We start from the raw sequence: 57,671 nt of genomic DNA on the forward strand, positions 1-57,671 counted from the left end.
ACCAGATCCTCGCCGTCGTCCGCGGCACCGCCATCAACTCCGACGGCACCAGCAACGGCCTCACCGCACCCAACGGACCCTCCCAACAACGCGTCATCCAACAAGCGCTCACCAACGCCGGACTCACCCCCACCGACATCGACACCGTCGAAACACACGGCACCGGCACCACCCTCGGCGACCCCATCGAAGCCCAAGCCCTCATCGCCACCTACGGCCACAACCGCCCCACTGACCAACCCCTCTGGATCGGCTCCCTCAAATCCAACATCGGACACGCGCAGCAGGCGGCGGGGGTGGCGAGCGTGATCAAGACGGTGCAGGCGATGCGGCACGGCCGGCTGCCCCGGATCCTGCACGCCGAGACCCCGACCCCGCACGTCGAGTGGGAGGGCGGCGGCGTCGCGGTCCTCACCGAGACGGTGCCCTGGCCCGAGACCGGCCGCCGGCGCCGGGCCGGTGTCTCGGCGTTCGGCATCAGCGGCACCAACGCCCACGTCATCCTCGAACAGCCGCCCGCGACGGATCCGGCCCCGGTACCCGCCCCGGCCACCGGCACACCGCCGCTCCTCGCCCCGGACCGGGCGTCCGACGGTGGTGGGCCCGTCGTCCCCTGGCTGCTCTCGGGCCGTTCCGAGGCCGCGCTGCGCGCGCAGGCGGCACGGCTCGCGGAGCACGTCGGGGCGGACGACGGTCCCGTCGACGTGGCCTGGGCGCTGGCCACCACGCGGTCGACGTTCGACCATCGCGCCGTCGTCGTCGGCCACGACCACGACACCCTCCGCGCGGCGCTGACCGCCGTCGCCCGGGGCGAGCCGCATCCCGCGGCCGTCGAGGGAGTGGCCCCCACCACCCCGGGCAGGACCGTCCTGGTGTTCCCGGGGCAGGGCTCGCAGTGGGCCGGCATGGCCCTCGGCCTGCTGGAACGGTCGCCGCTCTTCGCCGAGCACCTGCGCGCCTGCGCCGACGCCCTCGACCGGCACACCGGCTGGTCCCTGTTCGACGTGCTGCACGGCGCGCCGCATGCTCCGTCGCCGGAGCGGGTGGACGTCGTACAGCCCGCCCTGTTCGCCGTGATGACGTCGCTGGCCGAGCTGTGGAAGTCGGCGGGCGTCGTCCCGGACGCCGTCGCCGGTCACTCCCAGGGCGAGATCGCCGCCGCGTACGCGGCCGGGGCGCTCTCGCTCGACGACGCCGCGCTGGTGGTGGCGCTCCGCAGCAGGATCATCACCAGGCTGGCCGGGACGGGCGCGATGGCCTCGGTGCCGCTGCCCGCTCCCCGGGTCTGCGACCGGCTCGCCGGGGCGGCTGCCGCCGGTGTGCATCTCGCGGCGGTCAACGGACCCGACAGCTCCGTCGTGGCGGGCGACACGGACGCCGTCCGCGCGTTCGTGGCGGCCTGCGAGGCCGACGGCGTCCGCGCCAGGCTGATCCCGGTCGACTACGCCTCCCACACCCCGCACATCGAGACGCTGCGCGAGGAACTCCTGGAGGCCCTCGCCCCCGTGCGTCCCCGTGCGAGCACCGTGCCGTTCTACTCCTCCGTCACCGGTGAGGTCCTGGACACCACCGAGCTGAACGCCGAGTACTGGTACCGCAACCTGCGCGAGACCGTCCAGTTCGGCAGGGTCACCGAGGCGCTGCTCGACGCCGGTCACCGCCTGTTCGTCGAGGCCGCCCCGCACCCCGTCCTGACCGTGGGCGTACGCCAGACCCTCGAACGTGCCGGGGTGCGGGCGGCGGCCCTGGGCACCCTGCGCCGCGACGACGGCGGGGCCGACGCGCTGCTGGCCGCCTTCGCCGACGCCCACGTGTCGGGCGCCACCGTGGACTGGACGCGGGTACTCACCCCGGGGACCCGGCGGGTGGACCTGCCCACGTACGCGTTCCGGCGTGCCCCGTACTGGCTGAGGACGTCGGCCGCGACGGGCGACGTCCGCTCGGCCGGGCTGGGCGACACCGGGCACCCCCTGGTGGTGGCCGGTCTGTCGGTGGCCGGGGACGACCGGCACGTGCTCAGCGGCCGCGTCTCCCTGCGCACCCACCCCTGGCTCGCGGACCACCAGGTCCACGACGTCGTGCTGGTGCCCGGGACCGCGTTCGTCGAACTCGCGCTGGACGCGGCGCAGCGGGTCGGCTGCGACGCGGTGGAGGAACTGACCCTGCTCGCCCCCCTGGTGCTGCCGGAGAGCGGCGGGGTCCAGGTCCAGGTGGTCGTGGCGGCTCCGGAGGCGACCGGGGCGCGGCCCGTCACGGTGCACTCCCGTCCGGACTCCGACGACGACGCAGAATGGACACTGAACGCGACCGGCACACTGGTCGCCGGCCCGGTGCCGGCCCTGGCCGACCTGACCGAATGGCCGCCCGCCGGGGCCGAACCGGCCGACGTGGACCTCGTCTACGACCGTTTCACCGCCAACGGCCAGGTGTACGGGCCGGTGTTCCAGGGGCTGCGGGCCGCGTGGACGCACGAAGAGGGCATCTGCGCCGAGGTGACGCTGCCGGAGGAGACCGACATCGAGGGGTTCGGCGTCCACCCGGCCCTCCTGGACGCCGCTCTGCACTGCCTGATGACGGGACGACCGGACGGCTCCGAGGACACGGCGGTGCTGCTGCCGTTCTCGTGGACGGGGATCGCGCTCCGGGCGACCGCCGGCCGGACACTGCGCGCCCGCCTCAGGCGCGGCGCCGACACTCTGGCGGTGGACCTGGCCGACGGCGCGGGTCGTCCCGTCGGCCGGATCGAGTCGCTGCGGCTGCGCCCGGTCGACCCGGCGCGTCTCGACGCCGGCGCGAGCCGTGCGGCCGTGCTGGCCACGGAGTGGATCGAGGCCTCCCCGGGCCCGGTTTCCGGGCCGGCGCCCGCCGTCGTCGGCGACATCGAGGTCGGCGACGGTCGTGGCGAGCGGTACCCGACCATGGAGGCGCTGCGCGCGGCGGTCGCCGGCGGAGCCCCCGTGCCGCGGGGCGTCGTCGTGTCGTGCGGTACGGCGGGCAGCGCGGTCGGCCCCTCGCAGGACACGTACGCGGAGACCTCTCGCACGCTGGAGCGGGTGCAGGCATGGCTCGCCGACGAGACGTTCGCGTCGTCGGTCCTCACCCTGGTGTCCCGGGGCGCCGTCGCCGTCACCGACGGGGAGGACGTGCCGGATCTCGCGGCCGCGGCCGCCTGGGGTCTGGTCCGCAGCGCGCAGTCGGAGAACCCGTTCCGGTTCCAGCTCCTGGACGTCGACGGTCCGGTCACCGACGACCTGCTCGCGGCGGCGGTCGCGCTCGGTGAACCGCAGGCCGCCGTCCGGGAGGGCAGGGTCCGTGTGCCGCGCCTGACCAGGAGGCCCGCGGCGGACTCCCCCGCGTCCTTCCGGACGGACGGCACGGTGCTGGTCACCGGCGGCACCGGCACCCTGGGCGGCCTCGTCGCCCGGCACCTGGCCGCGTCCCACGGGGTCGCGCGTCTCCTGCTGGTCAGCCGGAGCGGGATGGCGGCCGACGGCGCGCCGGAGTTGGCGGCCGAGCTGGCGGGGCTGGGCGCGGCCGTCTCGGTCGAGGCCTGCGACACCGGTGACCGCGACGCGCTCGCCCGCGTCCTCGCGGCCATTCCCGACGAGCATCCACTCACCGGGGTCGTCCACGCGGCCGGGACGCTGGACGACGCTACGGTGCCCCATCTGGCGCGGGAACGGCTGGGGACCGTCCTTCGGCCCAAGGCGGACGCGGCCTGGAATCTCCATGAACTCACCCGTGACGCCGATCTGACGGCGTTCGTGATGTTCTCCTCCGCGGCAGGTGTCCTGGGCGCGCCCGGCCAGGCCAACTACGCCGCCGCGAACGCCTTCCTCGACGCCCTCGCCGCTCACCGACGTGCCCGCGGGCTGCCCGGCGTGTCCATGGCCTGGGGGCCGTGGGAGCAGAGCAGCGCACTGACCCGGACGCCGGCCGGGGCCGGTCGGGGCACCGCCGGGCGCCGGGGCCTGGTCCCGCTGTCCACCGCCGACGCGCTCGCTCTCTTCGACGCGGCCCTCGGTGCGGGGCCCGCTGCTCCGGTCCTCACCGAACTCGACCTGCGGCACCTGCGCGCACAGGCCGTCGCCGACGCGCTGCCGCCGGTGCTGCGCGGTCTGGTGCGCGTCCCGCCGCGCAGGGCCGGTGACGGGGGCGCTCCCATCGCCGAGCGCCTGGCCGGCCGGGACCGCGAGGAGCAGGAGGCGATCGTGGTCGACCTGGTGCGCGGTCACATCGCCGCGGTCCTGGGGCACGGCTCACCGGCGGAGGTCTCCGCCGACCGCGCCTTCCAGGACCTGGGCTTCGACTCCCTCACCGCGGTGGAGCTGCGCAACCGGCTCGGCGCGACGACGGGGCTGCGGCTGCCCGCGACCCTGGTCTTCGACTATCCGACGGTACGGGCCCTGGCCGGGTACCTGCTGGACCGGGTCGCCCCGCCCGAGCCGTCGCCCGCGGGCGTGGCCCTGGAGTACCTCGACCGGCTGGAGGAGGCTCTGACGGCGCTTCCGCCGGATGCCGCCAACAAGCTGATCGAACACCGGCTGCGGGAGCTGGCGGGACGGGCGAGCGGCGTCCCGAAGGCCGTCCCGGACGGCGCGGAGGTGGAGAACGCCTCGGCCGACGAGCTGATGGACCTGATCGACCAGCGGTTCCGCCAGGCGTAGCGGCCCGATGGGCACGGAGCGGCCGGGGAGCGTTTCGCTCCCCGGCCGCGCGCTGTCCGGACTCCGCGCCGCCAGTGGGCTTCACACTGTCCCGGGGGCTTCACACTGTCCCGGGGCTTCACACTGCCCGTGCTCCGCACTCTCCGGGGGCTTCGCCGTCCGGTCACTCGGTACGGAGTTCCCCGGGCACGCCGGACACGAGGCCCTGCCGTACGCGAGGGCGGGCCGGCGCGGGCATGCCGAAAGCGTGGGCCGCGAACGTCGTCCGGGACGTTCGCGGCCCACGCGGGTGTGCCTACAGCTGCACGGGTGCCTACCGGTTGGCGTCCGCCAGCTCCTTCAGCACGGGGACGATCTGCGTCGGATCGGGCCGGGCGGCGTTCCGCTCGGCCAGTGTCCGGGCGGCGGGCCGCACGGAGTGCCCGTCGAGCAGTTCGGCGACGGCCTCCACGACGGAGCCGGCGGTGAGGGCCTCGGGCTTGAGTGTCAGACCGGCCCCGCTGGCCGTCAGCAGCTCGGCACCGAGCGGCTGCGCACTCATCTGCGGCACGACGAGTTGCGGCACACCGTGCGCGACGGCGGCCAGGACCGTGCCGGGCCCGCCCTGGCTGATGAGCGCGTCGCAGGTCGGCATCAGCATCGACAGCGGCATCCAGTCGACCGCGCGCACCTGCTCGCGGGTCTCGCCCAGCAGTTCCTTGCCGACCTTGCCGAGGGCCGCCACGATCTCGACGTCCAGGTCGGCCAGCGCCTCGATGGCCAGCAGCGGGGGCTGCAGTACGTCGGCTCCCATGAACTCGCTGGTGGTCCCCCAGGTGATGCACACCCGTGGACGCCGCCTGGGCTCCTCCAGCCAGTCCGGTGTGACGGCGGCACCGTTGTACGGCACGTAGCGCGCCGCCTGCCGCTTCGCCATCCGGATCGCCAGCAGTTCGTCCGGGCACGGGTCCACCACGAGGGCGGCGTACTCGGGGCCCAGCTCCACGTTCCACTTGTCGAGGAACGCCACCAGATCCTTCGGCCAGTTCTCGCGCACCGCACGCTCGGAGGTCAGGTCGCCCCACAGCTGGTCGGGCATCGGCCCCCAGGTGTGCAGGACCAGCGGCGCCCCGACGGCCCTGGCGACGATCGGCGCGGCGAAGGCGGCGGGGTCGGCCACCACGAGGTCCGGCGACCAGTTCCGGGCGAACGGGAGCAGGTCGGCCACGACCGCCTCGGCGATCCGGATGTGCGGGACGACGATCTGCTCGATGCTCGGTGCGGCGGCCGGTCCGCCCTTGCCGCCGCCGATGGACTTCTTCAGCTCGCTCATGAAGTCGGGGCCGCGGCCGACCTCGACGGCCGACAGACCGGCGGCGGTCACGTCGCCGACGAGCGAGGGCTGCACCGCCACCCGGACGTCGTGTCCCGCCGCGCGGAGCGCCCACGCCAGCGGAACGAGCGGATACAGATGCGATCGGAACGTAGCCGCGGTGAACAGAACCCGCATGACAAGAACCCCTCAATCTCGGCCGGACACCGTCAACCGGATGCCCTCAACGTGGACGCTGTGCGATCAGGTGGAACATGCGGGCGGTGAGTGGATACGGCATCCGGCCGGCCAGGGCGATCTCCAGCTCCTCCAGGCGGCCGAAGAAGTCCGGGTCGTACTTGATGTCGTTGTCGGCGACGAGATTGCAGACGTTCATCACGCCGTAGTGCCCGACGACGTCCAGGCCGGCACCGCCGAGATGGCCGCCGATCTCGTCCGACGTCAGGACCGGCACGTCCTTGCCGTACACCACGTTGGGCTTGTACCTGGCGTCCACGGCACTCCGGGCCGTGGCGAGGTCGAGTTCGCGGACGGCGGCCTCCAGCGGTACGGCGTACGCGTTGGGGCCGACCACGGACAGCAGGCCGCCGGGCTTCAGGCATTTCACGATTCCCCCGACCACGACGGCGGGGTCCGGGACGTACTGCAGCAGGTTGTGGCAGAGCATCAGGTCGAATGCCTGGCCGGCGAAGAGGTCCGCCACGTCGTGGGCATCGCCCTCGCGGACCTCGACGAGACCGGCGACTCCGTGCTCGGCGGCGATGTCCCGCGCCCCGGCGAGGGACACCGGTGCCACGTCCAGCACGGTGACGTGGTGGCCGCGTGCGGCGAGCCGGACGGCTTCCCGGCCGTTGCCGCCCGCCACGTCGAGGACGCGCAGCGGACGGTCGTCCAGATGGCGGTCCAGGTTGGCCGCCACCACCGAATAGCGCAACTGTCCCCACGGCGTTTCCTGCCACTTCTGGAAATTGGCAAGGCGCTCATCGAAAACCGCATTGTCGATCGCGCTGCCGCTGTCGGTCATGCTTCCTCCGAAGTGCGGTGGGTGACCGGCACATCGGCCGGCCGAGAAGTCGAAATCTACATCGAACGCCTGAAGCACCCCTAAAACAAGTCGAAAGACAGAGCTTCAGAGGAGGTTTAGGGCATCTTTAGCCGGGTGCGCGACACTTCTATTATTCCTGTACCCCGTCACTTTGCGCGCACGATCGGGAGACCGTAATGATCAATGTGACCCAGCCCAGCGTCGGCGCGGAAGAACTCGCCGCGATCAGCGCCGTCTTCGACAGCAAGTGGCTCGGGTCCGGGCGGCGGACGGAGGAATTCGAGGAGCAGTTCGCCGAGCACCTCGGAGTCTCGGCGGAGAGCCTCCTCTTCCTCAATTCGGCGACTTCCGGGCTCTTCCTCACCGCGGAACTGCTCGGCATCGGTCCGGGCGACGAGGTCGTGCTGCCGTCGAACGGGTTCATCGCCAACGCCAACTGCGTCATCGACGCCGGTGCCCGTCCGGTGTTCTGCGACATCGACGACGGCGTTCTCAACCCCCGGGCCGAGGACGTCGTCAAGGTGCTCACGCCGCGCACCAAGGCGGTGATGGTGCTGCACTACGGCGGCTACCCCGGCGAAGTGGAGAAGATCGCCGCCCTCTGCGCGGAGCGCGGTGTCGCACTCATCGAGGACGCGGCCGTCTCGGTCGCGTCGAGCGCGGGCGGCCGGATGTGCGGCACGTTCGGCGACTTCGGCATCTGGAGCTTCGACGCGCGCAAGGTCATCACCACCGGTGACGGCGGCATGCTGTACGTGCGGGACCCCGAGGTGGCCCGCAGGGCGCGCCGGCTGGCGTACCACGGCCTGGAGGACCGCAGTTCGTTCACCACCGCCGCCAAGTCGCCGCACCTGTGGTGGAGTTTCGACATCGAGGACATCGGCCGCCGCCTCGTCGGCAACGACATGACCGCCGCGATGGGCAAGGTGCAGCTGCGCAGGCTTCCCGAGTTCGTCGGCCGGCGTCGGGCGATCGCCGAGCGGTACACCCGGGCCCTGTCCGGTGTCCCGGGTGTCCGCGTTCCGCCGCCCCTGCCGGAGGGCCATCTCTCGACCCACTACTTCTACTGGGTCCGCTTCGACACCCAGGCCGTCCGGGACGGGGTGAGCGAGGACCTGCTGGCCAGGGACATCTACACCTCCTGGCGCTACTACCCCCTGCACAGGGTTCCGCGGTACGGGGCCACGGACGCCGTACTGCCGGTGACGGACAAGGTGTCGGACACGGCCCTGCTGCTGCCGGCGCACCAGGACCTGCTCGACGAGGAGGTCGACCTGGTCGCGCGGGAAGTGGTCGAGGCGGTCGAGGCGCGCGGGGCGATCCGGGGCTGAGCACCGGACCCGGCCGTTCGAACGACGAAGCTCCCCGACGCCGGGACCGGTCGGGGAGCTTCGCACACGCATGTGCTGCCGGGCCCCCGCGTCCTGCCCGGCCCTGTGTCCTACTTGGTCTTCCGCCACTGGACGCAGGTCCAGTCGACCGCCTCGATGGGCTCGTCGATGCCGTGCTCCCGGCGGTAGTCGTCCACGGCCTTGCTGCACATCGTGTAGAAGTAGTCGTCGATGATGCAGTAGCCGCCGACCGAGAGCTTCGGGTAGAGCGCCTCGAGGGCCTCGTAGGTCGACTGGTAGAGGTCGCCGTCCAGACGGAGGATCGCCAGCTTCTCGATCGGCGCGTTGGGCAGCGTGTTCGCGAAGAATCCGGTGAGGAACTCGACTCGCTCGTCGAGCAGGCCGTACCGGTCGAACCGGTCCTTCACCTCGTCGAAGGTGACCTTGAGGGAGACCCCCATCGTGCCGATGATGTCCTGGCTCTGTCCCTTCCAGGGATCCGACGGGTACTTGTCGGTCGGGGGCGGGAATCCGTCGAAGGAGTCGGCGACCCAGACCTTCCGGGTCTTGTCGCCGTACGCCGTGAGGGCGGCGCGCATGAGGATGCAGGAGCCGCCGCGCCACACCCCGGTCTCGATGAAGTCGCCCGGGACTCCCTCCCTGATGACCGTGGCGGTGGCCTGCTGGATGTTGTCCAGGCGGTCCCGGCTGACCATGGTGTCCGCCTGTACGTGCGGCATGATTCCCTTGCCCGCCAGGTAGGCCAGCCGCTGGTCGCTCTCGCCTCCCGATTCGGTGGTGTAGGGGAATGCGGCACCGTCGTGGAAACGGAGAAGACATTTCTTCAGCAGGTCGAGGTAGGCCTCGGGCAGGTCCGACGCGGTCGGACCTGCCGCCCTCTCGACCGTCTTGGCTTCTTTGCTCACCATTTCCGCCCCTTCTGGTACCCCGGTTTCGCCACCTATCCCACCAGGTAATTCTGAACTCCCCCTAAAACAGACGGGCATGGCAATGGCCCGGCTTCGCGCGAAGCCGGGCCATTGCCATCGTCACCCGAATGAACCCTCGGGATCAGAAGTGCGTGGGCAGGCGCGGGGTGTACGACGACTCGAGCGAGGTGATCTCTTCGTCGGTGAGCCGGATGTCCAGCGCGGCGACCGCGTCGGTGAAATGCTCCGGCTTGGTGGCGCCGACGAGGGGGGCGGTGACGACGGGGTTCTTCAGCACCCACGCCATGGCCACCTGAGCCATCGAGACGCCCCGCGCCTCCGCGATCCGCTCCACCGTGCCCACCACGGCCTCGTCGCTCTCCACGTACAGCGGACGCCCGTAGGGGTCGGTGGGCCGGAGGGTGCCGCCACGGGTCGTACCCCCCTGCCCCCAGGGACGGGCGAGCAGTCCGGAGGCGAGGGGGCCCCAGGGCAGACTGCCCACCCCCTGGTCGGCGAGCAGGCCGAACATCTCCCGCTCCTCCTCGCGCTGCAGCAGGTTGTACTGGTCCTGCATGGAGACGAACTTCGTCCACCCGTTCGCCTCGGCGGCGTGCTGCATCTTGGCGAACTGCCAGGTCCACATCGACGACGCCCCGATGTAGCGGACCTTGCCCGCCTTGATGACGTCGTGCAGCGCCTCCATCGTCTCTTCCACCGGGGTGTCGGGGTCGAACCGGTGGATCTGGTAGAGGTCGACGTGGTCGGTACCGAGCCGGTCCAGCGACGCGTCGAGCTGCTCGATGATCGCGTTGCGGGACAGGCCGGGACGGCTGGGGCCCTGCCTCATCGGGAAGAACAGCTTGGTCGCCAGGACCACGTCCTCGCGGCGGGTGTACTTGCGGAGCGCGCGTCCGACGATCTCCTCCGACGCGCCCATCCCGTAGATGTTGGCGGTGTCCCAGAAGGTGATGCCGAGCTCGACCGCCTGCTTGAAGAGGGGCTCGGCGGCCTCGTCGTCGAGCGTCCACGGCTGGACCGGCGAGGGCACGCCGAAGCTCATGCAGCCGAGAGCAAGCCGGCTGACCTTCAGTCCGGACGATCCCAGACGGGTGTACTCCATCGATTCCTGCCTCTTTCTGGCTGTTTCTTCATGATGCTGCGGAGCTTGGTCCACAGCGTCTCGGGGTCGTCGTCCGGACGCTGCCGGGGATACGGGCCCCGGCAGCGTCCGGCTGCCGCGTTGCCGCCGGTCACCGGCTCCCCCAGGGGGCCGACCAGATCCAAACGGCACCCCCTAGCGGCGCGCGGACACGGTCAGCTGTTTCGGGCCGTAGAACTCCGAGTCGTGGAAGGCCGGCTCGCCGGTCACCTCCAGCTCGGTGAACTCGTCGAACAGCAGATTGAGCGCGATCTCGGTCTCCACTCTGGCCAGCGGGCCGCCGAGGCAGAAGTGGATGCCGTGGCCGAAGCCGAGATGCCGGTTCGGCCGACGGTCGACGTCGAAGCGGTCCGGATCGGGGAACTGCCGGTCGTCCCGGTTGGCCGACAGCGTCGAGGCCATCACGAGCCGGTGGGCCGGTATGACACCGCCGGCGACCTCCACGTCCCGGGTGGAGACCCGGACGACCCGGTGGAACGGCGGCCGGAGCCGCAGCGACTCCTCGAACGCGGCGGGAACCGCCGACCGGTCCTTGCGCAGCCGCGCTTCGGCTTCGGGGTTATCGCGCAGGGCCAGCAGAGTGTTTCCCAGCAGCAGCGTGATCGTGATGTGGCCGGCGGTCAGCAGCAGCCCGGAGAACGTGGCCACCTGCAGGTCCGTCAGCCGCCGCCCGTCCAGCTCGGCGGCCGTGAGCGCCCCGATCAGTCCGCCCGAGCCGCCCGCCCGGCGGCGCCGGGCCTCGGCGCTCAGATACTCCTGCAGTTCCTTGTTGGCCTCGGCGAGCGCCTTGGCGTGCTCGGCGGCCGACACCGCCTCCGCCCGCGTGCCCAGCAGGGCGTCGGCGCACGACCGGAAGAAGGCCCGGTCCCCCGGCGAGACGCCGAGCAGTTCGGCGATGACCGTCACCGGCAGCGGATGGGCCACATGTTCGACGAAGTCGAACTCGCCCTCGGGCGCGGCGTCCAGCAGTTCCCGGGTGATCTCGGCGATCCGCGGCCGCAGCCCGGTGACCGTCCGCGGGGTGAACGCCTGGCTCACCAACTGCCGCAGCAGCCGGTGCTCCGGGGGGTCCTGCGACGCGAGGTTGGCGCTGACCTGTTCAGGGTCGAAACCCGGCATGACCCGGCCGATGTTGGACGAGAAACGCGCCGGATCGGACATCACCGCCTGCACGTCGTCATACCGGAAGACGTGCTGCACGCCCCGCTCGTCCGCCCAGAGCGGCTGCTCGTCGCGCATCCGCTTCAGCCAGGTCAGGACCTCGCCGCCACCGTCCGAGAGCGGCGGCATCCGGAGGGGCTCTTCGGCGGCCATCGTGTCTCCTCTGATCGAAGGCGGACCGCCCACAGCAAAGCCCATCCCGCTAAAAGTCGCCTGAAGCGGGGAGCGCGACCGACTGCCGTCCCGCGACACATGCAGTATCTGCACGAAATTGCGCGACACGCAAGCTTTGTGGGAGCGTGGAACCGTGACGAGGGCCCCCGGAGCGGGGCCGTGCCCGCCGAGCGAAGGAAAGCTGATGGCGCAGACGCAGACCGGTGACTCTCCGCCCGCAGCCGGCAAGCAACGCCTCCCGGCGGAGTTGCTGAAGGTCGCGGGGGTCGTCCTGCTCGGCATGCTGCTGATGCAGTTCGACGGCACGATGGTCAGCATCGCGCTGAACAAGCTGGTCCGGGAGCTGTCCGTCTCCGTGTCCACGGTGCAGTGGGTGGTGACCGCCTACCTGCTCGCCCTGATGGTCGGCATGCCGATCGCCGGATGGGCCGCGGACCGGTTCGGCACCCGGACGATCTGGAACTTCTCCCTCATCGGCTTCCTCGTCGGGTCGCTGCTCTGCGGCCTGTCGAACTCGGTGTGGATGCTCATCGCGGCGCGGGTGGTGCAGGGCCTCGGCGGCGGCATGATGGCCCCGGTCGGCCAGGCGATGCTCGTCCGGGTCGGCGGTGTCGAACGCCGCGCCCAGCTGGTCTCGCTGATGGCCGTCCCCGCTGTCGTCGGGCCGACGCTCGGCCCCGTCGTCGGCGGCGTCATCGTCGACGACCTCAGCTGGCGGTGGATGTTCTTCATCAACCTCCCGATCGGGCTGGTCGCGTTCCTGGTCGCGGGACGGGCCATGCCGAACCTGAAGGCGAGCAGCGGCGCCGGTCTGGACGTGGTCGGTGTGGCGCTGCTGGTTCCCGGGCTCGTGGCCATCGTGTACGGCCTCTCCCAGGCCACCACCGTCGGTTTCGGCGGAGTCCAGGTCGTCGTGGCGCTCAGCCTCGGAGCGGCGATGGTCGCCGGGTTCGCCTGGCACGCGGCGCGGCCGAACATCGACGCCCTGGTGTCGATGCGCCTGTTCCGGTACCGCGGCTTCGCGACGTCCAGCATCCTGCTGCTGCTGCTCGGTCTCACCATGGGAGCCGGGTTCGTGGACCCCTTGTTCCTCCAGCAGGTTCACTCGGAGTCGGCGCTGGGCGCCGGCCTCCTGCTGGTCGCGGCCGGCGTCGGGTCGGCACTCGCCTCCCTCACGATGGGACGGGTGTTCAACCGTGTCGGGCCGATGCGCGTGGGGGTGGCTGGTCTCGCCTGCGCCCTCGTCGGACGCCTGATCTTCACCCAGTTCGACGCGAACACCAGCGCCCTGGTCATCGTGGTCGCCATGTTCGTCACAGGCGTCGGATTCGGGATGATGGTGCTGTCGATGACGACCGCGCTCTACATCGGTCTGCCGCCCGAGCAGGTCACGAGGGCGACGAGCGGATCACGGATCTTCCAGCAGATCGGCCTTTCGGCGGGCACGGCGGTCGTGGGCGTCGTCCTCCAGTTCCAGTTGACGAGGCAGCAGGACGCCACCCCCGGCGGCAGCCCAGGACCCGACGCGCTGGCCCCCGCGTACAGCAACACCTTCTGGTGGAGCGTCGCGTTCCTCCTCCTCGCCGTCGTTCCGACCGCCCTCCTGCCGAAGCGGCTGGTGGAGGCCCCCGTGCCGGACAAGAAGACCGAGAGCGTTCCGCGCCCCAAGGAGGCGTGACGCCCCCGGGCGGCCCGCGGGAGCGTCACGGGTGCGCGAGCCCGGAAGGGCGGGGGGAGACGGTGGTCCCCAGGGCCTCGCGCAGGACTTCGGCGAAGGGTGCGGGGTCGGGTCCGGCGAGCCAGTGCGCAGCGGCCGCACGGACGGCCCCGGCGACGGCGGCAGCCGTGACGGCCGGTGACAGCGCCCGGCGGTCGACGCCGGCGCGCTCGGCGATCGCGGCGGCCAGCGGCTCCTCGGCCATGGCGAAGGCCTTCAGCGCCTCACCTCGCAGCGCCGGAGCGGACATGATCATGGACAGCCCGGCCCGGTCGGGTTCGGGATCGGCGAAGACGTCGACCACCGCGGCGGCGATCGCCTCACCGAGTGGCTCGCCCCCGGGCCTGGCTCTCAGGGCCGCGCCGAGGCGGCGAGCCTGATCGTTCAGGAAGACGCAGACCGCTTCCTCCCGGCTGGAGAAGTAGTTGTTGTACGTCCTGGGGGCGACCCCGGCAGCCTCGGCGATGTCGCGCACCCTCACCGAAGCCAGTCCGTCGCGCCCCCTCTCCAGGGCGAGACGCAGCGCCGCGGCGCCGATCGCCTCGCGTGTGGCCTGCTTGTTTCGGGCCCGCATGTCACGGGGTTCGTACTCGGTCGTCACTGGTGCAGGGGGCCGGCCGGAGCACGTCCGCCGGCCCCGCCCCCTTTCCGCCTTCGAGGCCCGCGTGCTGGTTCCGCCGCAGCGGGCACCCGCTCTGCCGCCGGCCAGTCCCGGGAACTGGATACGCCACGCGCACTGTATGCGTGTCGCGCACCATCTGCACGCCGGCGTCGGTTCGGCCCGCCCCTCGTCCGCCGGGACCGTCTCAATCCGGCGGCGGCGTCGGGAGGCTCACTGGGCGTCCTCCTTCGCGGCGTACACCATCCAGTGGCGGAGCACGTCCGGGATGTTGGTCGCGCGTTCGGTCGCGACGGTGAAACCCTCGGCATCGAGCAGGCCGAGTACGGCGTCGAGCCGGCCGTCGAGGTCCTGCACCTCGATCACGCACTGTCGGATCCGTCGCCAGTCCGAGCCGTCGATGCCTTCCAGGACTTCGAGTTCCGAGCCCTCCACATCGATCTTCAGCAGATCGATCGGGCCCTCGGGTGCCCAGTCGCGCAGGGCGTCGGACAACCGGAGCACCTCGGCCTCCACCTCGACGGCGCCCAGAATGCGGTCCACCGCTTCAGGACCCAGTTGCTCCTCGACCAGCTTCTTGTTGAGTTGTTTCTCCTCGGGGTGCCGTGTGGAGTTACCGGGCAGCGCGGGGAAATAGGTGAACCGGACCTGTTCCTCGGGCAGTCCGCCGAGCGCCGCCCGCACCGGTTTCACGCCCTTCGCCCCGTACCTGCTCAGGTTTTCCCGCAGTGCCTGGTAGATCTCGGGAATCGGTTCGAAGGCCAGGATCCGGGCATCCGGGCACTCGCCCACGACGAACAGTGAGAACATGCCCACGTTCGCACCGACGTCCACGACGCGCGCGGAACCGGGAATGCGTATCCCGTGTTTGAGGTAGTCGCGGTCCACGAACACCTCGTTGTAGATGAAGTGGATCTCAGAAATGAGTGCGCCTTCCACCTGCGGCGCGGAGACGTGAAATCCTTCGGCAACCTGTACGGATCGAATGTCGGCCATGGACGCTCCCTGGGTCGTGGTTCACCGCACCCGTTCCCCTACCCCGCCGTCACGCCCCGGAAGACCGTTGTGGGCATACGTCGTCTCCACTACCGTCCACAGCATGAGTCACGTCGCCATGGTCAGTATCGCCCACCACGGTCATGTGAATCCGAGCCTGGGAATCGTCCGGGAGTTGGTCGCCCGCGGCCACCGGGTCAGTTACGCCATCCCCGACGAGGGCGACTTCGTCGGGCGGGTGCGCGCCACCGGCGCCGAGCCCCGGGTCTGGAGGTCCACGCTGCCCGCCGCCGGAGACGATCAGAGCAGATGGGGCGAGACCCGGCTCGACGTCGCCGAGCTGTTCCTGCGGGACGCCGTCCAAGCGCTCCCGCAGTTGGCGGAGCTCTACCGGGACGACGTCCCGGACCTGGTGCTCAGCGACTTCTCCGGCTGGGCGGCCCGGGTGCTCGCGCACCGCTGGTCGGTGGGCTACGTGCAGCTGTCCCCTCAGCTGGTGCCCTGGGAGGGCTACGAGGAGGAGGTCGGTGCGAGGCTGGCCCAGGAGCTGAGGTCCTGCGCGCGCGGGCGCGCCCACTACGCGCGCTGGCGCTCCTGGCTCGCCGCCAACGACCTGGCGGGAGTCGACCCGGACACCTTCATGAGCCGCCCGCCGCGCTCGCTCGTGCTGATCCACCCCGCCCTCCAGCCGCACGCCGACCGTGTGGACACCCGCCGTTACAGTTTCGTCGGACCGTGCCAGGGCGAGCGGGCGGAGCACGATGTCTGGACACGCCCTGCCGAAGCAGCGGGCAGGCGCGTCGCGTTGGTCTCGCTCGGCTCCAACTTCACGAAGCAGCCCCGCTTCTACCGGACCTGCGCGGAGGCCTTCGGTACGCTGCCCGACTGGTATCTGCTGCTCCAGGTGGGCAGCCAGGTGTCGGCGGAGGAACTGGGTCCGCTGCCGGACAACGTCGAGGTCCGCCCCTGGGTGCCCCAGCCGGGCGTCCTGCGGCAGGCCGACGTCTTCGTCACCCACGCCGGAGCCGGCGGGGCCCAGGAGGGCCTGGCCACCGGCACCCCGATGCTCTGCGTACCCCAGGCCGGCGATCAGTTCGACAACGCCGCCATGCTGGTCCGGCTGGGTGTCGCCGAGCGCGTCGACTCCGCCGGCGTCGCCGTCGAGGCGCTGCGTGCGGCCGTTCTGCGACTCGCCGACGATCCGGCCGTCGCCGCGCGCTGCGCCGCACAGCGGGAGCTCGCACCGGGAGACGGCTCCCGGCGGGCGGCCGACCTGGTGGAGGCGGAGCTGCCCGGCTGATCACGGGCCGCGTCCGTCGCGGTCGCCGCGGTCACCGGCCGCGGCGACCGCCGCCGCCGGGAGCGCGGGAAGCGCCGGGAAGCGCGGGAAACGGAAGTAATCCGGCGTCCTCTTCACGCAAAACGGGTCCGCCGTACGCCGTCATGGGAGCGGTTCGCGACCAGCCGCGCCGGGTGCCTTTTCGAAACGGGCCCGAAACGGGCTCCGTCCACCGAGGAAACGGACACCGCGCCCCACCGAACCTCCGAACCACAGTCTTTTGGGTACGAGCAAAGCGTTGCTTGACCCGCGGAGGCGGCCATTCCTAGGCTCGGAGGCAATCACGCGAAGCGAATCGGGCGCCCCACGTCCGGCATTCGTTCTGTGTGACACCCCCGCATCAGTGCAGAAAGAGGGTATCCGGTAGTGACCACCCGCCTTGCAGATACCCCGCACACCGACGGCCGGCCGCTGAACCGGTACGGCCGGTTCACCGGCGGATAACTGGGCCGAACGCGCGCGCACACGACCGGTAGCTCCCCGCACCGCTGCCCTCCTTCTTCGCCTTCCCGACGGCGGACCGGGCGGACGCGTGCCAATGCACTGGAAAGTTTCTTTTCGATCATCCGGCTGCTCGCCGCTGCTCCGCGCTGTTTCGCGGCGTTTTCGCCACGCCGGTTTTCTGCCTCGTTCCGACCGGCTGTTCCAGTTTCTCCACAGTCGGCCTCCCCTTCCGAAGTACAGCACGTCACTGCACCCGCCGACACCACGAAAGGTGTGTGCCATGTCCACCCCCACGACTGTCACGTGCGACACCTGCGGAACCTCACTGACCCGCTCCAAACAGTCCCGCACCTCGCAGCCCCGGGCCCGCTACTGTTCCAACGCCTGCCGGCAGCGCTCCTACCGGCTGCGGCACCGGTCCGGCGGTGTGGATGCCGGACTGAGCAGCGAACTCCTGACCCAGCTGAGCAGCTTCGTCGGCCGGGCCGACGAACTGGTCGAGCTGACCCGGCTGTTGCACGAGGTGCGGCTGCTGACCCTCACCGGCCCCGCCGGCGTGGGCAAGTCCCGGCTGGCGCTGGAGGTGGCCGGGCAGGAGGCACGCGGCCGCCGGAGCGAGGTGTCGGTGGTCAGGCTGGGCGCGGTCACCGGCGCCGACGCCGTGCGCCGACGCGTTCTCGACGCGCTCGGCGACGAACCGGACGGTGGCCCTGCGGCCACGGCCCCGGACCGGCTGCTCGTTCTGGACGACTGCGACCACGTCCTGTACACGTGCGGGACGCTGCTGACCGAGCTGCTCCCCGGACGGCCGCGGCTGAGCGTGCTCGCCACCAGCAGGGAACCGCTGCGCCTGCCGGGCGAGTCGGTGTTCTCCGTGACCGGTCTGGCGCTGAGCGATCCGGAGTCCGTCAACTCGCTCTCCGACAGCCTGCGTTCGGACGCGGTCTCGCTCTTCATGGACCGGGCCCGCGCCGTCGCGCCGGATTTCCGGCTCAGCCGCGACAACGCCGCCGACGTGGCCGAGATATGCGCACGTCTTGACGGACTGCCGCTCCCCATCGAGATGGCCGCCCGGCTCATCCGGGTCTTCCCACCGGCCGAGATCCGCTCCCGGCTGCACGACCGGTTGGCGCTCCTGACGAACGGCTGGCGGCTCGCCGACGACCGCCACCAGAGTCTTCGCGCCGCGCTGGAGTGGGGGTACGCGCTGCTGAAGCCGGTGGAACAGGCGCTGTTGCGACGGCTGTCGGTCCTGCCGGGCGGCTTCGGGCCGGACGCGGCGACGGCGGTCACGGCGGACGTGCCGGGGGCGGCGATCGCGCTGCCGGAACTCCTGGTCGCCCTGGAGTCGAAGTCCGTCATCACCCCGCTGACGGGGGCGGGCGGTGGCGCCGCCCGCTTCCGGATGCTGGAGTCCACGCTGTGCTTCGGACGGGAGCGGCTCGTCGCCGAGGGCGAGGACACGGCGACGTACGAACGGCTGACCGCCTGGCTGACAACGATATCGCTCCCCTTGCGGAACGAGGCCGTGGTGCCGGTCGCGACGCTGGACCGGCTGGCCGAGGAGCGCGTCAACCTCGCGCACGCGGTGCGGCGGCTGGGAGCGGGCTCCGACGAACGCCAACTGCTCCTGGCCGGCGCGTTGGCCGCGGTGGAGGGGGCGCAGGGGCGGGGCGCCGAGGTGGCCGGGCTCGTGGAGCACGCCCTGGCGCAGACCGCGCCGGACTCCGAGTACCGCGCCGTGGCGCTGGAGGCGACGGCTCTCGCCCGCCAGGGCACCGAGCCCGACGAGGCGGCGCCGCGCCTCGACCGGGCGGTACGGGAGGAGCGGCGGCGGGGCCGCACCGCGCTGTTGGGCCGGCTGCTGCTGGAACGCGGGATCCTGCGCCAGGGGCGCGACGAGCACCGGGCGTCGCTCGACGACCTGGACGAGTCGCTGGAGATCGGACTGCGGTCGCAGCACGACACCCTCGTGGCACTGAGTCTGGGTGCTCTCGCCCGGCACTGGCTGGAGAGCGGCGACCCGGCGGGCGCGGAACGCGAGCTCGCGCGGGCCCTTCCCGTGCTGCGGGGCGGGGTGGCCCCGCAGTGGCTGAGCACCGTTCTGTCCACCGCGGGTTCGCTGGCGCTGGAGAAGGGCGACTTGAAACGGGCGGAGGAGTACTTCACCCAGGCGCTGCGCTGCCGTGCGCATCAGCATGAGGACGCCGCACGGGCGTTGGAGGGGCTGGCGCTGGTCGCCACCCGCGGCTACCGGTTCGACCGGGGGGTGCGGCTGCTGGGCGTGGCGGAGCGGGTACGTGGCGGCAGGCCGGGAGAGAGCGACTGGTGGCGGCAGCGTGTCCAGCAGGCGCGTGAGACCGCGCTGCGGGCACTGCCCGTGGGCCGGGCCGAGTCCTGGCTGGAGGCGGGACGGGCGATGCCGTGGCGGCAGGCGCTGTGTCTGGCGCTCGGCGAGGAATCGGCGGAGCCTCGGGCCAGGGGGGCCGCGCACCCGCTGAGCAGGCGGGAGCGCGACGTGGCCGCACTGGTCGTGGAGGGTTTGACCAACCGGCAGATCGCGGCCCGCATCCATGTGTCCGTGCGCACGGTGGAGACGCACATCCGGCACATCCGCACCACGCTGGGACTCCGGTCCCGGGCGCACATCGCGGCGTGGGCGGCGCAGCAGCAGGCCGACGGGCCGCAGACGCCCACGCCTGCCCCGGCGCCCTTCGCGTCGGCGTCGGCGGCCGTGGCGCTGCGGCGGCTGCCCGATCCCCGCGAGGTGCTGCGGGGGGTGAGTATCGGGGGCGGGGCCGCCCGCCCGGAGCTGCGGGGCGCGTAGCCGCGACACCGGCCGCCGCCCGGGCCGTCGTGGCACGACCGCCGTATGAGCGGCGGTACGGCGGCCGGTCCCGGACCGTGTCCCGGCGGTACGGCGCCCCCAGACCTGGCGAGCGGCCCCGGGGGCGCCGTTCGCAGGGTCCGGCCGGAGCAGCCGGGGCGTGGGGTAGCCGGGCGCGGGCGGACTGACCGGGCCGGACAGGACAACCCGGGGCGCGCAGCGACCCGCCCCGGGCAGAACAGTCGGGCCTCGGACGAAGCAGTCGGGCGCGGGCGGACCGGCCGGGTTGGACGGGGCCGCCCCCGAGCGCGCAGCAGCCCGAGCCGGGCAGAACAGTCGGGCGCGGGCGGGGTGCCTACCGGCTGCCCCGCCCACGTGTCCGAGCGGGTGGGGCAGCCTGCCGTCCGACTGGCGGGCGGCGCGCGGTGCGGCCTGGTGACACCTCCAGTGCGCGCACGGTGGTGCCCCGGTAGTGCGGCCGGCGGGACAGCCGGTGGTGCGGCCGGCGGGGCAGCCGGTGGTGCGGCGGGCTCATGGTGTCGGGGTGGCCTCCACCCGGATCAGTGCCGTCGCGGTGTCCAGGGCGGTCTCGACCTCCCGCGGTGTCGAGCCGACGGCGACGACGTGGCCCAGGCGGTCGTAGGCGTCCTGCGGCGGGCGGACCGCGCGGCCGGGTACTCCGGTGGTGACGACGGATTCGACGCCGGGGACCCGGGCGGCCTCGGCGGCACCGGTGATGCCGGTCAGTCGTCCGGTCTCCGTCGCCGTCAGGAACCGCAGCCCGGCGTACCGGGCACGGTCCGCGCTCAGCGCGAGAGGCCGCCCGGTTGCGGCGCGGAGCTGCTGCTCCAGCAGGTCGATGCCGGTCGCCGCGCGGATCAGCTCGGGGATCATGCCGCCGGCCAGCCGTCCGTTCACCTCGATGACGACGGGTCCCGCCGGGGTCAGCCGGACCTCGACGTGGGCGGGACCGAGTTCGAAGCCGCCGGCCTTGAGTGCCTGCCGCGCGCTCTCCGCCAGCTCCGCCTCGGCCGCGGCGGGCAGTACGGCCGGGAAGAGGTGGCCGGTCTCGACGAAGTACGGCAGTGCGGTGGTGGTCCGCTGGGTGATTCCGACGCACACGGCCTCACCGTCGGTGCAGAACATCTCCACGCTGTACTCGGGACCCTGCGCGAACTCCTCGACGAGTACCCTGCCCGCGCGCTGCTGGCCCCGGACGTTCTCGGTGACGGCGAGGATGCGCGCGGCCTGCGCGAGGGCGCTCGCCTCGTCGGCGCACCAGCGCACGTCCTGCGATCCGGAGCCGTCGGCCGGTTTGACCACGCAGGGCAGGCCGACGCGGGCGACGGCGGCGGCGACACCGTCGGCCGATTCGACGACGGCGTGGGCGGGCTGCGGCACACCGGCCTCGCTCAGGACGGCGCGGCTCAGCGACTTGTCACGGCAGAGTCCGGCGGTGCCCGAGGCGTGTCCGGGCCGCCGGAACGACCCGGCCAGGGCCGCCGCGTGGACGAGGTAGAAGTCGCTGGTGGTGGTGACCCCCGCGACGGGGCGTCCGGCGGCGGCCGAGTCGGCGGCGGCGCGCAGGGCCGCCTCGTCCTCGGTGTCGCAGCGGACGGCGGGACAGCCGGTCTCCTCCAGCCCCGCGTACCGGGCCGGGTCCTTGGTCAGGAGGACCGGGGCGAGGCCCAGCCGGGTCGCGGTGCGCAGGGCCAGCATGCCGGTGCCGGTGGTGTTGGACTCGACGAAGAAGAGCACGGGTCGGTGCCGGCGCGGAATCGCCGCGTAGGACCAGCGGTGGACGGTCGTGCCGAAGGGCACCTCGGTGGGGGCGGTGGCGACGGGGCCCGCGGCCTCGTGGCGGTAGACGGTCTCGGCATAGCGGTCCCCGCGGTCCGGCATGATGCCGACGAGGCGGGTCCCGGGGGCGGCGCGGGCCGCGAGGTGGGTGAGGACCCGGTAGACCGAACCGGAGGTGTTGCCGGCGAAGATCTTCTGTTCCCGCGCGAGGCTCTTCGTCGCGTCGAAGGCCTCGTCGTCGGAGAGCCAGTGGACCTCGTCGAAGAGCCGGTAGTCGATGTTGTCGGGGTAGAGGCTGTTCCCGAGTCCGCTCTGCTTGCGGGTGGCGAGGTCGGGCTGGCCGAACAGGACGCTGCCGACGCAGTCGACGCCGACCACCTTGAGATCGGGCAGGTGCTCCAGGAGCGCGGCGGAGGTGCCGCAGAGCGAGCCGCCGCTGCCGACGGAGCCGACCAGGACGTCGACGGTGCCCAGATCGTCGAGGAGTTCGTCCGCGAGGGTGCGGTAGGCCGCCGGGTTGTCCGGGTTGCTGTACTGCTGCGGCCACCAGGCGCCCGGCAGGTCGCGCATCAGGTCGGCGAGGCGTTCGAGGCGCGCGCTCTGCCAGCCCTGCGCGGTCATGGCCTCCACGATGTGCACGCTGCAGCCCATCGCCTCCAGCTTGGCGAGGGTGACGGGGTCGATGCGGGGGTCGGTGACGATGTGCACCGGGTGTCCGAGGTAGGTGCCGACCAGGGCGACGCCGAGTGCCATGGTGCCGGAGGAACTCTCCACGATGGGAGCGCCCTCTCGCAGCGCGCCGGTGCGGCGGGCCTCGAGGATGATGCGGCGGGCGACGCGGTCCTTCATGGCGTAGGGGTTGAGCAGTTCGAGTTTGGCGTAGACCTCGACGCCGTCGGGGGTGTCCGTCCGCAGCCGTACGGCCGGGGTGTTGCCGATGGCGTCGACGAGGGTGTCGTGTCGCATGCGCGCTCCTCGGGGTGTGCCTCGGTCAGCGTTCCATGGCCTCGATCAGGCTCCTGGGCCGCAGGTCGGTCCAGTTCTCCTCGATGTAGGCCAGGCACGCCTCGCGACTGTCCTCGTCGTGCGCGACGGTCCAGCCGTCGGGGACCTCCGCGAACGCGGGCCACAGCGAGTGCTGCCCCTCGTCGTTGACGAGGACCTGGAAGGTGGCGTCCGGGTCGTCGAACGGGTTCACCTGTCCCACCGCCCTTTCCCGTGTCTTCGCGCGGTGGCCGCTCCACCGTCGCGCCGTCATCCTCACGGCGCGCGCCGGGCGGGTCCTCGGTGGGATCCACCGTTACGGCACCGCGGGAACCGCCCCCTCGCAACGTGCCTGCTAGAACTGGGGCCGTGTTCCGGGAGTTTGCCGGATGGGGCTGCCGGGGTGCGGGTTTCGCAGCCGTCCCGTGGGCGGGCCGAAACAGGACCAGCGCCTGTCACCACCAACTTGAGGACACGATGTACAGGAAACCGCCGTCCGGCCCCGTGCACGGCCGCACCTTCACCCAGGAGGCGCGGAGGGCGCAGATCGTCGAGGCCACGATCGAGACGCTGGCCGAGATCGGTCACACGAAGACGTCGTTCACGGCGATCTGCAGACACGCGAACCTGAGCAGCACCGGCCTGATTTCCTACCATTTCGCCGGAAAACCGCAATTACTGCGGGAAGTCACCCGCACCATCGTGGAGAAGGCGGGGACGCTGCGGACCAGCCGCGTCGCGCAGGAGGCGACGTATCGCGGGAAGCTGGTCGCCTACATCGCCGCGCACTTCGACTTCATGGCCCGTTACCCGGCGCACGCCCGGGCGCTCACCGAGATCGCCGAACTCGTCCGCGAGCGGCCGGTGCCGGAACTGGACGACGTGGCGCGCAGCGCCCTGTCGGTGGAGGCTCTGGTGGCACTGCTCGAGGAGGGGTGCCGTGCGGGCGAGTTCCGCATCGCCGACCCGCCGGTGCTGGCGCTGGCCGTGCAGGGCGCCCTCGACAATGTGGTCCGCCACCACGAGTTGTTCGCCGTCGCCGACCTAGACCACCTGGCCCGGGAGCTGACGGACATCTTCACCCGTTGCACTCTGTCCCCGTAGTGGCCCGTCGCGGTGTGTGAGCCGTTCGTCCGTGTGATGCGTACTGGATCCGGACGCGGTGGCGGGCCCGGCGGTGTTCCGGCGCTCGTCCGTCCGAGGATGGGTAGAAGTACGTACGGAGACGGCCGCCGGAGCGCACGGGAACGGGACGACTTAGGTGCTACTGGAACGTGAGACCGAACTGGCCCTGGCGGCTGCCTGCCTGCGCCGGGCCGCGGCGGGACACGGATCCCTGCTGCTGGTCGAGGGCCCGCTCGGCGCGGGCAGATCGTCGTTCCTCGATGCCCTGCCCCAGCAGGCGCCCGGCGAGCGGATCACGGTCCTCAGGGCGCAGGCTTCCCGCTCGGAGCGGTGGCTGGCGTTCGGTGTGGTCGACCAGCTGGTGGAGTCCGCGGCCTGCGTCGCGGCGACGGCGGAGTCCGGCAAGGCACGGCGGGCCTGCGACGACTCGCACCGCGGACCGGTCGGCGACCGGGTGCCCCTGTCGGCGGTCCTGACCGGTGTGCCCGGCGACGGTGCGGTGCTCGTCCTGGTCGACGATCTGCAGTGGTGCGACACGGAGTCGCTGGCGGAGCTCTCGAAGGGTCTGGCCGGCCGGCACGGCCGCCGCGCCGTGTTCGCCCTGTCGCTGCCATCCGGTGTCGTGCCCGCCGCGGGCTCCGCCCTGAGCGCGCTGGTGGGCGCGGCGGACCGGAGGATCCGGCTGGGCGCCCTCGGCCCCGAGAGCGTGCGCCGGTCGGTCGAGGCCGCCCTGGGCGGCGCGGACGCGGAGTTCGTGGCGGCGGTGCGGACGCGGTCCGCCGGCAATCCGCTGCTGCTCAGGTCCCTGCTGGACGAGGCCTACTCCCGCGGTCTGCGGCCCCGGGCCCAGGACGCGGAAGTCGTGCGTACGCTCCGCTCCGAGATCCTGTGCCAGTACCTGTCCGCCTTCCTGCGGTCCCAGCCCGGCCCGGTCCGCCGCACCGCGCATGCCCTGTGCGTCCTGGGCGGTGACGCGGACCAGCGGGTCGCAGCCCTGCTGGCCGACCTGGACGCGGCCGGGTACGCGGAGGCGGTCGGCACGCTGCACCGCTGGGGGCTGGGCCGGCCGGGGGACGAGGGGCACGGCACGCTCCTGTGGGACGCGCTGGCGGACGGTATCCCGGCCGACGAGCTCACCGTGATGCGCAACCGCGCCGCGGTCCTGCTGCACCGGACGGGGCACTCCGTGGAGGCCGCCGCCGGGCAGCTCATGTCCGTGCACACCCTGCGCGCTCCCGGGGCCGTGCGTATCCTGCGTGCCGCCGCCGACCGCGCGCTGGCCCGGGGAGCGCCGCGCGACGCGGCCCGGTATCTGCGCCAGGCCCTGCTGGACGCCTCGTGCACCGGCCTGCTCCGGGCCCGGGTGCTGACCGATCTGGCGGTGGCGGAACGACAGTTCGCGACCGTCGCGGCCCTGCGGCACGTGGTCGAGGCGCTGCCGTTGTTCGATTCCGCCCTGGACCGTGCCGCCGCCGCGGTGCAGCTGGGCCCGCTGCTCTACCAGCCGTCGGAGTCCGGCATCGCCGCCCTGACCGGGGACCTCGCCGCCCAGCTGCGGACGCGGGGCGGGGACGACGCCGCGGCGGCCGAACTCGCGCTGCGGCTGGAGGCCCGCCACTACGCCCTGGGCGCCCAGGATCCCACGGTTCTCCCGGCCGCTCTGCGCCGGCTCGACGAGCTGGGGCCCCGGCCGCCCGCGGGGACGGTGGGCGAACGGGAACTGCTCGCCGCGCTGATTCACGTCGCGTTCGTCACCAACAACGCGTCGGCCGAGCGGGTGGCGGACCTCGGGGCACCCCTCATGGCCCTCGAACCGCCGGATCCCCGCCACGCCCACACTCCCCTGCCACTGGCGGTCAACGCCCTGGCCGCCGCGGAGCACACCGCCGAGACGGTCCACTGGCTGGACGCGGTCGGCCGTCGCGTCGGTCACCGGGACACGGACGCGGAGACGGCCGTGCTGCGGGCGGAGCGCGCCATGGTGGCCCTCTCGCACGGCCGGATCGCCGAGGCGCGCCGGGCGGTCGTACCGACGGGCACGGCCGAGGAGGCGCAGGCCCGTGCCTCGGCCCTCTGCACCGCCGTCCAGGCCATCGTCACCCTGCACAGCGACGAGCCCGAACTGGCCGAAAGATTGCTGACCGGCAACCTGTCCCATCACCAGGACCAGTACCACGCCGCGCTCCTGCACATGACGCGCGGTCTGCTCGCGGCCCGGCACCGGCACGACCTCATCGCCCTCCACCACTTCCGTACGGCCGGTGAGCGGCTGGAGCGGATCGGCTGGTCGAATCCGGCCGTGCTGCCGTGGTCCTCCCGGGCCGCCCTCATGCACCACCGGCTGGGCGAGCAGGACCGGGCGCTGGCCGCGGCACGGCTGGAGGTGGAGCAGGCCCGCACGTGGGGCGCACCGTCCGTGGAGGGGCGGGCGCTGGTGGCGCTCGGCCGCGTCACGCCCGGCCGCCGGGGAACGGAGCTGCTGGCGGAGGCGGTCTCCGTGCTGGAACGGTCCACGAACGCCCACGAGCTGTGCCGGGCACTGTACGCCTACGGCAGCAGGGAGGGCGTGGACGGGCGGCGGGCCGCCGACGCGCTGGAACGGGCCCGCGAGCTGTCCGTCGTAACCGGTGCGGACTGGGTGACGCGGCAGATCCGGGAGCAGATCGGCCGGCGCCCCGCCGTGACCGAGCAGCGGCTCGAACTCACCCCGTCCGAGGCGAGGGTCGCCAGGCTGGCGGCCGCCGGACTGCACAACGCGGACATCGCGCGTGAGCTCCAGGTGTCCAGGCGCATGATCGAGAGGTATCTGACCAACGCGTACCGAAAGCTCGACATCAGCGGGCGCCATGCCCTTCCACCGGACATCGGCGCCGAATGAACGGCACACCGAACCCCGGGACCACAGTGTTTTCGCACCGCGCGAAGGTTTGCTTGACCGAGCAGGATTCTGCTTCCTAAGGTCGATTTCACTCGATCATGGTGTGATCAGGACCGGGTGCACGGCCCAGAGAGGCGGTCAGTATCACTACGTCGGGCGCCCACGACCAAGAGCTGTCGGCCGGTCGGACACATCCGCGGCTCGTCGAACGTGAGCGGGAGACCGCTGTTCTGCGCGACCTCGTCCGCCGTACCGCGGCGGGGCGCACCGGTCTCGTCGTCGTCAAGGGGCCGGCCGGTATAGGCAGGACGGCGCTCCTGCGGGCGCTGGCCGAGGAGGCCGAGCGCCGCGGTCTGCGCGTCGTCGAAACGGCGGGGGCGCGGGAACGGATGCTCCGCTTCGGCTCTCCGGGCGCCCCGCTCGGCACCGCGGCCCTCGACGCCTCGGCCGCCGACGGACGCGCCCCCGCCCGGGGCGGGCGGTCCGGCGACCGGGGCGGGCGGGCACGCGCCCCGGTCGCCTCGCCCGATGGCACCGCCGCACCACCGCTCCACGGCCCGCTCCTCACCTACCGGCAGGTGGTGGGCTCCGCCTCGGTGACACGTCCGACGCTCCTGTCGGTCGACGACGCCGACCGCGCCGACCTGGAGTCGATCCGGGCGCTCGTCCGTCTCATGCGGACCCGGCACGACCTGCCGGTCCTGCTGGCCCTCGGCTGGCGCGACCGCGAGGAGCCGGCCGCGCCCGTGGAATGGGCGACCCGTTCGACGCTCGAGGTGATCAGGCCCCGGCCGCTTTCCGGGCCGGGTGTCACCGCGGTGGTCCGCCGGCTGGCGGGAACCGCCGTCGAGGCCGGGTTCCAGGCGGGCTGTCTGGCCGCGACCGGCGGTATCCCCTCGCTGGTGACGGGGCTGGTCGCGGGTCTGGGCGAGCTGCGCCTGCCGCTGACGGGCGCCGGTCTCGAAGCGGCTAGCGGGGGCGACGTCCCGGTGTTCGGTGCACGGGTGCGGCGTCTCCTGCACGGGCAGTCCCCCGTCGCGGTGCGCGCGGCGCAGGCGATGGCCGTGCTGGGCGACGGGACCGCGACCACGACCGGGGCCGGGCTGGCGCGGGTGGAGACGACCGCGTTCACCCGTTCTCTGCGCAGGCTGGAGGCGGTCGGGCTGGCCCGGGCGTCCGCCGCGGACACGTGGTCCCTCGCGCACCCCGCCGTCCGGCACGCGGTCCTGACGGGCACCCCGTCCAGGACCCGGACGGACCTGCACGGGCGCGCCGCCCGGCTGCTGCACGACAGCGGGGCGCCGGCCGGCGACATCGCCGGGCACCTGCTGGCGTCGCCGGCCGTCGCGCGGGAGCCGTGGGCGCGGGCCCTGCTGCGGGAGGAGGCCCGCACGGCGCTCCTGCGCGGGGCCGCGGAACACGCGGTGAGGTTGCTGCGGTCCTGCGTCCCGCCCGGCCGCGAGGGCACCTGCGACCCGGTGCTGGTGATGGAACTGGGCATCGCCGAGAGCAGGGTGGACGCGGAGTCCGGCATCGGGCACCTGACGTCCGTGCTGGACCGCCTGCCCGGCCCGGACCTGCGCCTGACGGCGCTCAGCGCACTCGTCGGCGCCCTGACCCGCACCGGCAGGACGGGACGTGCGGCTCAGCTGCTGGCCGCCCAGGACACCGGTTCGCCCTCCGGACGGGCGCGCCTCCAGCTGCTGGAGGCGGACATGCTGCTGGCCGCGACCGACAACCGCGAGGCCTACACGGACCTGCTCCAAGGGGTGTCGCTGCGCCTGGACCTGCCCGGCACGACCGCGGAGGAGCGGGCCCTGCTGGCGGGCCGTGCCTTCATCGCGGTGAGCCGGGGCGAGCGCCTTCCGCAGGCGCTGTCCGCGGCGGACAGGGTGCTGCTGAGCGGTACCCCGCTCACCGACTCCCCCGTCTCGCTGGCCGCCGCGGCCGCCGCGCTGGCGTACGCGGACCGTCCCGCCGACGCCGCCCACGTGTACCGGCAGCTGCTGGAGGGTGCCGACGCCGTGCCCGACCATCTGCGGGCGGGCCTGCTCGCCCTGGACGGTGAGGCCGCCCAGCGGCTGGGGCGTATCGACCTGGCGCTCCGCTCCACGGCCCAGGCCCTGGGGTCGACGCCCGGCGCACGGGTCACCCACCACCAGACGCTGGCGCTGGCGGTCCGGCTGCACGCGCTGCTCGACCGGGGCGACATCGTGGCGGCCGACGCCCTGGCCGGTACGGTGCCGCCGGACGCGATCGACGACGCCTGGCAGTGGAGCGAGTACCTCGCCGCCCGCGGGCGCCTCCGGCTGGCCCAGAACGACCCGGTGGCCGCGGTGGCGGACCTGACGGAGTGCGGCCGCCGGCAGGAGCTGTGGCAGCGGACGAACCCGGCCGCCTCACCGTGGTGGTACTGGGCCGGCCACGCCCACCTGGCCGCCGGAGACCCGGCCGAGGCAGGCCGGCTGGCCACCCGGGCCGTGGATCTCGCGCACTCCGCCGACTTCCCCGTCGCCCTGGGCACGGCGCTGGAGCTGCTGGCCTCGGCGGGCGGGGAACGCGGGCGGCTGCAGATCCTCGAGGACGCCGAGGGCGTGCTGGCGCAGAGCGGGGCCGCGCTCTCCCTGGCACGGACCCGGGTGGCCCGCGGCCGTGCGCTGCTGCGGGCCGGGCATGTCGGACCGGCCCGGAAGGTGCTGCGCCGGGGCTGGGACGAGTCGCACGCGCTCGGGGCCCACGCCCTGCACGACGAGGCGCACGGCCTGCTGCTCAGCGCGGGGGCCCGGCCGCGCCGCGGCGCCTCGCGCGGTGCGGGCGAACTCACCCGCAGCGAGAAGCAGGTGGCACGGCTGGCAGCGGCGGGGCGGACCAACCTGCAGATCGCGGAGGCACTCTTCGTGACGCGCCGCACGGTGGAACTGCACCTGACCTCCGTCTACCGCAAGCTCGGTCTGTCGGGGCGGAAGGAGTTGCGGAGTGCCCTGGGGCGGCCGCGGGGCGGCGCGGACGCCGCCCCCGCCCGCCGCGAGCGGTGACCCGGGGCCGGCCGACGCCGGTCCCAACGACGAAGCCGCCCACCGGACTTCTTTTCCCGGCGGGCTGCCACAACGCACCCAAGTGTGTCTAGTCTTGCGGGAGCAGCACAGCTCTCGCAGAACTCGCGCAGCCAGGCCGTTCGCCTGTCGCCTGCCGGATCCGTTCTCGCGTACCGCGGACCGGATCCCTCTTCCCCCCACCGTCGGCGCCGGCCGGCTCCCCGTCGCGCGGAGCGCCGAGCGCCCTCATGACCGGAAGGAAACGGCATGACCGCTTTCGAGGTGGACCAGATCGCCGAACGAGTCCGCCGCTACTACGCGTTGGTGGACGACGGAGACGTCCGGGGAGTCGTCGGGCTCTTCGCCGACCGCGCGGTGTACGAGCGTCCCGGCTACGAGCCGATCGTCGGACGGGACGGGCTCGACGCCTTCTACCGTGGTGAGCGGGTCATCGACACGGGGAGTCACACGGTCGTCAGGCTGGTGGTCGGGGCGGCCGACGCCGCCGTGGAGGGTGAGTTCCGCGGGACGCTGAAGGACGGCAGCGAGGTGGACCTGCGGTTCGCCGACTTCTTCCGGCTGAACGAGGACCTGCTCTTCGAGGCCCGCAACACGTACTTCTTCTCGCCGATGGTGTGAGCACGGGGCGCCGCCGCGCGTAACGGTGGCTGACACCGATGTTCCGGGGGTCGCCGCCCGCGAGGATTCCGTCCGGACGACCGCGCCGTGGTCGCCGCCGGCCGGTCCCGTCGGCCGGTCTCCCTCGGTCGGAAGGGCCACCATGACCAGTACCGGCGATTCGGCATCGGCGGAGTCGTTCGACGTGATCGTCGTCGGAGGCGGCCCCGCCGGGTCGTCGGCCGCGACGTTCGTGGCCCTGCAGGGGCACCGTGTCCTGCTGCTGGAGAAGGAGAGCTTCCCCCGGCACCAGATCGGTGAGTCCCTGCTGCCGTCCACGGTGCACGGGATCTGCGCGCTCCTCGGCGTGTCCGAGGAACTGCACAGTGCCGGGTTCGTGAAGAAGCACGGCGGCACGTTCCGCTGGGGCTCCAACACCGAACCGTGGACCTTCGACTTCGCGCTCTCCGAGAAGTTCGCGGGCCCCACCTCGTACGCCTACCAGGTCGAGCGCATGAAGTTCGACCAGTTGCTGCTCGACAACGCCCGGCGCAAGGGCGTCGTGGTCCGTGAGCGCTGCGCGGTCCGCGACGTCCTGGAGGACGGCGGCCGGGTGAACGGGGTGCGCTACACGGACGAGGACGGCACCGAGCGGGAGACGCGCGCGCGGTTCGTCGTCGACGCCTCCGGCAACCAGAGCCGGCTGCAGGGACGCGTCGGCGGCGAGCGCCGCTACTCGGAGTTCTTCCAGAACATCGCGCTCTACGGCTACTTCGAGGGCGGCAAGCGGCCGCCGGCGCCGAACAGCGGCAACATCACCTGCGTCGCCTTCGACTCGGGCTGGTTCTGGTACATCCCGCTGTCCGACACCCTCACCTCGGTGGGCGCGGTGGTGCGCAAGGAGTGCGCCGACCGGATCCGGGGCGACCGCGGCGAGGCACTGGCCGAGATGATCGCCGACTGCCCGCTCGTCTCCGACTACCTGTCGGAGGCGGAACGGGTCACCAGCGGGCCGTACGGCGAGGTCCGGGTGCGCAAGGACTACTCGTACCTGCACGACGGCTTCTGGCGGCCGGGCCTGACGCTGGTGGGTGACGCGGTGGGCTTCATCGACCCGCTGTTCTCCTCCGGCGTGCACATGGCCACGTTCAGCGCGCTGCTGGCCGCGCGTTCCATCAACAGCGTGCTCCGCGGCGACCTGGAGGAAGAGGAGTGCTTCGCGGAGTACGAGGCCCGGTACCGCAAGGAGTACCAGACCTTCCACGACTTCCTCGTCAGCTTCTACGACGTCACCCGGGACGAGCAGCAGTACTTCGACGACGCCCGGCGCGTCACCCGTGACTCCGCGCCCGGCGCCGGGGCGTTCGTCGGGCTGGTCGGCGGGGGTGCCTCGGACGACACGGCGCTGACCTCCGACGACTACCGCGACCAGCGCAAGAAGGACCTGCGGCAGCAGTCCCGCGACGTCCACTGGGAGGGGCACCGCATCCAGATGCAGGCGGCCTTCGGCGAGGCGGACGACGACGTTCCGGCCGTCAAGGACGGACTGGTCGTCGCTCAGGACGGCATGCACTGGACGAAGAGCGCGGACTCCGCCGCGGTGTGATCCGGTGCCCCTCTCCGGCTACCGCGTCTCCGGCGCCTCCGCGGCGGCCGAGCGGTAGACGGAGAGGGTTCCGGGAAGCTCGGAGCAGGCGGCGCGCGCCGCTGCGAGCCTCTCCCGGTGCCCGTCGGCGGTGGTGTCGAGGAGCAGCCCGAGCATGGTGCCGCTGTGCGTGCAGACCACTCCGGGGGCGCCGACGCGGTCGGCGATGGCGGTCATGGCGTCGAGGTTGCGCTTGGGCAGCCGGCGCTGGTTGAGGACGGCGCTGCGGGTGCTGACCGCGCCGACGGCGCTCAGGTCGGCGCCGCGCACGGCGCGGGCGAGGTCGTCGACGAGTCGCGCGTACTCGTACCGCAGTCCGGGCGGCACGGGGTGGGGGCGCCGGTTGTGGGCGACGGTGTCGAGGTGTCCGCCCTCGTCGACGGCGACGACGGTGACGGGCGGCAGCACGCCGAGGCGGGCGCGGAGCCGGACGGCACGGTGTTCGAAGACGACGACGCCTGGGTGCATGACCCCGTCGGTCGGTTCGACGGGGCGCAGCCAGTCCTCGACGGCGGCCGGTGAGGTGTCCAGTCCGAGTACGGTGCCGACGCCGCGGGCCGTCGCGACGAGGTCGGCGGAGGAGCTGGCGAGGCCCTTGCCGACGAGCAGGTCGCTGTCCAGCAGGAGGGTGCCCCCGCCGCCGTCGCCGTGGGCGTCGAGCATGGCCCTCGCCAGCGTGAGCGACTTGGTCTTGTGCGCGGGGTAGACGTGGAGCGGGCCGTGCGGGTCGAAGCGGAACCGGGCGCGGCTGCCGAGGCTGATCGGGAGGGTGGCGAGGAAGGCCGTGCCGTCGGGCAGGACGCCCTGGAGGAGTTCCCCGAAGGTGCCGCAGGCGGCGCCGGTGCCCTCGGCGATGTCCACGGCGACCCGGCGGGCGGCCGCCGGCAGCCCCGTCATGCCTGGTCCCGTGCGGTGACGGGGGTTTCGAGGTGGCGTGCCGCGGCCGTCCGGTGTGCGGTCCTGCGCGACCACTCGGCGTCGAGCCGGTCGAGTTCGCGCGACTCGTCGGCCAGGAGCCGCGCGACCTGGTCGGGGTGGGCGGAGCCGGCCGAGCGCTTGGCGCGCAGTCCGGCGTCGATGTCGAAGGACTCGGCGAGCAGTTCGGCGGCCGGTTCGGCCTCGTGACCGGATTCGGCGGCGCAGGCCCTCAGCAGGTCGGCGTCGGGGCGGTCGGCGCGCAGGCCCTGCTCGACGGCGCGCTTGACGTAGCGTCCGGCGACGATCTGGGCCGTGCGCCAGGGGATGCCGCAGTCCAGGGTGAGGCGGTTGGCGAGGGTGAAGCCGCCGAGGTGGTCCTCGGCGCAGGCGCCGCGCATCCGGTCGGTGCGGTAGGTGGTGCCGGTGACGACGGCGTGGGTCAGACGCAGCAGCGAGCGCATGGCCCGGGCCTGGGTGTGCAGGTGGGCGCCGGTCTCCTTGGACACCTCCACGGTGTTGCTGTACGGGGTGTTGCGCTGTCCGGCGACGAGGTCGGCGGCCCGGCCGACGACGTGGGCGCAGCGTCCGCGGATGCGTTCGAGTACGGGGAAGTTGCGCTTCTGCGGCATGGCCGCGGAGATGCCCGCGAGGTCGTCGGGCAGGTCGAGGAAGCCGAAGCCGCTGCCGCCCCAGGTCATGAAGTCGGTGGTGAAGCGGCTGAGGACGGCGGCGTAGCCGGCGAGGTCCGAGGCCATGGCGGTGGTCCAGGTGCGGGAGGCGACGCCCACCAGCGCGTGCGGCTGGGCTCGGGCGAAGCCGAGGTGGGCGGCGAGCCGGTCGCGGTCCCAGGGCAGTTCCTGTCCGGCCATGGCGCCGGATCCCAGCGGGCAGGCGTCCGTCTCGTCGTAGGTGTGCAGCATGCGGCGCAGTGCGGCGTTGGTCTCGGCGGCGAGGGCGGCGAGGTGGTAGCCGGGGGTGATGATCTGCGCGGCCTGGCCGTGGGTGTAGCCGGGCATGGGGGCGTCGGTGTGGCGGGCGGCGAGGGCGGTGACGGCCCGGCCGAGGTCCAGGAGGTCCGCCGCGACGGCGGTGAAGTCGGTGCGTGCTGCCATGAGCTGGGCGCACACCTGGGCGTCGTTGCGGCTGCGGTCGACGTGCCAGGCGGCGAAGGGCGGGGTGGGGCCGGACTGCACGTGGTGTTCCAGCGCGAAGGAGATGTCGGACATGTTGCGCTGCGGGTCGGCGCGTATCGCGTCGGCGTCGAGCGAGCCGAGGCGGGCGTCGAGGGATGCGGCGCCCGCGGTGTCGACCAGCCCCATCCTCAGGTACTCGCGCAGGAGGGCCCGCTCGACGGCGACGTAGTGGGGCAGCAGGTGTTCGGCCTCGTGGGCGAACTGCGCGGCGAGCACCTCCTCGTGCCACACGTCGCTCGGTGTGCCGTCGATCCGGCCGGTCACCGCCATGCCGTCCTCCCGTCCGGGGTGCTTTTCAGGGCGGTGGCGAGTCCGGCCACCGTCGGGTCTGCGAAGAAGGTCCGCAGCGTGGGGCCGCTTCCCCGCGCCGGGGCGAGGCGGGCCAGCAGGCGCAGGGCCTGGAGCGAGTGGCCGCCCGCGGTGAAGAAGTCCTCGTGTACGTCGACGGTGCCGCCGTCGGTGCCGAGCAGCGTCCGCCAGACGGCCGCCACCCGTTCCTCGGCCGCGTCGCGCGGGGCGGTCCGTGCGCGCGGCGCGGCGGGTGCGGGGCGCGGGGTGCCCCGGGGGGCGGGGCCGGTCAGCAGCGCGGAGAGGCGGGTGCCGGGAGCGTCGAGGAGGGCGGCGAGCAACCGCAGGTAGTCGGCGAGCAGCAGGTCGGCGGTGGAGCGGTCGAAGAGGGCGGCGTCGTAGACGAGGCGGAGGCCGCTGCCGGCGACGTCGAGGAGGAGGTCCTCCTCGCAGGAGGAGACGGGCGGGCCCAGACCGTCGGCGGGGGTGTGGTTGAAGGCGAGCTGGTAGAGGGGCGGTACGCCGGGCAGGCGTGGCACCGCGAGGAGTTCGACGAGGCTCTGGAAGGGGATGTCGAACTTCTCCCCGGCGCGGACGGCGGCGGTGGTGCGGCGGACCAGTTCGGTGCCGTCGGGGTCGCCGGAGAGGTCGGCCCGCAGGACGCGCATGTTGACGAAGGTGCCGACCATGGCGCGGGTGGCGGGGTCGTCGCGGCCGGCGACGGGCAGGCCGACGGCGAGGTCGGCGGCGCCGGAGTGGTGGTGGAGCAGCGCGGTCCAGGCGGCGAGGAACAGCATGACGGGGCGGGTCCCGTGGTGCCGGGCGGCACCGGTCAGGGCGGCGGTGACGCCGACCGGCAGGGCGGCGCGCACCTCGGCCCCGCGGAAGGTGCGGGCGGGTGGGCGGGGCCGGTCCAGCGGGACGGTGTGCACGGGGGGCAGCCCGCGCAGCCGGGTCCGCCAGTGGACGGCGGCCGCGTCGGCGCCGCCGGTGCGTGCCCGCTCGCGTTCGCGCCGCGCGTACGCGCCGTAGCCGAGGGGCAGCCGGGGCAGGCGGGCCTCGCGTCCTTCCTCGGCGGCGGCGCAGAGTTCGGTGAGTTCGGCGTGGACGTTGAACCCGGAGGCGGTGTCGTACACCGTGTGGTGGGCCGCGAAGACCACCGACCAGGCCCCCTCCCCCAGGTTCAGGACGGCCGCGCGCCACTGGGGCGCCCGGTGGGGGTCGAACGGGGTGCGGGCCAGCCGGGCGCGCAGGGAGCGCCGCTCCTCGGCCTGTGCGGCAGGGTCGTACGCGCTCAGGTCGGCCAGTTCGATCCGCGGCTCGGGGCGCGGGTGCACCTCCTGGCGGAGCCGTCCGTCCACGGTCCGCAGGACGGTGCGCAGGGGTTCGTGGCGGTCCATGAGGACGTACAGGGCGTGCACGAGGTCGTTCGCGGTCACGGCCGCGTGCAGGGGGAACTCGTCGACGGCGCAGTAGGTCGGCGGGTCGTGGGCCAGCCGGGAGGCCAGCCAGGCGCGTTCCTGGGCGTACGTCGCCGGTGCGGTGGCCGGACCGGCGGCGTCGGGTGCGGGCCGGCCGTCGCGGACGGCGGGTCCGGGACGCGTCACGAGGGCCCGCCGTCGCTCAGCGGCAGGACGTGGCCGGGCAGCCGTACCGGGTCGCCGAGGACGACGGCGATCTCCCGGGCGCCCTCGTAGGGTTCGCGGGCGTGGGCGGTGCGGATGTTGTCGACGAGCAGGACGTCGCCCTGCTGCCAGGGCTCCCCGACGGTGAACCGGGCGTAGACGGCGTTGATCTCCTCGACCGTGCCGGCGGTGACGGGGCCGCCGTCGCCCGCGGCGGTGTCGAAGGGCAGCCCGCCGGGTCCGTAGACGTCCGTGAGGTACTCCCGGATCGCGGGTTCGAGGGTGAGGCCGTTCAGGAAGGCGATCTGGTTGAACCAGCAGGGGGCCCCGGTGCGCGGGTGGGGCACCACCGCGGCCCGGCGCTGGCGGGTGAGCAGGCTGCCGTCGGCGAGCCAGGTGGGTTCGACGGCTGCTTCGGCGCAGTACGCGTCGACCGACGCGCGGTCGGTGCTGCCGAACGCCTCGGGCCAGGAGAGCCCGACGTCGTGGTAGGCACGGCGCAGCAGCCAGCCGTGCTCGGCGAAGCGGGCGGTCAGGCCGGACGGGAGCGCGGCGAGTACCTGCTGGGAGTCGGCGACTGTGGTGCGGCCTCCGCTGTCGGGCGCGGTGAGGCACGCGAAGAGCAGGGTGCCGGGGACGGTGGCGGCGTGGCTCAGCTCGTGGTGCATGCACATCGGGTCCTCGGCGGGCCAGTGGCTGCCGGAGTACACGCCGGGGGCGAGTGCGGTGCGGGGCGCGAAGCCCTCCCGTTCCGTCAGGGGTTCGATGCCGAGCGCGGCCGCGACGCGCGCGACGTCGGCGGGGGTGCGGGCGCCGACGCCGCGGAGCATGACGGCGCCGGAGGCGGCGAGGGCGGCGAGCGCCGGGGCGCGGTGCGCGGTGGCGCGGGCGGCGGGGTCGGGCTCGGCGGTGCGGCAGTCGAGGACCGGCAGCGGCGCCGGGCCCTCGGCGGGGCGGGCCGGGGTGGTCGCGGGGGCGGGGCCGGCCGGGGCGGTCGCCCGCGCGGGAGCGGACTTGCCGTCCAGCAGGGCGGCGACATCGGCGACGGTGGGGGTGTCGCGGAGTTCGGCGACGGTCACCCTGCGGTCGAGTTCGATGGCCAGGCGGATCGCGGTGAGGGAGGTGCCGCCGAGGTCGGTGAAGCGGCTGTCGCGTCCGATGCGGTCCTCCGGCACGTGCAGCAGGCGGGCCCAGACGGCTGCGACGCGGCGTTCGGCGGGGGTGTCCAGCCGCGGGGCGCCGGTGCCGGCGCTCCCCCGGGCGGGCGCGTTGTCGCGGGCGCGGGCGGTGAGGGCCTTCTTGTCGATCTTCCCGTTGCCGGACAGGGGGAGTTCACGGACGCGGTGGAGCCGGTGCGGAACCATGTAGTGGGGCAGGGCGGTGCCCAGGGCGTGTGCGGTGCCCGCTCCGTCGGGGGCGTCCTCGCCCGTGTAGTAGGCGACGAGCTGGGGCGCGTCGTCGGTGCCGGCGACGACGACGGCACCGTCGCGGACGCCGGGGACCTGGAGCAGCCGGTCCTCGATCTCGCCGATCTCGATGCGGAAGCCGCTGATCTTCACCTGGGCGTCGCGCCGGCCCAGGTACTCCAGTTCGCCGGAGGGGAGCCGACGGCCGAAGTCGCCGGAGCGGTAGAGGCGTTCGGCGGGCCGCAGGGGGTCCTGGTGGTAGACGGCGGCGGTGCGGTCGGGGTCGTTGACGTAGCCGCGGCCGACGCACACACCGGCGATGACGATCTCGCCCGGGGCGCCTTCGGGGACGAGGTGGAGCTGTTCGTCCATGACGTAGACGCGGCAGTTGCGGATGGTGTCGCCGAGGGGCACCGAGCGGTGGTCCGGCACGGTGCGCATGACGCCGTGGTGGGAGTCGTCGCTCACCTCGGTGAGGCCGTAGCAGTTGACGAGGGGCACGCCGGGGAACTGCTCGAACCAGCGGCGCACCAGTTCCTTCTTGAGCGCCTCGCCGGTCACGGCCATGACGCGCAGGTGCGGCAGGGCGGCGCGGCCCCGGGCGGCCTCGGCGAGGACGAGTTCGAGGTAGGTGGGCACGAGTTGGAGGACCTGGACGCGGTGCCGGTTGACGAGGTCCACGAACCGGGCCACGTCCAGTACGGCCTCCTGCTCGACCAGCAGGACGCGGCCGCCGACGAGGAACGGGGAGACCAGCTGCCACAGGGAGATGTCGAAGCACTGCGGGGCGGTCTGCCCGACGGTGTCGCCCTCCTGGACGCCGAGGTCCTCGATCTTGGCGTAGAGGTGGTTGAGGAAGCCGTCGTGCTCGCACATGGCGCCCTTGGGCTCGCCGGTGGACCCCGACGTGAAGTAGACGTACGCCAGTTGGTCCCCGGCCACGGCGACGCCCGGGTCCCGCGTGGGTCCGTCGCCGCGGGCGAGGTCCCCGACGGTCATCCGGCGGATCGTGTCGCGGCCGTGCAGGGCCTCGTCGAGGGACGGCACGTCGGGGTCGGAGAGCACCCAGCGGCACTCGCTGCGGGTGAGGGTCCTGGCGATGCGCGAGGCGGGGAACTCCGGCTCCAGCGGCAGGTAGCAGCCGCCCGCCTTGAAGACGGCGAGTACCGCGGCCGGCCAGAGCGGGTGGCGTCCGGTGACGACGGCCACGACGTCCTCCGGGGCAAGCCCCTCCCGCAGCAGCGCCCCGGCGATCCGGTTGGCGTCGTCGTTGAGTTCGCGGTACGTGCGCGTGGTGGTCCCGTGCACGACGGCCACGGCGTCGGGGTGGCGCCGGACGCGTTCCTCGAAGAGTTCGTGGAAGCGGCGGCCCGGCAGCGGCCGCAGCGGTCCGGCGCCGCGTGCGACGACGGCCTCGGTCTCCTCCGGCGTCAGGAGCCCGTGACGGGTGTGCGGCAGGTCCGGGTCGTCCGTCATCAGCCGCAGCGCGCGCAGCTCGTACCCTCCGAGGCGTTCGGCGGTCGCACCGGCCGCGGCCGACGCGTTCGCCCAGGCCTCCTCCGCCTCGCTCCGTCCGTCGTCGGTGCCCACGTGGCGCACCAGATCGCGCCAGGAGGCGTCGGGGGCCGGGGAGGCCCTGCCCAGGAGCACCGAGGCGACCTTCAGCCGCGCGGCGAGCCGTACGGAGGCCGGGTCCGAGGCCAGGGCCGCCGCGCAGGCGTGGGCGAGGGCCGCGACGGCGTCCTCCGGCCCGGCGGGTGCCGGCTGCCGCCCGGCGACCGGGTCGGGTGCTGTTTCCTGCATCGGGACGCTCCTGCTGTCGGTGGGTCGGCATGCGGTCGGGGCGGGACGTTCAGGCCAGGTAGTCCTCGGCGCCGCCGGTGCGCACCGTGTCGAGGGTGAAGCAGTGGAAGCCCCCGCCGAACAGGCGCCGGTGGCGGTGGCGGACGGGGACGACGGTGAACCCGTGCTGCTCCAGCGTGGCCACGAGGGTCTTGCAGGCGTCGTTGACCAGGACGGTGTCCTCGTCGACGGAGAGCACGTTCAGGTCGATGTAGGGGCTGGCGGGAATCGGGTCGTCGTTCTCGTACTGCGGGTAGTCGTCGACGCCGGGCGGCGGCGGGACCACGACGTCCCAGCCGCGCAGGGCCTCGGGCAGGTAGTCCACGACGCCCGGGTCGCGCAGCAGCAGGGTGCCGGGGCGCAGCGGGACCACGACGGAGTCGATGTGGCTCTGGGTCAGCCGGTCCATGCGGTGCACGCGGAACCGTCCGTCGAGGTGGCGCGTCAGCCAGTCGAGCGCGAGGGCGTGGTTGGCGTTGGAGACGTTGACGATCAGGTCGCGGCCCAGCCGCAGGCAGTTGGCTCCGTCGATCATCGGTTCGATGCCCACGTCGTACGGCGACTCCCGCGGGTCGAGGGGGACTTCGATGTTCGGTGCGGCGTGGGCGACGTTGGCGGGGTCGAAGGAGTGGTCGGTCATCAGCGGGCGCGGCATGGTCGTCCAGCGGGCGCCGCCGCGGAAGTACTCCAGGAAGACCGGCTTGAGGAACTGGGTCTCGAAGTAGCGGTCGTGCAGCATGGGCGGGGTCTCGATGATCTCGTCGCCCATGATCAGGGTGTTGTCGCGGAGGTTCAGCGGCGGTGTGACGGCGGCCTCGAAGGCGGGGGTGGCGACCCGGGTCGTGTCCCGGGCGGGCGGCAGGGGCCGGTGCACCGTGACGCCGAGCGCGGTGAGCTGCGCCGCGAGTCCTTCGACGTCCTCGACGAGTTCGCCGAGGAAGCGCTCCTTCTGCGCCAGGCGGTGGGGGGTGTTGCGGTCGCGGCGTTCGTCGCCGTCGCGCCATGTGGAGATGGAGGGGTAGTAGCCGCGGGCTCCGGAGAGGTTGTCGCTGATGAACATGTCGAACGACATGTCGCGCACCCGGTCGAGGTAGCCGTCCGCCGAGCCGAGGACGACCTCCTTCAGCGGGGTGAAGTCGTCGTAACTGTTCAGGCGCATCGGCGGGGGCCTTTCGTGGGGCGTCGGGGGGTGGCGGCCCGCGTGCGGTGTCCGCTCGTCATCCCGCGGCCTCCTTTCTGAGGAAGGCCGCGAGGCGCCGCACACCGGTTTCGATCCGGTCGGGCTCCAGGTAGCTGCACGACAGCCGGATCTGCCGGTCGCCGCGGTCGGTGAGGGAGAACTGCCGCATCGGCGTCCACAGCACGCCGTACCGGTCCGCCGAGACCTCCAGGAGGGCGAGGTCGGCGGGGACGGGCAGGTCGACGCGGGCGAAGAAGCCGCCGGCCGGGCGGTGCCAGGAGACGCCCGCCGGCGCGTCGTCGGTCAGGTGCCGTTCCAGGGCGTCGGTCAGGTGCGCGAGGTTGGACCGGTAGCGGTCGGCCTTGCGCCGGGCCAGGGCCCGCAGGGAGCGCCCGTGTTCCAGCAGGAGGCCGCCGACGACGGCCTGGGACAGGGGCGAGGTGTTGACGGTGACCATCGTCTTGAGGTCGGCGAGCTCCCGGGCGAGGGACCGGGTGCCGCCGGCCCGGCCGACGCGCTGGTCGGCGACGGCGTAGCCGACTCGGGCCCCGGGGAACCCGACCTTGGCGAACGTGCCCAGGTGGACGACGCGCCGCCGGGTGTCGAGGGCCTTGAGGCCGGGCAGGGCGTCGTCCTCGGGGGCGGTGAAGGCGTAGGCGTTGTCCTCGACGAGCAGCAGGTCCTCGCGTTCCGCCAGGACGAGCAGCGCGTGCCGGGCGTCGAGGGTCATGCGGGCGCCGCCGGGGTTGGAGAAGTCGGGGGCGACGTAGCAGGCGCGGACGCGGCGCCCTTCGGACCGGGCCTGCCGGCAGCGGGCGGCGAGGTGCTCCACGTCGAGTCCGCCGGCGTCCTCGCGGACGTCGGTGACGGGGATGCCGAGGAGCCGTGCGGCGCCGACGATGCCCGGGAAGCACGGGTCGGCCACGGCGAGCACGTCCTGGGCGGCGTCCCGGTACAGGGCCCGCAGGGTGAGGAGCATGGCCTCCTGGGCGCCCACGGTGATCACGACGTCCTCGGGTGCGGCGTGGATGCCCTGGTCGGTGCGGAGGGCCTCGGTCACGAGGTCGTTGATGAGTCCCTGGGCGGGGCCGTACTCGTAGAGCACGCGTTCGGCGCGGGACGCGTCGAGGCCGCGGTCGGTGCGCAGGTGGGTGAGGAAGCGGTCGGTCAGGGCCCGCAGGTCGAGGCCCTGGACGAAGTCGGGGTGCGGGGCGCCGGGGGCGAAGGAGATGGCGTCGGGGTGGCGGTCCATCACCTCGTTGAGGAAGCCGATGGCGCCGAGCACCGGGTCCTGGAGGGAGCCGTGCAGGTCCGCCGCGCTCAGGTCGGGGGCACCGGTCATGTCCGGCTCCCCCGTGCGGCGCGCCGCCGCTCGCGCTCCTGCCAGCGGCGTTCGACCTTGTCGAGGACGTCCGGGGCGTAGGCGCGGTCCGCCTGGGCGAAGGCGAACTCGGCGAGGTAGGTGCGGAAGTGGTCGAGGGGTTCCTCGGCGAGGGCGAGCATCCGCCGGTTGGCGGCGACGGCGGGGGCGGCGAGGGCCGCCGCGGCGCGCTCGACCGCCTCGTCCATGCGGTCGGCGGGGACGACCTCGTCGTAGACCGCGGCGGCCTCGGGGCCGGTGGCGGCGATCCGGCGTCCGCCGAGCACGACCTGCCGGGCGAGGCGGGCTCCCGTCTGCCGGGTGAGCCGGAGGTTGCCCGCGCCGGGCACGATGCCCTCCTCGGCGGCGGGCAGGCTGACGTAGGCGCCCTCTTCGGCGACGACGTGGTCGAGGGTGAGCAGGAGTTGCATGCCGCCGCCGATGGCGAAGGTGTCGACGGCCCCGATCCACGGTTTGGTGACGTACCGTTCGCTGCCCGCGCCGGGTGCCGGGTCGGTCAGCAGGCCGTGAAGCAGCTTGTTGACGTAGCCGAGTTCGCGGGCGAGGAGGAAGCCGACCAGCGGGATCCGGCCGTCGCGCAGGTCGGTGAGGTCGATGCCGGCGCTGAAGACACGCCGCCCCCGGTGGGCGGGGTGGTCGGTGGTGCCGCCGCGCAGGACGCCGACGCGGACCGTGTCGTCGAGCAGGACGAGGTCGACGGCGGTGTCGAGGTCCGCGACGAGCCGGGCGTTCTCGGCGTTGAGCCGGCCCGGGTTGCGGAACTCGACGTGGGCCGCGGTGCCGCGGCGTTCGACGTGGACGGCGTCCAGTTCGACGCGGCCCTCGGCGCGGAAGCGGTCCAGGAGTTCCAGGGCGCGCGGGGTGGGACCGAGCATCGTCTCCACGAGGTGCCGGCCGGCGGTGGGCGAGCGCAGCACGGCGCCGCAGAACCGGCCCTGGTCGATCTCGCGGCCCTCCTTCTCGGCCTGGACGAAGCGGAGTTCGGCGGCCATCTGCGCACGGGTGGGCACCAGGCCGGGCACCCGGTCGGCGACGGCGTCCACGAGGTCGGGCAGGCGCGGGCGCCGGGTCAGACCGTCGGTGAGCAGCCCGTAGACGGTGTCGGTGTGCCGGGCGAGGAAGTCCCGCCGGACGGCGCGGACCTCCGCGTGCGCGGTCGCGGCGCGGGTCCGCTCGTCCCGGGACCTCCCGGGGACCGGGGGCAGCGCCGCGAGGATCCGTTCGGCTGCCACGGCCTGTTCGGCGAGACGGCGTGCGTCGTCGTCGAAGCGGCCGGAGAGCGGGACGGGGGCGGCGGGGCCGGTGGGGGCCGCGGTGTGGACGGCCTCGGTGAGGTCCTCGCTGACCTGGTCGACGATGCCGAGTTCCGTGGCGTCTGCGAGTTCGATGGCGGAGTCCCAGAGCACGATGCGGCGGGCGCGGGCCAGCCCGATGTGCTGCACGAGCCGGTACAGGGTCATGCCGGGCCAGAAGTGCCCCTCGTTGACGGGCAGCAGCAGGCGCAGGTCGGGCCCCGCGATCCGGTAGTCCGCGGCCAGCAGCAGGTCGAGGACCGGGCCGCCGCACGTCCCCTCGACGACGGCGATGTTGACGTGGTCGAGCCGTTCCAGGCGGCGCACGGCCCGCTCCCAGCGTTTGACCTCCTGGATGGAGACGCCGCCGGGCCACTCGCGCGGCTGGTGGGGTGCCGGGGTGAACCGCAGGACCACGACCGTCCGTTCGCCCCGTTCCCCGGCCTGTTCGCAGACCGCGTCCAGCGCGGCGGTCAGTTCGGGCAGCGGGCTGCCGCCGTCCAGCCGGACCAGGATGCCCAGTTCCCCGGGCAGTCCCGTCCGGTCGGGTCCGGTCTTCATGGTCGCACCAGCTCCTTTCCTCACCAGCGCACCAGGGCCGTCTCGATGGTCGAGCCCGGCCCCATCGTCATCAGGACTCCGAGGTCGCCGGGGACGGCGGCCTTCTCGTCGCGCAGCCGCTCGTAGGAGAACAGGAACGATCCGCTGGAGAGGTTGCCGTGGTCGCGCAGCACTCCGGTGGTGTGCCGCACGTCGTGCCGGGACAGTTCGAGGTTCACCCGGATCGCGTCGATGACCTTCTTGCCGCCGGAGTGCACCACCCAGTGGTCGATGTCCCCGGTGCCCAGTCCGGTGCCGTCCAGGAGGCGGGAGACCGCCGTCTCGGCGTGCGCGCCGACGACGTAGGGCACGTCGGCGTCGAGGTAGAAGCTGAACTTGCCGTGCGCGTCGTCCCAGTCGTAGCGCATCGCGGAGACGGCCTCGGGGATGATGTGGCTGGCGAACCTCAGCAGTTCGGGGCCGGGCGGCGCCTCGTCGCCGGGGTGCTCCCGGGCGCGGACGGCGACGGCCGCCGCGCCGTCCCCGAACAGGCTGTTGACCACCGAGGAGCGCATGGTGCCGTCGAAGACGTAGGCGGCGGAGCAGGCCTCCACGCAGACCATCAGGGCGAGTTCGCCGGGGTGGCCGCCGGCCCAGCCCGCGACGGCGTTGAGCGCGTTGAGCCCGGCGTTGCAGCCCATGCCGACGACGTCCAGTCGCTGGCAGGACGGATGGATGCCGAGGTCCCGGATGAGGAGCGCGGAGAGGCCGGGCGTGAGCAGTCCGGTGGAGGTGACGCAGCACAGGTAGCGGACGTCGGCGAGTTCCGCGCCGGCGTCCGCCAGGCAGCGTTCGACCGCCTCCCGGCCCATCCGCAGCCCGGTCTCGGTGTGCTTGCGCAGCAGGTCGCCCTGGGACTCCTCAAGAGGTTTCCCGTCGGGGCCGATCGGGGGCAGGGTGAGGTTGCGGCGCTCGATGTTGCCGCCGAGGAAGACGGAGCGGATGCGCCGGTCGGTGATGCCGAAGGTGTCGAGGACCTCCCGCTGGGTGTACGAGACGGGCGGTACGGCGGTGCCCACACCGGCCAGTCCCGGGGACCCGGCGGCTGCTCGCTGCGGCGGCCCGGGTGCCCGGCCGGCCGGTTGCTGGGTTCCGCGCACGTCTTCCTCCGTCTTTCCTGCGTGGGGATGTCCTCCGCGGGGTGCGGGACCGGCTCAGTAGCCGACCTTGGCGTTGATGCGGCGCGGGTAGTACCGCTCGTCACCGTTGCGCCGGTACTCGGGCCGGCGGGGGGTGTTGCTGGAGGGCACGTCGCCGTTGACCGTGACGCGCTGGCCGCGGCGGTGCTCCTGGTAGTCGTTGATGGCGATGTGCTGGGTGACGCGGTTGTCCCACAGGGCCACGGTGTGCGGGTCCCAGCGGTGCCGGAGGGTGAAGGCCGGCTGCTCGGAGTGCTCGAACAGGTGCTGCAGGACGGTGTCGCTCTCCTGCCGGGTGAGCTGCGGGATGTGCGAGGTCCACATCCGGGTGACGTAGAGCGACTTGCGTCCGGTCACCGGGTGGACGCGGACGACGGGGTGCTCGGCGGACATCTCGACGACGGGCGGGATCTTCAGGACGTGGACCGCGGTGAGCCCTTCGAGCATCTCCCGGAACGGCTCGGAGAGCGTCTCGTACGCCCGGTACTGGTTGCTCCACATGGTGTCGCCGCCCGCGGAGGGGGTGTCGATCAGGTGCAGGATGGACGCGATCGGCGGGCTGGGGCTGAAGCTGACGTCGATGTGCCACTCGTCGGCCTTGCCGCCCTTGTCGGGTTCGATCACCGTGATCTCGGGGTGGTCCGCCAGCTTGGGCAGGAAGGGGTGGACCTCCACCTCGCCGAAGCGCCGGCCGAACGCCACGTGCCCGGCGGGGGTCAGCTTCTCCTGGTCCGGGAAGAACAGCACGAGGTGTTCGAGCATCAGCTCGTGGATCAGGTCGAACTGCGCGTCGGTGAGGTCGTTGAGGTCGATGCCGCGGACCTCGGCCCCGAGGGCGCCGGAGACGCGGCGGACGTCGAGGGCGGGGGCGGTGGCGGGCCGGGCGGCGGTGGCGGGCTGCGGTGGCGCGGACGGGGTCACTGCGGGGTCTCCTTCGAGTCGTGGTGTGGGCGGCGAAGCACCGCGTCGGCGAACCGCCGGGCAGGCGTCACGGGCGGGCGCCGCCCGCCGCTCCGCCGTGCAGCCAGTCGAGGAACTCCTTCGGGGCGAGGGCACCGACGCGCTCGTGGTAGGCGTCGAGGTCGGCGTCGGTCAGGACGCCGCGGGCGCCACCGGAGCGTCCCGAGCGGAAGAACTCCGCGGGGTCCGCGAGGATCTCCTTGTCCGGCGCCAGGTGCTCCGCGCGGCCCTTCATCTCGTCGAAGGTCGCCGCCCGCACCAGCTCCGGCCAGACGGCCGGGTCCACGGTGATGCCCAGCCACTCGGCCAGCGCCGCCATCTGGCCCTCCAGGTCGGCGCACAGGTCCTCGTAGTGCAGCAGCCGTACGTTCGGCTCGTCACGCCGGTTCCAGGCGTCGAGCGGGTGGTGGAGTTCGGCGGCGGCCACGTCCTGCTCCCAGCCGTCGGACTCGCCGGCGCGGCACCAGTTCAGCAGGTACTCGCGAGCCCGCCCGGAGTACTTCTCGGAGTCCTGGTCGCTGTTGAAGGCGCGCAGCCACTCGGCGCGGACGTTGGCGACCTGGTGGTACATGGACAGGGCCCGGTCCAGGGGGTGCCGGTTGACGACGAGGTAGCTGACGCGCGGGTCGAGGGGCAGTCCGTCGAGCGGGACGTGCGTCTTGATGACGCGCCGGTGCTCCTGCTCGGCGAGCAGCGCGTACATCTGGTCCTGCGGCGTGAAGAGCTGGTCCAGCCACGGCGACAGGGCAGACAGCGGCTTGGGGAGTTCCGGGGTCTGGAACACGAGCAGCGCACAGATCATCTGCACCCATGTCGTACCGGCCTTCGCCGGACTGCTGACGACGATGTCGCCCTCGCGCAGCGGGAAGTCGTCCCAGCGGGCACTGTCCTGCTGCGGCGACTTGTACCGGCGCGGTGCTTGAGTCAGTGTCTGATCACTCATGGCGACGTTCCTCACTGGTGCACGGGAGGGGCAGCGGATCGGTCACAATCTGCCGTGGCGGGGGCCGGACGGCATCCACGTTCGCCACAGTTACGCGTCTACGCGTCCCAGGTGACGGGCAGGCTCTTCACGCCGTAGACGTCCGCGATCTCCGCCTCGGGGCGCAGGGCGATCTGCTCGGCGGGTACGGCGAGGCGCAGCGTCGGGAAGCGGTTGACCAGGGCCGGGAACGCCACCTTCATCTGGACGCGGGCCAGTTGCTGGCCCAGGCACTGGTGGATGCCGTGTCCGAAGGCGATGTGCGCGCCCTCCTGGCGGTGCAGGTCGAGCCGGTGGGGGTCGGTGAAGCGCTCGGGGTCGCGGTTGGCCGTGTTGTAGCTCAGGATCAGTGAGGTGCCGGCCTTGACGGTGTGCCCGCCGAGTTCCACGTCCCGCAGTGCCGTCCGCATGAAGGTCTTGCCGACGCTCAGGTAGCGCAGCAGCTCCTCCACGGCCCGGTCGGCGAGCGCGGGGTCGGCGCGCAGCGCGGCGAGCTGTTCGGGGTGGCGCAGCAGCGCGAAGGTGCCGAGACCGATCATGTGCATGGTGGTGTCGAGTCCGGCCGCGAGCAGGAAGAGGGACATCCCGACCAGTTCCTCGTCGGTGAGGTCCCCGTCGGTGAGTTCGCTGAGCACGTCGTCGGTGGGGCGGGCGCGTTTGGCGGCCACCAGCGCGGCGAGGTGGGCGCGGGTCGCGTGGTAGGCCGCTATGAGGTCGTCGCGGTCGGACTCCAGGTCCCGGAAGGCGTCGACCTGTTTCTGGAAGGTGGCGCGCTCCTCGTGCGGGACGCCCAGCAGTTCGCAGATGGTGACGGCGGGGATGGGTTTGGCGTAGGCGGTCACCAGGTCGGTGGGCCCTCCGGCCAGTTCCATGGCGTCGAGGTGTTCGGCGGTGATCTCCTCGATGCGTCGGGTCAGCAGCCGCATGCGCCGCACGGTGAACTTGCCCATCAGCGGCTTGCGGTAGCGGCCGTGGCGTGGTTCGTCCATGAAGAGGAACTCGCCCGGGGGCGCCGGTTCGAGTTCGACGTCCCCGTGGTCGACGGTCGGGTGGCGCAGGAGTTCCCAGCGCGAGCTGAACCGGGGGTCGGCCAGCACCGACCGGATGAGGTCGTATCCGGTGACCAGCCATCCGTCGACGCCGCCGGGGAAGACGTAGCGGCTGATGGGGCCGTGGCGGCGGGCTTCGAGCAGTTCGGCCGGCGGGTCGAACGGCCGGTCGGGCCGGCGTCGCGTCGGCATGGTGGTGACGGTGTACAGGGGGTCGCCCACGGCCATCCTCGTCTCGCAGGGGCTTCGGTCCGCCGGGCCGTTACGCCCGGTCGGGGTCGTTGTCGGTGTCGGTGTCGTCGGTGTCGGTCGGTTCCAGCTCGCCCGCCGCGATGTCCCAGATCCGCCGGACGACGTCCGGGTTCAGGAGCATGTCGCGGTGGGCGCAGTCGAGCACGTGCTCCCGTACCTCGCCGGAGACGAAGGGGCGCCACAGTGCCGCCTTCGTCTCGGAGTCGGCGGAGACGAGCAGCAGGGTGCCGGTGGTCTTCCGGGTGCGGTGGGCGAGCAGGATGCGGGTGTTGTTGCGGACGATGCGGAGGTACGCCTCGTGCTCCTCACCGGTGAGTGCGCCGGCCACCGTCTCCTCCTGTTCGGCGAAGCCCGCCCGCTGCTCGGCGGTGGCGGGGCCGTCCACGGGGCTGGAGTCCAGCAGGACGAGGGCGGCCACCTCTTCTCCCGCGTCCTGGAGCTGGGCCGCCATCTCCTGGACGACGTTGCCGCCGAAGGACCAGCCGAGCAGGTGGTAGGGGCCGGCGGGCTGCACGGTGCGGATCTGCTCGACGTAGTCGGCGGCCATCCGGGGCAGCGAGTCGGGCAGTTCCGCGCTGCCGGTGTCCATGCCGCGGGGGCGCAGGGCGTACAGCGGCTGGTCGCCCGGCGCGGCGTCGGTGAGCCAGCCGTACTCCCAGCCGAGGCCGAGCACGGTGTGGGCGCAGAACAGCGGGGGCCTTTCGCCCGTGGAGCGCATGGGCACCAGCACGTCGGCGGTCCCCTGCCGTCCCTCCCGGGCGATCCAGGCCAGCAGGCCGGCGACGGTGGGTGCCTCGAACACGGCCCGGACCGGGACGTCGGCGCCGACGACCACCCTGATGCGGTTGACGAGCCGTACGGCGAGCAGCGAGTGGCCGCCGAGGTCGAAGAAGCTCGCGTCGACGCCGACGGGTGAGACGCCGAGCACCTGCTCGAAGACGGAGCACAGCAGCTGCTCGCGCAGGGTGGCGGGTGCCCGGCCGCCGGTCGCGAGGGCGGTGTAGTCGGGGGCGGGCAGGGCGGCCCGGTCGAGTTTGCCGTTGGGGGTGAGCGGCAGCGTGTCCAGCGGCGTCAGCACGGGCGGCACCAGGTGCTCCGGGAGGCGCTCCGCCAGGTACTCCCTGACCTGCGCCACCAGGTCCGCCCCGTCGTCGCCGGCGGCGGCCGGTACCAGGTAGCCGACGAGGGCGGGGTCGCCGCCGGGGCCCTCGCGGGTGACGACGGCGGCCTGGGCGACCTCCGGGTGGGTGGCCAGGGTCGCCTCGACCTCGCCCGGCTCGACCCGGAAGCCGCGGATCTTCACCTGGTCGTCCGCGCGGTCGAGGAACTCCAGGTGGCCCCCGGCCGTCCAGCGCACGATGTCGCCGGTGCGGTACATCCGCTCGCCCGCCGGTCCGTACGGGCAGGCCACGAAGCGCTCGGAGGTGAGTACCGGCCGGCCCAGGTAGCCGCGGGCCAGGCCGGTGCCGGCGACGTACAGTTCACCGGCGGTGCCGGGGGGCACGGGCAGCAGGCCGTCGTCGAGGACGTACGCCCTGATGTTGCGCAGGGGGCGTCCGATGGGCACGGAGGCGCCGTCCTGTGCCGCGTCGCACGGCCAGGCGGTGACGGCGACGGACGCCTCGGTGGGGCCGTAGAGGTTGTGCAGCTCCGCGTCCAGGGTCTGCCGGAAGCGGTCGCGCACGGCGGCCGGGAGCGCCTCGCCGAGGCAGAGGACCGTCCGCAGGCTCGTGCACCGCCCGGCGGCGCCGCCGTCGAGGAATGTCCGCAGCACGGAGGGGACGAACTGGGCGACGGTCACCCGTTCCCGGTCGACGAGGTCGGCGAGGTACTCGGGGTCCGCGTGGGAGCCGGGGCCGCTCAGGACCACCGCCGCACCGTTCAGCAGGGGCCAGAAGATCTCCCACACCGAGGCGTCGAAGCCGAACGACGCCCGCTGCAGCATGCGGTCGGCCGGTTCGAGGCGGTACTCCTCCTGCATCCAGGCCAGTTGGTTGACCACGCCGGAGTGCGGGACGACGACGCCCTTCGGGGTGCCGGTGGAGCCGGAGGTGTACATCACGTAGGCCGGGTGGTGCGGCCGCAGCGGCGTCCCCCGGTCGGCGTCGGTGACGGCCGCGGGCGCCGGGGTGTCCCGGAGCCCGTCGGCCAGGGGCCCGTCGAGGTCGATCCACCGGGCCGGCGTTCCGGCCTCGGTGCCGCCGAGCCGGGCCGTGGTCTCCGCGGTGCTCAGCACGAGGACCGGCGAGGCGTCGGTGAGCACGAGGTCGGTGCGCCGCCGCGGCTGGCCGGGGTCGACGGGCAGGTAGGCGGCGCCGGTCCTGACGACGGCCAGGAGCGCGACGATCTGTTCCACCGACCGGTCGAGGGCCACGCCGACCAGGGTCTCCGGCGCGGCTCCGAGGCCGATGAGGTGCCGGGCGAGCCGGCCGGAGCGCTCGTCGAGTTCGGCGTAGGTGATCTCCGCGCCGTCGTGGACCAGGGCGACGGCGTCGGGGGTGCGGGCGGCCTGCCGGTCGAAGAGCCCGGCGAGGGTGCCGTCCGGGAGGGGGCCGGCGGTGTCGTTCCACTCCTCGGTGACGCGCCGCCGCTCGGCGTCGTCGAGGAGGTCGACGCGGGTCACCGGGAGGGTGGGGTCGGCGGCCACCGTCTCCAGGACCCGCAGGAGCCGCGCGGTGAGCGTCTGCACGGTGGAGCGGTCGAAGAGTTCGGCGGCATAGACGACCTCTCCGTCGAGTCCGGCGGGCGCGCCCGACTCGTCGAAGCTCTCCCGGACCTCGAAGTCCAGGTCGAACCGGGCCGTCAGGGCCCCGGCCGGCTCCTCGCGCACCTGCACGCCGGGGAGGCTGAGCGTGCCCCGCTGGTTGTTCTGCACGGCGAGCATCACCTGGAACAGGGGGTTGCGGGCCATGGAGCGGGCCGGGGCCAGCTCCTCCACCAGCCTCTCGAAGGGCACGTCCTGGTGCTCGAAGGCGTCCAGTCCGGCCGTGCGCACCCGGTCGAGCAGTTCCAGGAAGTCGGGGTCCCCCGACAGGTCGGTGCGCAGCACCAGGGTGCCCGCGAAGTAGCCGACGAGGTCGTCCAGGGCCTGGTCGGTGCGGCCGGCGACGGGGCTGCCCAGCACGATGTCGCGTCCGGCGCCGCTCTTCGACAGCAGCACCGCGACCGCCGCGTGCAGCAGCATGAACATGGTGACGCCCTGTCCGAGTGCCAGCTCGGCCAGCCGTGCGTGCAGGGGTGCCGGGATGTTCAGCGGCACCAGTCCGGCCCGGTGGTCCGACACCGCCGGTCGGGGCCGGTCGACGGGCAAGGCGAGCTCCTGGGGGGCGTCCCGCAGCCGCTCCTTCCAGTGGGCGACCTGTGTGGCGAGCACGCTGTCGGGGTCGTCCACGTCGCCGAGGAAGTCCCGCTGCCACAGGGTGTGGTCGGCGTACTGCACAGGCAGCGGTTCCCATTCGGGGGCGCGTCCGGCGGCGCGCGCCAGGTACGCCTGCGAGAGGTCCCGCCACAGCGGGCCCATCGACCATCCGTCGCCGGCGATGTGGTGGACGGTCGCCGAGAGCACCCATTCTCCCGGACGCAGGGAGAACAGCGCGGTCTTCAGGGGCAGTTCGCGGGCCAGGTCGAAGGGGTGGGCGGCGAGCGCGTCGAGCCGGCCGGCCAGTTCCTCCTCGGTGACGGCGGTGACCGGCAGGTCCACGGCCGCCTCCTCGACGGCCAGGACGTGCTGGCTCGGCTCGTCGTCGACGAGGGGGAAGGTGGTGCGCAGGCTCTCGTGCCGGGCGACGACGTCGGCGAGGGCCAGGCGCAGCAGCCCGGGGTCCAGGTCGCCGGTGAGGCGCAGCACGAGGCAGATGTTGTAGAGGTGGTTGGGGCCTTCGATGCGGTCCACGAACCAGAGGCGGCTCTGGCCGTAGGACAGGGGCAGCACCGGTGGCCGGGGCATCGGAACGACGGCGGGACGGGCCCGGCCGCCGGCCCGGGTCAGCTGCCGCGCGAGGCCGGACACGGTCGGGTTCTCGAAGACGGTGGCCACGGAGGTCTCGGCGCCCAGTACGGCGCGGATGCGGCTGACCAGCCGGACCGCGAGCAGCGAGTGCCCGCCCAGGGCGAAGAAGTCGTCGTCGACGCCGACGCGGGGCAGGCGCAGCACGTCGGCGAAGACGACGCCGAGCAGTTCCTCGTACGGCGAGGCAGGGCCGCGTGCGACGCTGACGGCGGCCATCGGGTCGGGGACGGGCAGGCCGGCCCGGTCGACCTTCCCGTTCGGGGTGAGCGGCAGCCGGTCCAGGACGGTCACGAACGGCGGCACGAGGTGGTCCGGCAGCCGGTCGGCGACGAAGTGCCGGATGCGGTCGGCCAGTTCACGGCCGGAGACGGCGGGGTCCGCCGGTGCCGCGTAGGCGGCGAGGCGCTTGTCGCCGGGGGTGTCCTCGCGGACCACGACGACGGCCTGGGCCACGTCGGGGTGGGCGGAGACGGTGGCCTCCACCTCCCCGGGTTCGACGCGGAAGCCGCCGATCTTGGCCTGGTCGTCGGCCCGGCCGACGAACTCCAGCACCCCGTCGGCCCGCCACCGCACGAGGTCGCCGGTGCGGTACATCCGGGCACCGCCGTCCTCGAACGGGCAGGCGGTGAACCGCTCGGCGCTCAGGCCCGGACGGTTCGCGTAGCCGCGGGCGAGGCCGTCGCCCGCGATGTACAGCTCTCCGGGCACGCCGACGGGGACGGGCCGCAGGGCGCCGTCGAGGACGTAGGCGCGGGTGCGGGCCAGCGGGCGGCCCAGCGGGATCGCCCGGCCGCTGTCGACGTCCGCGCGGGTGACGGGGTGGGTGTGGGTGTAGGTGACGCTCTCGGTGGGGCCGTAGCCGTTCATCAGCCGGGTGCCGGGCAGGGTGTCGAGCAGGGTGCGGCAGTGTTCGACGGAGAGCGCCTCGCCGCCGGTCAGTACGGAGCGGACGCCGCGCAGCGCCTCGACGTCGAGGTCGATGACCTGGTGCAGCAGTCCGGTGGGCAGCAGGGCGACGGTGACCCGGTGCCGGGCGAGGTAGTCGCGGATGTCGGCGACGGACGGGGAGCCCGCCGGGCCCACGGCGAGGGTCGCGCCGTTGAGGAGGGTGGCCCAGATGTCGAAAGTGGTGGAGTCGAAGGAGACGGACCCCAGGTGGGAGACGACGTCTCCGGCGCGCAGATCGGCGTAGTCGGCGGGGCGGACGAGCCGGTCGACGGCGCGGTGGGTGGCGACGACGCCCTTGGGGGTGCCGGTGGATCCGGAGGTGTAGATGGTGTAGGCGGCGGAGTCCGGGTGCGGGGACGTGGCCGTGGGGGTGGCGTCCTCCGCGGCCACCGCGTCCCGGACCGAGGGGTCGTCGAGGACGATGCGGTCCGGTCCGCCGGCGCTCCCGGGCAGCCGGTCCGCGAGGTCGGTGGTGGTGAGGAGGAGGGCGGGGGCGGCGTCGCGCAGCATCAGTTCGATACGGGCGGCGGGGTAGCCGACGTCGACGGGGAGGTAGGCGCCGCCGGTCTTCAGGACGGCGAGGAGGGCGGTGATCGTCTCCGGCGAGCGCTCCATGACGACGGCGACGAGGCGCCCGGGGCCCGCGCCGTGCCGGGTCAGGTAGCGGGCCAGCCGGTCGGAGGCGGCGTCGAGTTCGGCGTACGTCGTCCGGGCGCCGTCGGTGACCAGGGCGGCGGCGTCGGGGGTGCGGGCGGCCTGGGCCCGGAAGTGGTCGGGCACGGTGGCGGCCGGTGCGGCCCGTTCGGTGCGGTTCCACTCGGTGAGGACACGGTGCCGGTCGTCGCTGTCGAGCAGGGCGATGTCGTGGACGCGCCGGGAGGGGTCGGCGACGACGGCGTGCAGGACGAGCAGGAGGCGGTCGAGCAGGGCCTCCACCGTCGTGCGGTCGAAGAGGTCGGCGGCGTAGGTGATGCCGCCGTCGATGCCTGCGGGCCGGCCCTCGTCGTCGAAGGCTTCGGCGACGTGGAGGTCGAGGTCGAACTTGGCGCGGCCCAGTTCGGTGGGGAGCGCCTCCACGCGCAGGCCCGGCAGGTCGACGGTGGCGGCGGGCACGTTCTGCACCGCGAGCAGGATCTGGAAGAGGGGGTGGCGGGCGCGGGACCGCGTGGGTGCCAGTTCCTCCACCAGCCGCTCGAACGGCACGTCCTGGTGTCCCAGGGCGCCCAGCGCCGACCGGCGGACCCTGCCGAGCACCTCGGTGAAGGTGGGGTCGCCGGAGAGGTCGGTGCGCAGCACGAGGGTGTTGACGAAGAAGCCGATCAGGTCGTCGGCGGCCTCGTCGGTGCGGCCCGCCACGGGGCTGCCGATCGGGATGTCCTGGCCGGCACCCAGCCGGGAGAGCAGGACGGCGAGCGCCGCCTGCCACACCATGAAGGCGGTGGCCCCCTGGGCGACGGCGAGTTCCGTCAGGCGGGCGTGCAGGTCGGCGGGCGCGCTCATGGGCACCCAGCCGCCCTCGCGGCTCGCCACGGCGGGACGCGGCCGGTCGGTGGGCAGGGCCAGTTCCTCGGGGCTGCCGTCCAGCGCGTCCCGCCAGTGGGCCACCTGGCCGGCGAGGACGCTGTCGGGGTCGTCGCCGTCGCCCAGCAGACCGCGCTGCCACAGGGTGTGGTCGGCGTACTGCACGGGCAGCGGTTCCCAGCCGGGGGCGCGGCCGGCCCGGCGGGCGGTGTAGGCGGTGGACAGGTCGCGCAGCAGCGGGACCATCGACCAGCCGTCGGCGACGATGTGGTGCGTGACCAGGACCAGCACCGCCTCGTCGGTGTCGGACCCGTCCACGTCGAGGAGGGTGGCCCGCACGGGCGGTCCGGCGGTGAGGTCGAAGACGTGGCCGGCGGCCTCGTCGATCCGGGCCTCCAGTTCCCCGCGGCCCACGGACTCGACGGCGAAGTACGGGGGGAAGTCGTCGAGGGAGACGATGTCCTGGTAGGGGTCGCCGTCGGCGTGCAGGAACCGGGTGCGCAGACTCTCGTGCCGGGTGAGCAGGTCGGTCCAGGCCGCCCGGAGTGCGCCGGTGTCGAGTGCGCCGGTCAGCCGGAGCGCGAGCGGGACGTTGTAGAGGGGTCCGGCCGCCTCCAGCCGGTCCACGAACCACAGGCGGCGCTGGGCGTAGGAGAGCGGCAGCCGAGGGGGCCGGGGCCCGGCGGCGAGGGCGGGCCGCAGGACGCCGGTGGAGCCGGCGGCCTCGACGGTGGGGGCGAGACCGGCGACGGTGGAGGTCTCGAAGACCGCCTGTACGGGGATCTCGGCGCCGAGGACGCTGCGGATGCGGCTGACCAGGCGCACGGCCAGCAGCGAGTGGCCGCCGAGGGCGAAGAAGTCGTCGTCCACCCCGACCCGGGGTACGCCCAGGACCTGGGCGAAGACGGAGCAGAGGAGGTCCTCGCGCAGGGACGGCGGCCGGCGTGCCGCGCCCGTGCTCGCCGCCTCGGGGGCGGGCAGCGCCGCGCGGTCCACCTTGCCGTTGGCGGTGAGCGGCAGTCGGTCCAGGACGACGACGGCGTCCGGCACGAGGTACTCGGGCAGCCGGCCGGCGACGAACTCCCGGACGTCCGGGAGGGCTTCGCCGGGCGCCGCGGTCAGGTGGGCCACCAGGCGCTTGTCTCCGGGGGTGTCCTCGCGGACGGTGACGACGGCCTGGGCGACGGCGGGGTGTCCGGCCAGGATCTTCTCGACCTCGCCGGGCTCGACCCGGAATCCGCGGATCTTCACCTGGTCGTCGGCCCGGGACACGAACTCCAGCGCGCCGTCGGCCCGTCGGCGCACGATGTCCCCGGTGCGGTACATGCGGGCGCCGGGTACGTCGAACGGGCAGGCCACGAACCGCTCGGCGGTGAGTCCGGGGCGGGCGACGTAGCCGCGGGCGAGTCCGGCGCCCGCGATGTACGCCTCGCCCGCGACGCCCGCCGGGACCGGTTGGAGGCTGTCGTCGAGGACGTACACGCCGGTGTTGTCCATGGCGCGGCCGATCGACACGACGTCGCCCAGGGCGTCGGGCTCGGTGAGCGGGATCTGGGTGGCGATGACGGTCGCCTCGGTCGGCCCGTAGCTGCTGCGGACGACGATGCCGGGGACCGCTTCGAGGACGCGGCGGACCGCCTCCTTGGGGACGACGTCGGCGCCGGTGAGCACGTCGTGGACGCCGGTGAAGGCGGCCGGGTCCTCTTCGGCGATGACCCGGAACAGGCCGGCGGTCAGATGGGCGTGGGTGAGTCCGTGGTCGGCGACGAGGGAACGCAGGCGGGCGGCGTCGGTCCGCCCGGGCGGGGTGACGATCAGGGTGCCGCCGGTGAGCAGCCGTACCCACACCTCGACGGTGGACCCGTCGAAGGTGTGCGGCGCGGCGAACATGCCGCGCGCGGTGCCGGGGAACTGCCAGCAGCGGTCGCCGGCGAGGTCCACGATGTCGCGGTGGGTGGTGCCGATGCCCTTGGGTTCGCCGGTGGAGCCGGAGGTGAACATGAGGTAGGCGAGCTGGTCGGGCAGGCTGCGTCCGGCGACGGTGCCGGCGGGCCGGTCGGCCCACTCGGCGTCTCCCGCGTCGGCGACGACGACGGTGGCGAACCGGCCGCGCGCCGCTTCGGCGTACCGCTGGTCGGCCAGGCAGACCCCGGCTCCGGCGAGGGCGATCATTTCGGCGGTGCGGGAGTCGGGTTGGGCGGGGTCGAGCGTGAGGTAGGCGCCGCCCGCCTTGAGTACGGCCAGCAGGGTGGTGACCACGTCCGGGGAGCGGTCCATGACGACGGCGACCACGGTCTCCGGGCCGATGCCGAGGTCGATGAGGTGGTGGGCGAGCCGGTTGGAGCGGGCGTCCAGTTGTCCGTAGGTGACCGGTTCGGCCCCGGTGTCGAGGGCGACGGCCTTCGGCGCGCGGGAGGCGCGGACGGCGAACAGCTCGGGGACGGTGAGTGCCAGGGTGTCGCTGCGGGCGCCGTTCGACTCGGTGAGCAGGCGCCGCCGTTCGGCGGGGTCGAAGACGTCGATGCGGGAGACCCGGCGGGCGGGGTCGGCGGTGACCGCGTCCAGGACGCGCAGCAGCCGGGCGACGAGGCTCTCGGCGGTGGAGTGGTCGAAGAGGTCGGTGGCGTAGGTGAGCCCTCCGGCCATGCCGCTCGGCGCTCCGTCCGCGTCGTGGAGTTCGACGACCTGGACGTCGAGGTCGACCTTGGCCGTGGTGGGTTTGCCGGGTCCGGCGTCGACGTCCAGGCCGGGCAGCGCGACCTGGGCCTGCGGCATGTTCTGCACGGCGACCAGGACCTGGAAGAAGGGGACGCGGTCGGTGTAGCGGGCGGGTGCCAGCTTCTCCACGAGGCGGTCGAAGGGGACGTCCTGGTGGTCGAGGGCGTCCAGTGCCGTGCCGCGCACCCGGGCGAGCACGTCGGTGAAGGCGGGGTCGCCGGACAGGTCGGTACGCAGCACGAGGGTGTTGAGGAAGAACCCGACCAGGTCCTCCAGCGACTCGTCGGTGCGGCCCGCGACCGGGCTGCCCAGGGGGATGTCCTCCCCCGCGCCCAGCCGCGAGAGCAGTACGGCCACCGCCGCCTGCCACACCATGAACATCGTCACGCCCTCCGACCGCGCCAGCTCGGCCATCCGGGCGTGCAGTCCGGCGGGGACTTCGATGTCGGCCCAGCCGCCGCCGCGTCCGGGCCTGGCCGGTCGGGGCCGGTCGAACGGCAGGGCGAGTTCGCGGGGGACGCCGTCGAGGGTGGCCCGCCAGTGCTCGACCTGCGCGGTGA

General features: G+C 73.3%; 31 protein-coding genes (1 of these 31 running past the window's edge). 10 read left to right on the forward strand and 21 right to left on the reverse strand.

What is annotated here, in order from left to right; translation table 11 throughout:
- The coding region (locus IG94_RS0133380) for a type I polyketide synthase (RefSeq protein ID WP_043485343.1) at positions 1 to 4,667 on the forward strand (4,667 nt) is incomplete at its 5' end.
- Positions 4,668 to 4,980: 313 nt separating this feature from the next.
- Here the strand turns inward: IG94_RS0133380 and IG94_RS0133385 are convergent.
- Together IG94_RS0133385 and IG94_RS0133390 are read right to left on the reverse strand one after the other, a co-directional pair.
- Entirely contained in the window at positions 4,981 to 6,156 is a 1,176-nt protein-coding gene (locus tag IG94_RS0133385; protein ID WP_031046133.1) for a nucleotide disphospho-sugar-binding domain-containing protein, read from the reverse strand.
- 46 nt (positions 6,157 to 6,202) lie between these two features.
- Positions 6,203 to 7,003, reverse strand: a complete 801-nt coding sequence (locus tag IG94_RS0133390) for a class I SAM-dependent methyltransferase (protein ID WP_063741587.1) — start codon at positions 7,001 to 7,003, stop codon at positions 6,203 to 6,205.
- A gap of 197 nt (positions 7,004 to 7,200) precedes the next feature.
- Here IG94_RS0133390 and IG94_RS0133395 point away from each other — a divergent pair, with 197 nt between their 5' ends.
- On the forward strand, positions 7,201 to 8,355 hold the full coding sequence (locus IG94_RS0133395; protein ID WP_031046140.1) for a DegT/DnrJ/EryC1/StrS family aminotransferase: 1,155 nt from the start codon (positions 7,201 to 7,203) through the stop codon (positions 8,353 to 8,355).
- A gap of 110 nt (positions 8,356 to 8,465) precedes the next feature.
- On the opposite strand, the gene IG94_RS0133400 is transcribed toward IG94_RS0133395, so the two are convergent.
- From IG94_RS0133400 to IG94_RS0133410, 3 genes are all read right to left on the reverse strand, one after another.
- Positions 8,466 to 9,284, reverse strand: coding sequence for a TylF/MycF/NovP-related O-methyltransferase (locus tag IG94_RS0133400; protein WP_051159962.1), 819 nt, complete (start codon positions 9,282 to 9,284; stop codon positions 8,466 to 8,468).
- 142 nt (positions 9,285 to 9,426) lie between these two features.
- On the reverse strand, positions 9,427 to 10,407 hold the full coding sequence (locus tag IG94_RS0133405) for an aldo/keto reductase (protein WP_031046145.1): 981 nt from the start codon (positions 10,405 to 10,407) through the stop codon (positions 9,427 to 9,429).
- A 174-nt stretch (positions 10,408 to 10,581) separates the two neighbouring features.
- Positions 10,582 to 11,760, reverse strand: coding sequence for a cytochrome P450 (locus IG94_RS0133410; protein WP_031046147.1), 1,179 nt, complete (start codon positions 11,758 to 11,760; stop codon positions 10,582 to 10,584).
- Positions 11,761 to 11,965: 205 nt separating this feature from the next.
- Here IG94_RS0133410 and IG94_RS0133415 point away from each other — a divergent pair, with 205 nt between their 5' ends.
- Positions 11,966 to 13,459 (forward strand): MDR family MFS transporter, encoded by a 1,494-nt coding sequence (locus IG94_RS0133415; protein WP_052410988.1) that lies wholly within the window; start codon positions 11,966 to 11,968, stop codon positions 13,457 to 13,459.
- Positions 13,460 to 13,484: 25 nt separating this feature from the next.
- On the opposite strand, the gene IG94_RS0133420 is transcribed toward IG94_RS0133415, so the two are convergent.
- Positions 13,485 to 14,072: a TetR/AcrR family transcriptional regulator gene (locus tag IG94_RS0133420; RefSeq protein WP_031046152.1), complete on the reverse strand. Its 588-nt coding sequence runs from the start codon at positions 14,070 to 14,072 to the stop codon at positions 13,485 to 13,487.
- Between the two features lie 258 nt (positions 14,073 to 14,330).
- Positions 14,331 to 15,113: an FkbM family methyltransferase gene (locus IG94_RS0133425; RefSeq protein WP_031046155.1), complete on the reverse strand. Its 783-nt coding sequence runs from the start codon at positions 15,111 to 15,113 to the stop codon at positions 14,331 to 14,333.
- Positions 15,114 to 15,216: 103 nt separating this feature from the next.
- On the opposite strand from IG94_RS0133425, the gene IG94_RS0133430 reads away from it, so the two are divergent.
- On the forward strand, positions 15,217 to 16,413 hold the full coding sequence (locus tag IG94_RS0133430; protein WP_043485357.1) for a macrolide family glycosyltransferase: 1,197 nt from the start codon (positions 15,217 to 15,219) through the stop codon (positions 16,411 to 16,413).
- 763 nt (positions 16,414 to 17,176) lie between these two features.
- Complete coding sequence (locus IG94_RS39070; RefSeq protein WP_043485348.1) at positions 17,177 to 19,723, forward strand: ATP-binding protein; 2,547 nt, start codon at positions 17,177 to 17,179, stop codon at positions 19,721 to 19,723.
- Between the two features lie 531 nt (positions 19,724 to 20,254).
- Here the strand turns inward: IG94_RS39070 and IG94_RS0133445 are convergent.
- Together IG94_RS0133445 and IG94_RS0133450 are read right to left on the reverse strand one after the other, a co-directional pair.
- Positions 20,255 to 22,489, reverse strand: coding sequence for a pyridoxal-phosphate dependent enzyme (locus IG94_RS0133445; RefSeq protein WP_043485350.1), 2,235 nt, complete (start codon positions 22,487 to 22,489; stop codon positions 20,255 to 20,257).
- A 25-nt stretch (positions 22,490 to 22,514) separates the two neighbouring features.
- The gene (locus tag IG94_RS0133450) at positions 22,515 to 22,721 is read right to left on the reverse strand and encodes an MbtH family protein (RefSeq protein WP_031046165.1); all 207 of its coding nucleotides are present in this window, start codon (positions 22,719 to 22,721) and stop codon (positions 22,515 to 22,517) included.
- 263 nt (positions 22,722 to 22,984) lie between these two features.
- Between IG94_RS0133450 and IG94_RS39075 the strand changes: the two genes are divergently transcribed.
- The 5 genes from IG94_RS39075 to IG94_RS0133475 all read left to right on the forward strand — a co-directional run bounded on the left by IG94_RS39075 (position 22,985) and on the right by IG94_RS0133475 (position 31,769).
- A complete protein-coding gene (locus IG94_RS39075) occupies positions 22,985 to 23,611 on the forward strand; it encodes a TetR/AcrR family transcriptional regulator (protein WP_063741585.1) in 627 nt (208 codons plus the stop codon).
- Between the two features lie 157 nt (positions 23,612 to 23,768).
- Positions 23,769 to 26,510 carry an AAA family ATPase gene (locus IG94_RS0133460; protein ID WP_031046170.1) on the forward strand — a complete coding sequence of 914 codons (2,742 nt, stop codon included), beginning with the start codon at positions 23,769 to 23,771 and terminating at the stop codon, positions 26,508 to 26,510.
- A gap of 173 nt (positions 26,511 to 26,683) precedes the next feature.
- The gene (locus IG94_RS39080) at positions 26,684 to 29,545 is read left to right on the forward strand and encodes an AAA family ATPase (protein ID WP_224326608.1); all 2,862 of its coding nucleotides are present in this window, start codon (positions 26,684 to 26,686) and stop codon (positions 29,543 to 29,545) included.
- 267 nt (positions 29,546 to 29,812) lie between these two features.
- Entirely contained in the window at positions 29,813 to 30,184 is a 372-nt protein-coding gene (locus tag IG94_RS0133470) for a nuclear transport factor 2 family protein (protein ID WP_051159959.1), read from the forward strand.
- Between the two features lie 142 nt (positions 30,185 to 30,326).
- Positions 30,327 to 31,769 (forward strand): FAD-dependent oxidoreductase, encoded by a 1,443-nt coding sequence (locus tag IG94_RS0133475; protein ID WP_031046176.1) that lies wholly within the window; start codon positions 30,327 to 30,329, stop codon positions 31,767 to 31,769.
- An 18-nt stretch (positions 31,770 to 31,787) separates the two neighbouring features.
- On the opposite strand, the gene IG94_RS0133480 is transcribed toward IG94_RS0133475, so the two are convergent.
- The 12 genes from IG94_RS0133480 to IG94_RS0133535 form a co-directional block, all read right to left on the reverse strand.
- The gene (locus IG94_RS0133480; protein WP_052410990.1) at positions 31,788 to 32,705 is read right to left on the reverse strand and encodes a GHMP family kinase ATP-binding protein; all 918 of its coding nucleotides are present in this window, start codon (positions 32,703 to 32,705) and stop codon (positions 31,788 to 31,790) included.
- Positions 32,702 to 34,189, reverse strand: coding sequence for a lyase family protein (locus IG94_RS0133485; protein WP_031046182.1), 1,488 nt, complete (start codon positions 34,187 to 34,189; stop codon positions 32,702 to 32,704). Before IG94_RS0133485 ends, IG94_RS0133480 begins: the two co-directional genes overlap by 4 nt.
- Positions 34,180 to 35,814, reverse strand: a complete 1,635-nt coding sequence (locus IG94_RS39085) for a condensation domain-containing protein (protein ID WP_031046184.1) — start codon at positions 35,812 to 35,814, stop codon at positions 34,180 to 34,182. Before IG94_RS39085 ends, IG94_RS0133485 begins: the two co-directional genes overlap by 10 nt.
- Entirely contained in the window at positions 35,811 to 39,041 is a 3,231-nt protein-coding gene (locus tag IG94_RS40025; RefSeq protein ID WP_063763427.1) for an amino acid adenylation domain-containing protein, read from the reverse strand. Before IG94_RS40025 ends, IG94_RS39085 begins: the two co-directional genes overlap by 4 nt.
- A 49-nt stretch (positions 39,042 to 39,090) precedes the next feature.
- Positions 39,091 to 40,239 carry a glycine amidinotransferase gene (locus IG94_RS0133500; RefSeq protein ID WP_031046189.1) on the reverse strand — a complete coding sequence of 383 codons (1,149 nt, stop codon included), beginning with the start codon at positions 40,237 to 40,239 and terminating at the stop codon, positions 39,091 to 39,093.
- 58 nt (positions 40,240 to 40,297) lie between these two features.
- Complete coding sequence (locus IG94_RS0133505; RefSeq protein ID WP_031046193.1) at positions 40,298 to 41,602, reverse strand: aminotransferase-like domain-containing protein; 1,305 nt, start codon at positions 41,600 to 41,602, stop codon at positions 40,298 to 40,300.
- Positions 41,599 to 43,494: a (3,5-dihydroxyphenyl)acetyl-CoA 1,2-dioxygenase DpgC gene (dpgC, locus tag IG94_RS0133510; RefSeq protein ID WP_107060771.1), complete on the reverse strand. Its 1,896-nt coding sequence runs from the start codon at positions 43,492 to 43,494 to the stop codon at positions 41,599 to 41,601. The genes IG94_RS0133505 and dpgC overlap by 4 nt, the downstream gene beginning before the upstream one ends.
- 20 nt (positions 43,495 to 43,514) lie before the next feature.
- Entirely contained in the window at positions 43,515 to 44,561 is a 1,047-nt protein-coding gene (dpgA, locus tag IG94_RS0133515) for a 3,5-dihydroxyphenylacetyl-CoA synthase DpgA (protein WP_031046197.1), read from the reverse strand.
- Positions 44,562 to 44,687: 126 nt separating this feature from the next.
- Positions 44,688 to 45,593: a TauD/TfdA dioxygenase family protein gene (locus IG94_RS0133520; RefSeq protein WP_052410992.1), complete on the reverse strand. Its 906-nt coding sequence runs from the start codon at positions 45,591 to 45,593 to the stop codon at positions 44,688 to 44,690.
- Positions 45,594 to 45,660: 67 nt separating this feature from the next.
- On the reverse strand, positions 45,661 to 46,575 hold the full coding sequence (locus IG94_RS0133525; protein ID WP_031046203.1) for a sulfotransferase domain-containing protein: 915 nt from the start codon (positions 46,573 to 46,575) through the stop codon (positions 45,661 to 45,663).
- A gap of 98 nt (positions 46,576 to 46,673) precedes the next feature.
- A complete protein-coding gene (locus IG94_RS0133530; protein ID WP_031046205.1) occupies positions 46,674 to 47,891 on the reverse strand; it encodes a cytochrome P450 in 1,218 nt (405 codons plus the stop codon).
- Positions 47,892 to 47,925: 34 nt separating this feature from the next.
- On the reverse strand, positions 47,926 to 57,671 hold the 3' portion of the coding sequence (locus IG94_RS0133535) for an amino acid adenylation domain-containing protein (RefSeq protein WP_078892527.1). Its footprint extends 2,251 nt past the window's final position; the window shows 9,746 of its 11,997 coding nt (coding positions 2,252–11,997); its start codon lies beyond the right edge, outside the window — the gene reads right to left on this strand; the stop codon is at positions 47,926 to 47,928.

This window comes from Streptomyces olivaceus (assembly GCF_000721235.1).
GTDB classification, from domain to species: Bacteria; Actinomycetota; Actinomycetes; order Streptomycetales; family Streptomycetaceae; genus Streptomyces; species Streptomyces olivaceus.

Coding starts and splice junctions, on each gene's coding strand:
- IG94_RS0133475 (WP_031046176.1), top strand. CDS start 30,327: ATGACCAGTACCGGCGATTCGGCATCGGCGGAGTCGTTCGACGTGATC.
- IG94_RS0133400 (WP_051159962.1), bottom strand. CDS start 9,284: ATGGTGAGCAAAGAAGCCAAGACGGTCGAGAGGGCGGCAGGTCCGACC.
- IG94_RS0133425 (WP_031046155.1), bottom strand. CDS start 15,113: ATGGCCGACATTCGATCCGTACAGGTTGCCGAAGGATTTCACGTCTCC.
- IG94_RS0133445 (WP_043485350.1), bottom strand. CDS start 22,489: ATGCGACACGACACCCTCGTCGACGCCATCGGCAACACCCCGGCCGTA.
- IG94_RS0133420 (WP_031046152.1), bottom strand. CDS start 14,072: ATGCGGGCCCGAAACAAGCAGGCCACACGCGAGGCGATCGGCGCCGCG.
- IG94_RS40025 (WP_063763427.1), bottom strand. CDS start 39,041: ATGCAGGAAACAGCACCCGACCCGGTCGCCGGGCGGCAGCCGGCACCC.
- IG94_RS39075 (WP_063741585.1), top strand. CDS start 22,985: ATGTACAGGAAACCGCCGTCCGGCCCCGTGCACGGCCGCACCTTCACC.
- IG94_RS0133480 (WP_052410990.1), bottom strand. CDS start 32,705: ATGACGGGGCTGCCGGCGGCCGCCCGCCGGGTCGCCGTGGACATCGCC.
- IG94_RS0133500 (WP_031046189.1), bottom strand. CDS start 40,239: ATGCGCCTGAACAGTTACGACGACTTCACCCCGCTGAAGGAGGTCGTC.
- IG94_RS0133405 (WP_031046145.1), bottom strand. CDS start 10,407: ATGGAGTACACCCGTCTGGGATCGTCCGGACTGAAGGTCAGCCGGCTT.
- IG94_RS0133385 (WP_031046133.1), bottom strand. CDS start 6,156: ATGCGGGTTCTGTTCACCGCGGCTACGTTCCGATCGCATCTGTATCCG.
- IG94_RS0133430 (WP_043485357.1), top strand. CDS start 15,217: ATGAGTCACGTCGCCATGGTCAGTATCGCCCACCACGGTCATGTGAAT.
- IG94_RS0133395 (WP_031046140.1), top strand. CDS start 7,201: ATGATCAATGTGACCCAGCCCAGCGTCGGCGCGGAAGAACTCGCCGCG.
- IG94_RS0133525 (WP_031046203.1), bottom strand. CDS start 46,575: ATGAGTGATCAGACACTGACTCAAGCACCGCGCCGGTACAAGTCGCCG.
- IG94_RS0133410 (WP_031046147.1), bottom strand. CDS start 11,760: ATGGCCGCCGAAGAGCCCCTCCGGATGCCGCCGCTCTCGGACGGTGGC.
- IG94_RS39070 (WP_043485348.1), top strand. CDS start 17,177: ATGTCCACCCCCACGACTGTCACGTGCGACACCTGCGGAACCTCACTG.
- IG94_RS0133505 (WP_031046193.1), bottom strand. CDS start 41,602: ATGACCGGTGCCCCCGACCTGAGCGCGGCGGACCTGCACGGCTCCCTC.
- dpgC (WP_107060771.1), bottom strand. CDS start 43,494: ATGAAGACCGGACCCGACCGGACGGGACTGCCCGGGGAACTGGGCATC.
- IG94_RS0133470 (WP_051159959.1), top strand. CDS start 29,813: ATGACCGCTTTCGAGGTGGACCAGATCGCCGAACGAGTCCGCCGCTAC.
- IG94_RS0133415 (WP_052410988.1), top strand. CDS start 11,966: ATGGCGCAGACGCAGACCGGTGACTCTCCGCCCGCAGCCGGCAAGCAA.
- IG94_RS0133530 (WP_031046205.1), bottom strand. CDS start 47,891: ATGGCCGTGGGCGACCCCCTGTACACCGTCACCACCATGCCGACGCGA.
- IG94_RS0133485 (WP_031046182.1), bottom strand. CDS start 34,189: ATGGCGGTGACCGGCCGGATCGACGGCACACCGAGCGACGTGTGGCAC.
- IG94_RS0133390 (WP_063741587.1), bottom strand. CDS start 7,003: ATGACCGACAGCGGCAGCGCGATCGACAATGCGGTTTTCGATGAGCGC.